Source organism: uncultured Arthrobacter sp., assembly GCF_947495145.1.
Lineage (GTDB): Bacteria > Actinomycetota > Actinomycetes > Actinomycetales > Micrococcaceae > Arthrobacter_D.
The window spans coordinates 1-49,087 of record NZ_CANLXP010000025.1 but is presented as its reverse complement, the minus strand read 5'-3'; the positions used below and the strand labels follow the sequence as shown (position 1 = coordinate 49,087).

Here is a 49,087-nt window from a genome sequence, read left to right as displayed (position 1 = left end):
AGCCAGGAAGGGAAGTCCCTTGGAATCCTTCAGATCTCACCGTTAGGCCCGCCCGAGAAACAGCACGCAAGGGGATCCTGTTGGTCGGCCACTTTTATCAGCAGGCCGTGCACATTTCAGAGGCTGAGAACTGCGGCAATGATCAAGGCTGCACCCAGGACGGGCACGACCATCCAAACTTTTCTCTCCTTGCTTAAGCGCTCGCCCTTTCTACGGGGATGTCGGATCGCCACCAGCGAGCTCCCGATGATTAGCGCGACGCCGCCAAACAGGCAAACGAAGAAAAGAACAGGTTCGAAGGTGTTCATCACCTCGCATCGTACGCGGCCAGAGGCAGGCAGGGAGGCCTGTTTCCCAGAGCGGTGCGGTGAGGAGATCCCGTTTGTTGGAAGAGGTGTCGCTGAACCTTGGCGTATCAGATAAGGAACAATGACGACATGTCTCCTCTTTCACCTCGCCAGTCCGGCTCCCCGTTCCGGATCTGGGCTGGCATTATTCTGGGCGTGGTCGTAGCCACCCCGCCCTTGCTGTTTATAGCGGAGCAGGGTTGGACGGGCTGGAATATCTTCTTGCTGGTCGTGGGGTGTGCTTTCTTCCTATCTACGGTCGCATGGTGGATTTTCCAGAGCCGCCGTAGGAAACAGGCAGCCCAAGCGGAAGTCAGCGATCCGACGGCGGTGCCGATCGAGCGGATGCAAGCGTCTATGGACCCCATGAACCATCCGGATGCCAGACATCAGAGGCTCTGGTTCATCTTTCAAATTGTGGGTGCTTCCATCATGTTAGTCGGGCTACCGATCATCATTTTTGTACTGCAAAAACCACCTCGAGAGCATGAATTGCTCACCATAGTGCTCATCCCTCTTCTAATTGGGTTGATCCTTCTCGGCATCAGGGAGATAAGAAGGTTGCCGCATGTATACCGGTTCGAAGACACTGAAGAAGAAGCCGAATAGAGCTAACTAACTCCGGTTCGTGCCGGTCGGGACCCAGCCTTCTGCACAGCTAAATCAGCTAGAGAAATGTGCGTGCGGTGAAAGGATCCATGGGCCTCAAATGATCCACACGTGCGTCTTGATCGCTGGCAGACTGAAGAGGCACGCAGGGAGGGTGGCCAAATATGCGCAAGCGTCCGCGGAAAAGCCAAGTACTAATCGAGCCCGATAGGCCGAAATTCCTAGTCGACCTTCATGCGGCAATCGACGCCGCAGTGGCTCGAGATAGATCAACTATCGCTGTAGATCATGCCTATGAAGGCTGGGAGGTTAAACACGAGGCCGTCACCGGATGGCACTCCCGCATTGCGATGGTCGAGGAGCCCGAAAGGGCACTGGAGGTCTGGTACGACAACCAGGACCATGATGTGTCCGTATCAGGTGAGGTGGCGTATCAGGTGTGGACTCTCGAGCCGGGCAATGAGACTGTCCAGCTGTTGTGCTTGGATGAGATTAACCGGCTCATTGAAGGCTTCGGTTGTAGTAACGCCGCCCCTCGGACATAGAGCGCGGTGAGGAATCCTATTGTCGGTAGCCTGAGATCAGCCAGCGCTGAACCTCTTCAGTAGAACGGCTCAGGAGTAGCGAGCAGCCCAAAAGGCCACTGCGGTGATGATGAGTGGGATGGCCAATAAAAGGACGGCTCCGCTGGTAATGATTCCCAGCGTGGCAAGTACACCGAGCCAACATAGGGCCGCGAGAAATCGCGTGATAACGACCAGTTGTGCGGCCACGTTCAGTCGGGTCGGCAGCGGAATTGTGAGGTCACCGGTTTCGGCCATGACAGCTCCTTCACCACCCGAGACTTCCCAAATGGGAAACTTCCGTGGACTCATGAGACCACGAATTCCCCGAGCAAACCAGATGCCAGAACGCCTGTGGACGGGAAATATTAACGGCACACCATCGTTGAAGATTCCACTCGGTGCATTGGCGGACGCACGGAGAGGGATCCATTCGAAGGACAAGCGCGGACCGTCTCTGACACGATGTTGACATGCGGATATCAGGAGCCATAACAGCAGCGCTCGTAACGCTTACTGCCGCAAGCGGATGTTCCGCCCCTCCGGCGGTCACGGCATGCCCAGCAATAGCTCACTCAACGGTAGTTCCCGTCGAAATAAGCGGATCCCGCGCTAGCTCAGTGGTCGCAGTGAAGCTCTGCTCAGACGAAGAAGGCTGCTCGAACGGAGTGCCTGTCCAGCCACCACAACAACCAACCGCCACGCTTCCACCTCCACCTCCACCTCCACCAGATACCTTTGCAACGCCTGCACCCCAACAATCGCAACCTACTGAGCTCTTCTCCCAATTCATCACTTCGCGCATCAGCGAGGAGAAATGGGAGGTCCAAACCAGCATGGTTCAACCTGCTGAAGTCACAGCACAAGCCCTCGACGCCAGCGGAACAATCCTGGCCATTACTCAAGCGCCCCTGGAATGGACAAGGATCGGTGGATCTGAAGAGTGCGGAGGACCCTCGCGTTCCACCCCAGTCCGCCTCGATACGAATCAATAAGCGTCAGCGCAAAGAGCGCACCAACAAGCCACCAATGTCCGCTGAGGATTCGAATCGAGTGACGTTTTCCCCGTATTAGGCGGGCGTTACCGTTCCGAATTCCACTTTGACGGGGCATCCGAACGTTTCAGCATAGGTACTTTCCAAGCTGTCGATGTCGCTCTTCGACTTAAGCGATGGATCCAGCAGTAGCTTAACGCTCGACCCATCAGGCGTTAGGGCGAAAGCCTTGATTGCTGGATCGGATGTAAACAACTCCTTACCTTTCGCTCGCACCTCTCCGGGTGAACAGGCGGTGGCTTCAACCGCAATCTCCACATCAGGAAAGCGCCCCAGGAGGCTCTGCAACCGAGAATCGACGGGACCGTCCCAGTGCACGACGATCTTTTTCCCGCCAATGACTTCTACAGAGGCGAGTCGGTCGTCGTCTTGCAGCGCTCCGCTTAACTCGCTCGCCGCATGCGAGACCTGCTCATTCGCTGGGGAACCCTCACCCAGTTGCAGCGAGTGCGGATCCTCAGGGGAAGGACCCTTTTGGACCTCAGATGTTCCTGGAGTCTCCGGGCGCGGGCTGGGCCGTGCTGAACCGGCCGCCGCACACGAGGTCGCACCGAGGACAACACCTGCCAACAGAAAAGGTCCTAGCTTCACACTGCACCCCCGCGTGCTTCCATCATGCCTTTCTTCATACGGTAGCCCAGACCAGTAAGAGGATCACGGGATCGGAAGGCGCGATGAGGGATGGCTTGTTGAGTCTTGCCCTAGAAGGGGTTCGCTTACCTGACGGGCTAGTTGTCGAGAGTCTGACCTTTGCAGATGGGCGCGTCGCTCCAGTGAACCCTCTGCCCAGCTCGTAGCTCAGGGTGAATCGTTGCTATGAAAGCTCACTTCCGCGATTTGTGATTCATGTCGGCTAGCTGAATGACCCTCAGGGATTCTCTGCCCTTCACCTCCGCCAAAGCGTCCCAATGAAGGACCGGCTTGCGGACGGTCGTCGACTCGACCGACTCCTGCATAATGGTGCGGCATGGGGAAGAAATGGCTGATCGCAGTCCTGGTAGGAGTACCACTGGTCTTCGTAGCAGGGATAATCTATTTGTTTCTGCACCCTCAACTCACCCTCACGCTCGAGGACGTGATGGAAGCCGAGTACACAGGGAAAGATGTAACTACCGAGGTCACAGAGATCACTGACTTAGCATGCGGTGCCGAGGTTGGCTGCGTTGAGGCATACAGCACTGCTGAAGCGAACTACTACCGTTTTCGAACGCGTGCCGCGGCCACAGAGTACAACTCGACCCTTACCGACAGCTTTAGTGTGAACTACTTCATCATGGACTTCGCAGGCAAGGACGCTTCTGTGAACGACCAGCTTTTCGCTATGCATCAACTGGCAGGTACATGGAATGACTACGAGGGTGACTTCCCGGTCCGCTAGTCAGCCCGAGTCACATGCTCGGTGGAGGATCCTTGTTCCGTGACTGCCTACAGCAAAGCGCCAGCGGCGAGAGTGATCACGAACGCGAGAAGGGCGACTGACACAACATAAATCCACCACGGTTTCGATCCGACTGGGCGGCGTTGTTGGCTTTGGGCAGACTGAGTAATACCAATGAAATCCGTCACCCGGCGCATTCTTCCTGGCTCTTCGCTCATGTGGACAGGCTACTTCAGACAGTAACTGGCGTTGATTGTCGGCCCCTCAATTCTTGTCAGGCCCTATCGACCCGCCCGAGAAAGAGCGGTGGGGGATCATTTAGGGCGAACCCTATGTAGGGAGCCAAATCTGGTGACAGCCAGAGACGGAACTGTTGAGTTCTGCCCAAAGTTCCTTTTCGCTATGCGAGTCGGAGGGGAGCCGAACCAACCAAACTTCTTTCGTGGTCGCGGAGGTATGCCGGCGTCGGCCAGATAAATTCACGATACTTGAGCCATGAGGGACCACGAACTGAATACAGTATTGAAGGCCTACAGCGAAACCTGGAGGCGGTACATTTCACCCCCAGCAATGCAAGGCCCGGAACCGGTACTCTCCAAGCAGGCGCGAGCAGCGATTAATAGGCTGGAAGCTGAAGCAAGCCGTGTGCCCGATCCAGGTGGGCCGATCAGCAACTACACCAATGCACTCGCGGCATGGGCGGCATCCAGTCACCCCGAGATAGATTGGCCCGAAATGTACCGCCATGTCCTCGACAGATTGATGTTCGAACGCTTCTGGTAGGCGATTCGGTGAACCGGCTCGGCGTGCGGTCCGTATGTGGAATCCGATGGAGGTCTCCGACCCTAGAGCGGCTTACCGGCTTACCGGCATACGGACGCTGAGAAATCGAATACTGGGAAACGAAGTCGCGAACTTTGTGTGGTTGCCTCTCGCTACGCTCGAGATATGGGAACGATTCCGAGGCACCAATTCAACCGTGACACGGTGCTAGCTGAAATCACGCGGGTCATAGATATTCGCCACAAGGACTCCAAACGCGTCATGCTTGGAATCGATGGTGTCGACGGGGCTGGGAAGACGATATTCGCTGACGCCCTGGCAGAGCACATGCGTTCCGTTCGCAAGCCCGTCATACGAATTAGTTTGGACAACTTCCACCAACCACGCGAGATCAGATACCAGCGCGGTCGTTCCTCCCCTGAAGGATTCTGGCTCGACTCCTACGATTACCAGCGTCTACATGCTTTCGTGCTCGGACCGCTGTCCAATCGGGGCTCGGGATGGTTCCGGCCCGCTGGCCATGACCTCGACTCCGACCAGTTGCTGGAACCGCCCCAGCAGCTGGCACCCGTTGGGAGCATCGTCATCGTCGACGGCATGTTCCTAAATCGGGACGAAGTGCGAACCAGCTGGGACTATTCCGTGTTTCTTGATGTCCCTTTCCAGGTCACAGCTGACCGCATGTCCCTGCGAGATGGGTCTCCGGCGGACCCTTCCCATCCAGCGATGCACCGGTATGTCGGCGGTCAGAAGCTTTACATGGCCGAGTGTGACCCGGCTGCGCGGGCGACGCTCGTTGTTGACAACACTGACCCTCAAAAGCCAACGATCATCTCACCGGATCAGGCATGCTACAGGCGGACGAATTAGACCACGCCCGAGCTGCACGGTGAAGGATCCCTTCGGCGTGGGCTTCTCCGGGCGCAAGCGAACCCTGTGCCTTTTATGACCACGCGTTACGTTTGGGTGCGCTCGATGATACGTCCTGTAATCCGGTTGATCTCTGCAGTCACTGTCGGTACAGCAGTGGTTGCGACCTTCCTCGATACCGCGTCGAGGACGACGATCAACCCGTTCAACTTCTTCGGGTTCTTCACGATGCAGAGCAACATCATGACCGCGCTCGTGATCTTTGTCGCCGCGGTCTTTGAGCTTGGTCGACGACGAACACCGGCATGGCTAGTTCCTGTTCGGGCTGCGACAACGACGTACATGGTCGTGGTCGGTGTCGTATACAACTCGCTGCTGGCAGGTCTTGCCGGTGGGGTCGATCTGGCGTGGGCGAACTGGGTCCTGCACGTAGCGTTTCCAATTTACGCACTCCTCGACTGGCTCCTGAGCAGAGATAGGCGCCGCTTGCCGTTCTCAACGATCGGCCTGATTCTCATTTACCCGCTGACATGGTGCGCGGTCGTACTTGTACGTGGTGCAACCGACGGCTGGGTGCCATACCCATTCCTTAGCCCCACCACCGGCTACGGGTCAGTAACTGTGTACGTCGTAGTCATCGCCGTTGCGTTCGCAGCGTTCGGCGCCCTAATCATCTGGGTCAGTAGAGTGAGCCTTCGAGGGGCTCGCCGCTCGGCACGCAACCGGTAAGCAATCCCGTGCTGAGTAACTGCTGCACTGAAGATCGAGAGCCCGCACCGGCCTGCGCACGACGTCGATCGGCGCAATCCCGCTCACGCGCCGGAACTATCCGCCGGTCTGGGCCTCATCAGACCCGCCGGACACCCGACCGCTGGCCTTCTGCAACCGGTCGATGTGCTCCGAAGCTTCCGCCTTGGTGATGTCGGCCGGAATCTCCTCCCCAGCTTCCCGCGCCAGCGTGTCCAGGTAGCTACGCTGGGCATCCGTCATAGGTTCATCACCGGTGACCCACTCCTCAGGGTCACGTGCAAAACCGCCCTGCGGCTCCGGCGTCGGGCTTCCCAAAGTCTCGTCAGACATAATTGCTCCTTCAGTGTCGGTTCTACTGGCTTGCTTCCGGCGGCAGCGCTTCATGGTGCGCGCGGCCGTGGGTTCGGCGGTCTTCCTTCATTTCCGCCTCGAACAGGTGGCGCTTCCCCTCGACGAGTTCATCGCGGGCACGCCTCTCGAATGCTTTGAACTCTGCGTAATAGTGGTCGTCATAGTCCTCGACAATCTGGAACGTCCACCGTCCCTCGATGACATTCCTGCCCACAACATCACGCTCCACCTCGTCGGCGAGAGTCTCATGACCCGCCTCGCGCAACAGGTCTACAGCTTCGCCGAGAGCGAGGTCCGCGGTACCCGTCAACCGGTGGAATCCGTACAACAGCCCACGCGCGTGCTCCACTACTTCGAGTGCCTCTGAGAGTTTTCCGAGCGCCTCTACCGTCTTGTCCGAAGCCGCTGCGGGCCGCTGGTGGTTGCGGTCCGGCCCATCCGATCCTGAGATAGTCATACTGCTTACCATATACAGCAGATGCCGCCGATGGGCAGATCCAGCCTTGGCCCTATGCCGATACGCGGCACCCTAATACCCTGAATTCATGCCCACCTCCAGCAGGACTCCCGCCGGTAACAGTACGACGACGGCGCCCGACCTCCCTGCCATCCAGCGCCACACTGTCCGGGTGCTCATCACGGCCCAGATCCTCGGCGGAATCGGGATGGGATCAGTCCTCTCGATCGGGGCGGTGATGGCCGCAGAGATCTCCGGTTCGGAGGCGCTCTCCGGCACAGCCGCCACTCTGAGTACCCTCGGCGCAGCAGCCAGTGCTATCCCGCTGGCGCGCCTGGCGCAGCGGCTCGGCCGACGGGCAGCCCTCACAACCGGAGCGTTCATTGCTGCCTCCGGATCGCTCACCGTCATCGGGGCGGCCGCCCTCGGATCGTTCCCGTTGCTGCTCCTCGCCTTCGCTCTGCTCGGCGTCGGCACCGCCGTCAACCTGCAGTCCCGGTTCGCTGCCACTGACGTTGCAAGCCCCGAGCACCGCGGACGGGACCTCTCGCTGGTCGTATGGTTCACCACTGTCGGAGCGGTGCTCGGCCCGAACCTGATCGGTCCCGGTGAGGTGGTCGCTGAAACGCTCGGAATGCCGGAGCTAACGGGTCCGTTCCTCATCGCCGTCGGCGCACAGGTCGCAGCAGCGGCCGTCTACCTTGTTGCACTGCGACCGGACCCTTACCTCGTCAGCCGGGCAACGCCGTCGGACGCTGCTGATGACACTCCGGGATTGATCAGAGGCAGGGGAGCGCTCATCTTCGCCATCGGCGCGATTGCCGTGAGCCATGCCGTCATGGTCTCGGTCATGTCCATGACGCCCGTACATCTGGTGAACCACGGCGTGACGCTCACGATTGTGGGGCTTACTATCAGCCTTCACATCGCTGGCATGTACGCGTTATCGCCGGTGTTCGGCTGGCTGAGTGACAGGGTTGGGCGGGTCGGGACCATCCTGATCGGCCAGGCGCTGTTCGTCATAGCGCTGGTGACAGTCGCGCTCGGCGAGGATGACCCTGTCCTGGTCACCATCGGTCTGATTGTCCTTGGTCTGGGCTGGAGTGCGTCCACCGTCTCGGGCTCAGCGCTCGTCACTGACCTCGTGACCGGCGCGGCCCGCGCACGCATTCAGGGCCGCACCGATCTCAGCATGAACCTCGCCGGCGCCGTCGGCGGAGCGGCATCCGGTCTCGTGTTGGCGATGGTGGGCTACTCGGGCCTCGCCTGGGCGGCTGGCGTCCTGGTGCTGCTCATCGTTGCCGGCGCGACGACGATGCGGACCGCCCGGCCGCTCTCCGTTTAACGCACCCGCGTTGGCTCGTGAGCTAACGAGTCTTTTCGGCGCGCATTCCGCTGTTAGCTGCGCACCCAGCGGTTCTACAAGGCGACGGGCTACGTCATCTCGGCGTAGCGCTTCGCCTGGGTCAGCCCTTCCCGCACCTGATCCACGTCATACTCCGGTCCGTAAACCGGCGTATCGCGCTGGAATCTCCATCCCTCAGCGAGGGGCCCGGCGTCGACCACGTCGAACCCGAACTGGTCGATCAGCGACGCAACGGTCCGCTTCGCGCCGTCGTCGTCCCCGGCGATGGGAAGCGCACGGCGACCCGGCGTGCCCGGTTCAGTCGCCTTGCTCGTGAAGTGTGCTGCGTAGATATTGTTGAAGGCCTTCACCACCTGGGCGTCAGGCAGGCGCTGCTGAAGGAGTTCGCTATTGGTAGTTGATTCGTCGTCGAGCTCCGGGATGTTTCCGTCGCGCTCAGGGTAGTAGTTGTTGGTGTCGATCACCGTCTTGCCCTTGAGTGGGGCGGCCGGCACCGCATCAATCGCCTTGAGCGGAACGCTCACGACGACGACGTCACCGGCTTCCGCTGCCTCTTCCGGCGTTGCCGCCCGGGCGCGGTCGCCCAACTCGTCGATGAGGTCGATCAGTGTTTCCGGCCCCCGCGAGTTGCTCATCACGACGCCGTACCCGTTCTGGATGGCCAGCCGTGCAAGCTGCGACCCGATGTTGCCGCTGCCGATGAAACCGATGGTTGTCAGGTTGTTATCCATGGCGGGTACAACCACCCGACCGGGCGGATATTCCTGCATGACAGAAATATCGCGGCCTGTCGGTGCGGGGTGCACGAGTGCTACGGAACGAGTTTTGCGTAGACCACGTAGTTGTCGTTGAAGGTACCGGTGGCCGAGTCGTAGCCATCACACGTGATGAGGCGGAGCTCCGGACCTTCCGTATTGCCGTAGACGGTCTGTGTTGGGAAGGCATGTTTTGAGTACTGTTCGCCGCGCTCGACGGCGAATGTCGCCACGGTGCCGTCCTCACGGGTGATGTCGATGGTGTCACCGGGATTCAACTGCTTGATCCAGGCGAAGACGCCGGGGCCGCCGTCGCTGGCGTTCACGTGCCCGAGGAACACCGAAGGTCCCGGTTCGCCCGGAGTGGGGGAGTTGCGGTACCACGACGCTGGCGCACCAGGATGACCGGGAGGTACCTCGAGCGATCCGTTCGGTTGAAGCCCGAGATAGAGCAAACCCGACCGTACGCCGTGGGTCGGCATCGAAAGGGTTACTGGCAAAGAGCGACCGAATACCTGGGGCGTTACTTCGGCCGGAGACACGGGTTCAGTGGACGCTTCTGGTTGCGCCCCTTCTGGAGCGGCGAAGTCAGCTGCTGCCGACCCGACCGGCGCGGCCGACGTAGTCGGGGGAGTGGTTGGTGCCGTTGTCGGGGCCGCCTCAGCCGGTGAAGCGGGCGCGGCAACAGTGAAAGTGGGTTGGGTTCCTGCGGCATCGGACGGGCTCGGTGCAGCACAACCCGTGAGAAGCAGCAGCGGGACCGTTGCGGCAGCCAGTAGGCTCCCGCAACGGTCCCGGAAACGGCTAGTCATGTGCAGGAAAGTATCCAATCACTTGATGCTTTCGATGACATGACTCCGCTATGCCGCGCGACGACGGACGACGTACGTTCCACCGGCTGCCAGGGCGAGGACAAGTCCACCGCCGAGTGCAACTGGTGCGGTGTTGTCGGTTTGTGTTACTTCGACGCCGGTGGATGCACCGCCGACAGGCATCATCGTGACCTGATCTCCCATCGGGGGCGCAGGGGCGGGTGCGGGCTGCATGTGCTCTCCAATCAAGGCGGGGTTGTATGCAGGAGTTCCTGCTGCATCGCAACCGAAGCCGTCACGGTCGGCATCCAGGTGGAGGGCGTAGCCCGGTGTCCCCGCCGGAATGTTATACACCCCCAATGCCGCCGCAGCGCTGCAGTTTGGGAATGGTAGGTGTGCCGCGGACGCCGGCGTCGCGGACAGGGCTACGAAGCCCGCCGCAGCTGCTACTGCTAGTCCTGCTGTTGTTTTCTTCATGATTTCCCCTCATGTTGATTCCGCGAGTGATGAGACGCGGGTCACACGAGACTAGACAGCCAGCTTATTAGTCGTCAAGGTTATCCACATTTTTATCCAAGGACTGCACTAATCGACTCGGCTGTGCTATCCCACCCCCGATACGATGATTCAACCGTCACTCGTAGCTTCAACCATTACTCGTACTTCTGGGGCACTCTTGAATCTTTCTTCGCTACCTCCCGCTCAAAATCCCGACCCGATGCAGACACAGACTCGGACGAGGAGCAAGGCAAAGGCTTCGACGCTCATTGTTGCGGGGTTTGGTCTGTTTCTTTTGGTTATTGGTCTCATCTCGGGCGGAGTTGGGGGAGCTCTGGTCATGGCGGGTCTCCTCGCACTCCTCACCGGTCTCTACACGGTGCTCACCGGCCGCGGTTCCTGGGCACGGCTCGCTGGTCGCAAGGCAGGATCCATCGTCGCAGCGGCAAGCGTTGTCGCAATCTTGGTCGGCGGTTCCCTTACGCCCTCTGCGGAAGACACCGTTCCCGCGGCCACCGCCGAGCAAACCGAAACCGCCACTGTTGAACCGTCACATAGCCCGACGCCGGAGCCGACCAAATCTCCCTCTCCGAAGCCATCACCTACCCCCAGTCCCGATGTAGCGCCGATAGACGGGGACACCGTTGTCGACGTCGATGGCGATCCCAGCGCACCCAGCAACCAACCCGAATATGGCATCAGAGCACTCGCTCTGCTTGAGACCTTGCCGATCAAGGGCCGCGCACCGAAGACAGGGTATGACCGGGACCAGTTCGGTCAGGCCTGGCTCGACGTCGACCGCAACGGCTGCGACACCCGGAACGACATGCTCAACCGGGATCTTCGTGACATCGTCCACGCCAATTCTGTTCCGTGCAAGGTTCGGTCAGGCACGCTTGACGACCCCTACACGGGAACAACCATCGCCTTCCTCCGCGGGCAGGACACCAGTATTGACGTGCAGATCGACCACATGGTTGCGCTCGCCGACGCCTGGCAGAAGGGTGCCCAGCAACTCACCTACGAACAGCGGGTTGCCTTCGCGAATGACCCGCTGAACCTCCAGTCGACCGACGGACCGACGAACGCGCAAAAAGGCGCGGGCGACGCCGCCACCTGGCTCCCACCGAACCGTGAATACCGCTGCGAATACGTCGCTCGCCAGATCTCGGTGAAGGCAACCTACAACCTTTGGGTGACGCAAGCCGAGCACGACGCCATGGCGCGGGTGCTATCGGACTGCGCTGACACGATGGCTCCGACCAACCAGCCTTCGCCCACACCTAGCCCTGAACCGGAGCCCGTTGTGGAACAGGCAGCGCCAGCGCCAGCGCCTGCTCCCGCCCCAGCGCCTGCTCCCGCACCATCTCCCGCTCCCGCTCCTGCTCCAGCACCGGCACCTGCCCCCGCTCCTGCCCCCGCGTATTACGCCAACTGCACAGCTGCCCGAGCGGCCGGTGCGGCTCCGGTTCGTGCAGGTCAGCCTGGTTATGGAGGGCATCTGGACCGCGACGGTGACGGCGTCGGCTGCGAGTAACGATGCCGTGGCGCACCGCCATTCGCCAGTCATAACCGGACATCGCTTCGTGACGATGACGGCCCGCTCACCGCGCGGGAAGGGCTGCGGCTGGGACAGGAGTTTCTCCTTGAAATTCAGCGGAAGCAACATCGACGCACTTCATGAGCGTGATGCCGGCAGTCGGAGGGAGTAGGTTGAGCTCACCGGTACTGGCAGGAGGCGTATGGACTCGGATTCCGCCCACGATCCACTCATTGATCAGTGGCTCGAGGAATACGCTGCGTCCCAACACCAGAAGCGCGCAGCCGCCAACGCAATCCAGGATGCCATCGCTGCCCGTCTCGACGACGACGGCCTCAACTACCACGCCATCGAATTCCGGGTTAAGGATTACCAGTCGCTGGAGCAAAAACTCCGGCGCCTCAATCCGGACGGCACCCTCAAGTATGCGGATGGACTTGACGGCATCGATGACGTCATCGGCATCCGGGTCATCACGTTCCTTCAACTGGATGTCGAAAGGGCGATTACAGCACTTCGCAACTCGTTCGACGTTCTTGCACACGTCGACAAGACGGCAGAACAACGTGAGAAGGGTGAATTCGGCTATTCAGGCCAGCACCTCGTACTGAAAATCAGCGAGCGGGCGGCCCCGAACGGCTGCCGCAACCACATCGGGGAACGATTCGAAGTGCAGTTCCGGACCATCCTGCAGCACGCGTGGGCGGAATTCGAGCATGACATCCGCTACAAGAGTGCAGGCCCGGTGCCGGCGGAGGTGAACAGAGCGTTCACGCTCGCATCCGGGCTGATCGAGCTCGCCGACAACCAGTTCAGCACCATCAGCAGCGTGGTCGCCGCGGAAAAAGCCAACCCCAAGGACTCCGACGGCCTCCTGCCCGCCGGTCTGACAGGCGAATCGCTCGAGCGCATCCTCGAACAGGCCCTGCCCGACAACCCACGCAGCCGCCTTGAGCAATATGAGTGGTTACGCGAACTGTTGGAAACCCACGGCATCACAACGCTGGCGCAGGCATCGGAGCTCACCGGGTCCGCCGACTGGGACGGAATAGCCCGCAAGATCCAGTACAAGTTTGCGCCAGGCCACGTGCGCGCCGCAGACGATTTGCTCCTTTTCCGCTACGGACAGGACCACATCGACAAGACTCAGGCGCTCGGCCACGACCGCAACAGGCGCGCCAAGCTGACCCACCGGCTGCGACGACTCCGCGACTAAGGTTGGGCGCCGAACAAGCAGGGGCTCCGCTTGCCCGCGGTTCCGAAACGCCGGAATACTTGGAGTAGAAGCAGCGAAAGCGTAGGTACAGATGAACGAGCGAAGCGAGCGCGCCCGGCGCATGCAGCGCGCCTCTGAATACCGTGCCGCCCGGCGTTCAGGGAGCAGTGGTGCGGAGGCTATCGAGCAGGTCGACGACGATGAAGAGCAGGCGCCGATCACCGACTTTGCTGCCAAGGCCGATTTTGAGATCCGCCAGGCAACGGCCCGCGGCGACTTCGACAATTTGAAGTACGCGGGCAAACCAATCCCTGGTCTCGGCACAACGCTTGACCCGGACTGGTGGGTTAAAGGCCTGATCGAACGGGAACAGCTTTCCGGCCTTGCCCCGGCTCCTTTCCGCCTCCGCAAAGAAGACGCGGAACTGGACGACAAGCTGGACCAGCAGTACATGGAGTCCAGGGCACGGGAGCTTCTTGAGGACTTCAACCGGCAGGTTGTCGATGCCCGCAGGCAGCTGCTCGGCGGACCCCCGGTGATCACGAACACCCGCGACATCGAACACGAACTGGAGCGCTGGCGCGAGCGCCGCGCGGCGCGAACGGCCCAGGCTGCAGAGGAATCAGCACAGCAGGAGGAGGCGAAGCGCTCACCGTGGTGGCGCCGTCGTCGTTAGCTTCTCAGCTGACCACCAGATCCTGATACTCCGGGTGCCGCTCGATGTACGCGGCAATGAACGGGCACCGGGGCACTGCATGCAGTCCGCGCTCACGGACGTCATCCAGTGCGTGCCGGGCGAGCGCGCTGCCGACACCGTGCCCCTCGAAAGCGGAGTCAACCTCGGTGTGGGTGAAGACTACCCGGGAGTCCTCGAGGCGGTACGCGGCGAAGCCGGCTGGTTCACCGTCGAGAGTGACCTCGTACTTCCCGGCGTCCGGGTTGTTGACCACCTGCGCTTCAGCCGCCATCAGCTACTCCGCAGCGAACTCGCCGCTGGAGATTGCATCAGCGTACTTGCTCAAGTCGGGGCCCGGCTCGAAGTCGACGAACTGAGGCTGCAGCTTCTCGAACAGGAACTTGTACACCTGATCGCGGTCACCGCCGGATTGGGATGCCGCGGCTTCCTTCACCGCTTCCTGCAGCGCCTTGTCCGCGTCCGAAAGGATCTTTTCGCGGGCCTGGTCGTTCCACTTGACGTCGTCGATGCCCATTCTTCGGCCTCCAATAGTAAGTAGACTGTTGATTATCTTCAGGCTACGGGGATGGACGCTTTGTCACAAGCGATTCATGCCCGACAGGGGCCGATGAGTGTGTTTTCCGCTCTGCTAGTGTGCCTACAGAACAAGTAGGCAGAGGCGGATTGCGGAAATGACGAACGAGATTGACGAAGTGTCGGTCCGGAAGCAACTCCAGGACCTGGTGCTCGACAGCTCTGAGATTGAAGAGTTTCTCAACGGAACGGTGCAGGTGGCGGCACAAAGCCTGTCGAACCTGGCCAACACGGACATCTACTGTGCTATAACCCTCCTCCGCACCAAACGCGCTGCAACTGTGGCGAGCAGCAGCGAAGAAGCGCGAAAATTGGATGAGGTCCAGTATGCGTTCGACGACGGTCCATGCCTTCGCGCCGCACGGCAGTTGGAGACCGTGATCGTGCCTGACTTCCACACCGAGGACAGGTTTCCCGGCTACAGGGAAGCCATTGAACACAGCGGGGTTCGCTCAGCGATTGGCATCCCGATCGTGCTGGATGAGGGTGCAAACGCTGGTCTCGATCTGTATTGCCGCGAACCGGACGCTTTCAACCCCATCGTCCTTGAAGCAGCTGAGCTGTTTGCCAAAGAGGCTTCGAGTTCGCTGCGCCTCGCGGTGAGGATGGCAAGCCTGCTGGAATCTCGGAATAACCTCACGGCTGCCATGGAGAACCGCACCACTATTGATCTTGCCGTGGGCATCATCATGGGCCAAAACCGTTGCACCCAGGAGGAAGCCGTCAACATCCTGAAGGCCGCTTCCAGCGCCCGCAACGTGAAACTTCATGCCGTCGCTGCCGCGATCGTCGAATCCGTCAACCAGTCGGGCGCCACTACGCACTTCGACGCCTAGTACGCCCCCGCCAATTCTTCGCTGCGGGATGCAGCCCGGTCCCGGCGGTACCGCAGGTGTCCAGTCACTGACACTGCTGCCGACAGCACAGCGGAAATGGCCACGCCCACCCACAGGTCGATCAGCAACGCGAACCCGCCGGCTACCGCCCCCAGGCCGATCAGCAAGATGGCCAGCGACCTGCGGCCCCAGAATTTCCCCTTGCCCCCTGCCAGCCGTGAGTCGGACGCCAAGCCCGTAATGGTGGAGGTAACGACGACGGTGGTCACCTCCGCGACCTTCAGCCGCTTGGCCGTAGCCGCCTGAATACCCATCACGATGGCCAGGCCCGACGTAACGACGCTGCCCAGAATCTCATCCGCGGCGACATCGACCAGGCCGACGACGACGGCAATCACCGTGGTGCCAAACGCCACCGCTCCGAAGGCGACAGAAGTCAGGCCGGACCACCCCTCAGGTGCTTTGCGCAGCAGTCGGCCGGCCAGCAGCGCACCCACCATGAAGAAGAGCAGCGCCAGCGCCGGCCGCAGCACGGGCAGATCATCCCCGCCGGCTACGGCCATCCCGAGCAACACCACGTTGCCGGTCATGTTGCCGGTGAAAACCCTGTCGAGACCCAGGTAGCCGACCGCATCAATCACCCCCGTGGAAAACGTGAGGATCAGCATCAGCGTGAGATGCAGGCGGTCAGTCGAAAGCCGGGAGGTTGGCATGCGGATCCCCTTCGCGGACAAGAAATTTTGGAAACAATCTTGTAATGAATGTATACGAAGCTTAGGCTCGTGACGGCAATTGTATTCAATCACCATTCAAAGTGGCAGATCGAAGACAGTAGACCGACGCACAGAGACGTGAATCGACCAGAGGAACTGCATGAAATTCAGCAGCCAAGTGGGCACGAGGTTGCTCCACACAGCAGCGGCGGGAGCCGCCGTCGTTCTTGCTGCCACCGCCTGCCAACCCATCCAGGCGCTCGAACCGGCACCGGAGCGCGAGGACATCACTTCCATCCCCATCGGCGACCGCGAAGTGCGCGAGGGCGGTGACCTGGTGATGGCGCTTTCAGCCGAGCCTGACCGGCTTGATCCCACGACGTCCTCCTCGCTGTACACGCGCTACGTCATGCAGACGATGTGCCAGAAGCTGTACGACATCGATGCCGAGGGTGAGCTTGTGCCGCAGCTTGCCACAGAGCTGCCCGAAGTTTCCGACGACGGACTGACCGTCACCATCCCGCTGCGCGGGGACGCAGTCTTCGCCGACGGTGCCAAGTTCAACGCGGAGGCAGTGCGGACAACCCTTGAACGGCACCTCACGCTCGACGACTCCTCACGCAAGAGCGAGCTCGGCCCGATCAGCAGCATCGAAGCGGTGGACGAGACGCATGTCAGGATCACCTACAAGACGCCCTTCGCGCCGCTGACTGCAGCCCTCGCCGACCGTGCCGGCATGATGCTTTCGCCGAAGGCGCTCGAGGAAACCGGTAAAGACTTCGGTGACCACCCGGTGTGCGTGGGGCCGTTCAAGTTCGTTGAACGGGTGCCGCAGACCTCCATCAAGGTCGAGCGGGATCCGCTTTATTACGACGCCGCCAACGTCCACCTCGACACCATCACCTACCGGATCATCACCGACGCAAACATCCGCGCTGCGAACCTTCGCTCCGGCGACGTTCAGGTGGCCGACACCATCTCACCGCAGGACGTCGACGCCCTGATGCAGGAGGACGGCGTCGGAGTGCTGCAGGTCGGCTCCCTCGGCTATCAGGGCTTGACCATCAATACGGGAAATACGGAGGGCGTGGGGGAGCCCGTCGGAGAGATTGACACGCCGCTCGCCCAGGAAGCCGCGGTACGCATGGCCCTGTCCATGTCGATCGACCGCGAAGCACTCGTGAACACCGTCTTCAACAGCTGGTTCGAGCCGGCCTGCTCGCCGATTTCGCCGGCAAGCCCCTTCAGCTCCGAGCTCAGCGAGGACTGCCCGCCCTATGATCCCGAGGGTGCCAAGGCACTCCTCAAGGAAGCCGGCATCGAAACGCCGTACGCCATCGAGATGCAGGTCAGCAACACGCCCGACACGCTGCGGTTTGCGCAGGCACTGCAGGCAGCCGTGGCAGATGGCGGGTTCAAGCTCACCATCCTGCCGGTCGAGTACTCCACACTCCTTGACGTCCAGTCCCGCGGTGACTTCGAGATGCTGCAGCTGGGCTGGTCCGGGCGCGTCGACCCTCACGGGAACATGTTCAACTTCCTCTCCACAGGCGGAGGCAACAACTACTCGGGCTACAACGATCCCGAGGTCGACCAGCTGCTCAAGAGCGCGGCCCAGGTCAACGACGACGCCGAGCGCGCTGAACTGTACGGCGAGGTGGTGCAGCGGCTACAGGAAGACAACCCGCTGATCTACCTGTACCGGCAGCGCAGCCTCACCGCCTACACCAACAACGTTGCAGGCATCGAGACCTTCGCCGACGGCGTGGTCCACCTGAGCAACGCGGCGTTCCTTGCTGATTCTCAGGAACTCGAAGGAGAGAACTGACCGTGACCCGTTACCTGCTCACACGGCTGTGGCAATCGGCGCTCACCCTGGTGCTCGCCTCCATCGTCGTTTTCATCGGCGTCCGGCAGCTTCCCGGAGATCCCGCTCTCGCCATGGCGGGCGAGGAAGCCACGCCGGAACAGCTTGCCGCCATCCGTGCCGAACTGGGGCTGGACCAGCCGCTGGTTGCGCAGTACTTCACCTTCCTCGGCAATCTCTTCCGCGGCGACCTGGGTGAATCCACCCGCACCGGCACGCCGGTGACCGAACTGATTGCGACTACGCTGCCCGTCACGCTCTGGCTGTCCGCCTATGCGATCGTGGTGGCCGTCGTCGTCGGCATCCTCTTCGGCGTCATCGCCGAACGCTACCGCGGCCGGTGGCCGGAGTGGATGGCCAATGGCTTCGCGCTCATCGGCCTCTCGGTGCCGAACTTCTGGCTCGGCATTCTCGCCATCCTGTACCTTGCTGTGTTCCTCGGCTGGTTCCCAGCCTCGGGCTACGTCGACGTCGTCGCGGAACCACTGCGGGGCATCTACTATCTGACCCTGCCCGCAATCATCCTCGGCACGGGCCTCGCCGCAGTGATCATGCGCCAGACCCGGGCGTCGATGATCGAAACCATGAGCACCGACTATGTCCGCACGGCGCGCGCCAAAGGCCTCAGCCGCGGCCGGGTGCTGATGCGGTACGGGCTGCGGAACTCGTTGATCGTGGTGGTCACCATCGTCGGCCTCCAGCTCGGCGGACTGATTTCGGGAGCGGTAGTCACCGAGCGGATCTTCGCGCTTCCCGGCTTCGGCAAGCTCACCCTCGACGCTGTCTTCACCCGCGACTACCCCGTCATCCAGGCGGTAGTCCTGATCATCACCCTCAGCTACATCGTCATCAACCTGGCCGTAGACATTCTCTACTCCGTGGTCAACCCGAAAATCCGAGTCGGAGGAAGCAACTGATGGCCATGACCGAAACCGTCACGACGACGGCTGATCCCACAGAGCCCACGCTTGGCACCGGCCGCGGCCGGGTCTGGCGGCGGCTTCGCAGCAATCCACTCGGCATGACCGGCGCGGTGCTGCTCGCCGTCGTCGTGCTCGCCGGGATCCTCGCTCCGGTGATCGCACCGTACGATCCTGCGGAAGTACACTTCGACACCCCGTTCCAGCAGCCGCTCACCACCGGTTTCCTACTCGGCACCGATGATCTGGGCCGCGACATCTTCTCCCGGATGCTGTTCGGCATCCAGGCTTCACTGCAGGTCGGTGTGCTCTCGGTTCTCCTCGCGGTGCTGATCGGTACTCCGCTGGGCCTGCTGGCCGGCTACTGGAAAGGGTTCGACGCCGTCATTTCACGGCTCACTGACGTCACCCTCGCGTTCCCCTTCCTGATCATCGCCGTCGGGCTCGCCGCCATCAGCGGACCGAGTCTGTCCAACGCCGCGATCGCTCTGGGTATCGCACAGATCCCCACCATGATCCGTGTGGTCCGCGGCGAGACGCTGCGTATCAAGGAAAGCGACTTTGTGCTCGGCGCCAAGACCATGGACGCGTCAGGACTGCGCATCATGGCCCAGCACGTGCTGCCGAACGCGACGTCGGCGATCATTGTCCAGGCCACGGTCATTATGCCGGTTGCCGTGATCGGTGAAGCGTTGCTGTCCTTCCTCGGCCTCGGCATCCAACCGCCCACGCCAAGCCTCGGCATCATGCTCTCCGACGCACAGCAGTACATTTTCCGCTCGCCGACCGCGGCCATCTTCCCCGGCCTCGGAATCGCCCTGATCTGCCTGGCCTTCAACCTCTTCGGCGATGCGCTGCGCGACGCCCTCGACCCCACGAACACCCGTCGAAAGTAGATTTGGTTCTATGACCTCCTTCACAACACCCGATTCATTCACCACGCGCCCCACCCTGCAGGGTTCCTTCGGCATGACCGCATCCACCCACTGGCTGGCAACGGCGTCAGCCCAGGCGGTGCTGGAGCGCGGCGGCAACGCGTTCGATGCAGCGGTCGCGGGCGCCTTCGTCCTGCACGTCGTCGAGCCCCACCTCAACGGCCCCGGAGGTGACATGACCGGGGTATTCGCCACAGCGGAGAACCCGTCAGAACCCGTGGTCCTGATGGGCCAGGGCCCCGCACCGGCTGCGGCGACCCGCGAACACTATCTCTCCGAAGGTCTTGAGCTGGTACCGGGTGCCGGTGCGCTCGCCGCCGCCGTGCCTGCCGCCGTCGACGCCTGGCTCCTGCTGCTACGCGACCATGGCACCTGGGAACTGGGGGATGTGCTTGCCTTCGCGATCGGTTACGCGCGGGACGGTCACCCCATCGTCGGTCGGGTTGGAGCGACCATCAACGCCGTCAAGGACCTTTTCACAGAGCACTGGCCGACGTCCGCCGCCCTCTGGATGCCGGGCGGCGCAATCCCGGCTGAGGGCGAGATCGTGAGGAACGAGGCGTACGCGTCCGTTCTCGACCGTCTCGTCACTGCAGGATTATCGGCCGATACCCGGGAAGAGCGCATCGACGCGGCCCGGCGCGAGTGGCGCGAAGGCTTCGTTGCCCGGGCCGCAGTCGAATTCATCAAAACTCCGCACCGGCATTCCTCCGGTCAGGATCATGCAGGCGTGATGAGCCTCGAGGACTTCGCGAACTTCCAGGCAGGCTACGAGGAAGCCACCACAATCGATTTCCGCGGCTACACCATCGCCAAGACCGGCCCGTGGGGGCAGGGCCCTGCCCTGCTGCAGACCCTTGCCATCCTGGACGGGTTCGACGACGACCGCCTGGACCCGTCCACGGCTCTCGGAGCGCACACCATCCTGGAAGCACAGAAGCTTGCTGTCGCGGACCGCGAAGCCTATTACGGTGATGCTTCTGTGCCCATGGACCACCTGCTGTCCGAGGAGTACGCGGCCCAGCGTCGGTCGCTGATCACGGATTCCGCTTCCATCGAATTCCGGCCCGGCACCGTCCGCGGACACACCCCGTTCACGCCTCCGCTGCGCACCGAATACACACCCCCGGCGCTCGCGGGAACGGCAGCATTCGCCGGAGTGGGGGAGCCGACCGTGTCCCGCGACGGCGAAACCCGCGGCGATACCTGCCACATCGACGTGGTCGACCAGTGGGGCAACATGGTGTCGGCGACACCCTCGGGCGGCTGGCTGCAGTCGTCCCCGACGATCCCCGAACTGGGGTTCTGCCTCGGCTCCCGCCTGCAGATGACCTGGCTGGAGGAGGGCGCGCCGTCGTCGTTGGAGCCCGGAAAGCGGCCCCGCACCACACTGACACCGACACTGATCCTCAAGGACGGCAAGCCGGTGGTCGCGCTCGGGTCACCCGGCGGTGACCAGCAGGACCAGTGGCAGCTGCTCTACATCCTGCGCACCATCGTCGGCGGCTACACGCCGCAGCAGGCGATCGACGCGCCATCCCTCCACACGACGTCGATCCCGGGCTCCTTCTTCCCGCGCACGTGGGAGCCGGGCGGCGCAGTCGTCGAGGACCGGCTGGGCGAGGACGTCATCGCTGACCTCGAACAGCGTGGACACATCATCACGCGCGCGGGGGACTGGGCACTCGGCCGTCTGTCCTCCGTTGTCAGCGATCCAGAAACCGGCGTCCTGATGGCCGCCGCCAACCCGCGAGGAGCGCAGGGCTATGCAGCAGGACGTTAATGAGAACATCCTGAGCATCCGGGACCTTGAAGTCAGCTTCGGCGGCAACCCGGTCTTGCACAGGGTCAGCTTCGACCTGAAGAAGGGCGAACGCGTGGCGATTGTGGGCCAGTCCGGCTCCGGAAAGTCGACCACCATCGGTGCCGTCCTGCGGTTGCTGCCGGGAGAGGGCAGGATCACCGGCGGCACAATCCGGTTGGGGGACGGACCGGACGCAGTCGAACTTGCCGAGGCTTCGGAGGCGCAGATGCGCTCCATCCGCGGCAAGCGTCTCGGTCTGGTGCCGCAGGACCCGATGTCCAACCTCAACCCGTCCATGAAGGTCGGCGCTCAAATTGCGGACGCCCTTATGAGCAACGGGATGCGGGGGCGAGCCGAGGTGAAGCGCCGGGCAATCGAGCTCATGACGGAGGCCGGCATCCCCGACGCCGAGCGTCGGTACGGCCAGTACCCGCATGAGTTTTCGGGCGGCATGCGCCAACGCGTCCTGATCGCCGTTGCGCTCGCGGGGGAGCCGGACCTGCTGATTGCCGACGAACCGACATCGGCGCTCGACGTGACGGTCCAGCGGCAGATCCTCAACCACCTGCAGGCTCTGGTCGACGCACGCGGAACGTCGCTGCTGTTCGTCACCCACGACCTGGGGCTGGCAGCCGACCGGACCGACCGGATCATCGTCATGGCTGATGGCCGGATCGTTGAGGTCGGAACACCACGGGAGATCCTGCTCAACCCACAGGAGGAGTACACCCGAAAGCTCGTTGCCGCCGCTCCGTCGGTGACGGCTGCCCTGCAGATGGAGGCGCCCGGTGCCACCGCGGCGTCCACCGCAGGTCCGGCGCCCATCCTGGTGGTGCAGGACCTGTGCAAGGAATTCACCCTGCGCGGACAGCGCGGCGGTACCGTGCGGGCAGTGGACAACGTGTCCTTCACGGTGAACCGGGGAACTACCACCGCCGTCGTCGGAGAATCCGGGTCGGGAAAGACCACCGTCGCGCGGATCATCCTCGGCCTCGAAACGGCGACCGCCGGGCAGGCTCTCGTGGACGGCAAGAGCATCACAGCCAGCCGCGGCGCCGAACGGCGCGCGCTTCGGCGGATGGTGCAGCCGGTCTTTCAGGATCCGTACGGCTCGCTTGACCCGACGCACAGTATCGAACGTCTGATCGATGAGCCCCTGCGCATTTTCAATGTCGGGGACAAGGGCAGCCGACGACGGCGGGTGGCTGAGCTGCTGGACCAGGTGGCACTTCCGCACTCCGTTGCCCAGCGGCGGCCGAACGAGCTTTCCGGCGGACAGCGCCAGCGCGTGGCCATCGCGCGCGCCCTTGCGCTGGAGCCGGAGCTCATCATCTGCGACGAGGCGGTCTCCGCCCTGGACGTGCTGGTACAGGACCAGATCCTCAACCTGCTGGCGGACCTGCAGGATAGGCTGGGGCTGACCTACCTGTTCATCACCCACGACCTCGCGGTAGTCCGGCAGATCGCACACAACGTGCTCGTGATGAAGGCCGGTGCCGTGGTCGAGGAAGGCAGCGTGGACAAGGTCTTCCTCCGTCCCGAAGCCCAGTACACCGAGGAGCTACTTGGAGCCATTCCGGGGGCAGCCTTTGCAGCCTGAGAACCACACGAAGCAGCGGAGCGCCGACGAGGACGCCCCGCCGAAGCAGCGCGTCCAGGATGAGATCCGCAGGGACATTATTTTCGGCGCGCTGCCGCCGGGAACTCGCGTCACCGAGACTGCGCTCGCCACCAAGTATGGAATTTCGCGTGTGCCCGTCCGCGAGGCGCTGCGCGCCCTGGAGGCTGAGGGTTTCGTTGAGTCGAAGCCCTACGCCGGATCCACTGTGTCGAAAATCCCTGTGGACGATGCCGAGGACCTGTTCTTTGTCCGCGAAGCCCTGGAATCGGCGACGGCTAGGCGCGCAGCGCACCGGGCTGCTGCGCAGTTCGGTTCAGGAGCGCCCAGCGTCGAGTGGTGGCAGGCCCGGAAAGTTCTGGCGGGAGTGCTGGATGAGGGAGACGCCGCCGTCGCGCAGAACCGGCTCGAGCTCCTGCCCGAACTCAACATCCGATTCCACCTGGGCGTAGCGGAGTTGAGCGGCAGCGCCTCGCTGACGGCGCTGCTGCGCCAGATCGCAGGCAAGATCGAGTGGCTCTACGCGACGGACGTCGATAATCGCGGCAAGGAGTCCTGGAGCGAGCACCGGAGTATCATTGCGGCGATCGACTCGGGCAACTTCGCCGATGCGGAGAAGCTGATGGCCAATCACGTGCATCAGTCCAAGGAAGGGTACCTGGACCGGTTCTCCGCCGAAGAGGCTTAGCCGGCCTTACCGGGCCAGCAACTGGAACCGGGTGCCATCCTGGGTCTTAAGAGCTTCAAGCAGCGGTAGTAGGTACTTCGATATTGTAGTACTTTATCACTCATTTCGTAGTACAGTATAAGAGTGGGGATTCGATGGACTGACAGCGCAGCGAAGCACGGCATCGATCAGGGCGATGCACTGTTCGCTATGCAGAACTTCGGCAATCATCACCCCGCCAGCTGACATTGTGATCTTCCATGTGATGGAAGCCCGGAGAAAAATCATCGACATTGCGGAAGAGAGGCAGTGATGACCAGGAACAACGAACCAGCGCTGACCGGCCAAGATCAGCAGCGCTATAACCAGCTGGCGGAGGCGGCCGAGAACATGGAAACCCTGCCCGAAAGTGCAGTGGTTACCAAGAGCGACGGACCTGGGGCTGGTCAATCGCTGCTGGAAGCCGCCCTGGGTTCTCCGGAATCCGTGCAGCGCTCCGTGGGTCGTCCCTCACTGAGCGGTAAGGCAGCGCCGGCTCCGGTACGCTCCTACCGGCTGACGGAAGAACTGCTGCGCGATCTGGGGGAGCGGGCCGAAGCTGAGCATCGCAAGCCCAGCGAAATCGTGCGCGAAGCACTACATCAATACCTCCACCCGGCATCCTAAAAAATCGTCGGCCTGGAGGTATTCGAGCCGCGCCAGATATGCGGTCGCCGCTTACACGTTACTTTCATGAACAGTCGACGCGACCTTCGCCTCGCCCCGGTGCATCCACGCGGCAACTGCCGCTTCCTCGCCGATCATCTCGGGCTCACTGACTCCGTTCCCGTTTCGAATTAAAGGAACGGACGCAGGGGTGCGAGGATCGCTTCGCTGACCCGGGCCACAATGTGGCGGTCTTCCCATTCTTCCAGCGGCAACTCGCGGCAGTTGCTGCTGTCGATCTCGAAGATGCGCTCCATGGTGGACGCAAGTTTCTCGTCGAACAGCTCAATGTTGATTTCGTAGTTCCCGGTCAGGCTCAGGCGGTCAATGTTCGCCGTGCCGACGGTCGACCATTCACCATCCACCGTCGCGGTCTTCGCGTGGATCATGGCGTTTTGATACAGGAGGATTCGCACGCCTTCGCGCAGCAGCGCCGAGTAAAACCCACGGGACAGCCAGTCGGAGACCACATGGTTGGAATCCTCGGGCAGGATGACCCTTACATCGACGCCGCGTTTGCTGGCCCGCAGCAGCGCCTCGAGGATCTGCTGGTCGGGGATGAAGTAGGCCGTCGTCATGTAGATGTGGCTGTGGGCGCGGTTGATGGCATCGAGGTAGACGCCGCGAATGGGGAAAACCAGGTTCGCCGGGATGTTGTTGACGGCGCGCAGCCGTGGCTCCCAGAACTCGGCGCTGGTCTCCTCAAGCGGCCGGCGGCGCTGAGGAGCCGGTGCCAGGTTCCAGAAGGACACAAACGCCTGGCGCAGCTCCCAGACGGACTTTCCCACAATCTTCAGGTGCGTATCACGCCACTTCGACGCATACAGCGAGCCGATGTTGTAGCCGCCGACGTACCCGATGGAATCATCCACCACCATGATCTTGCGGTGATCGAAGCCCGTGCCGCGGATATTCGTGAACACGATTGACGGGCGCAGCACCGGGAAGCGGAAGACCTGTACATCCGGGTGGAAGCGGTAGAACGTGAACGGAACAACAAGGTTGGCGAAGCCGTCATAAATCACATACACCTTCACCCCACGGGCCGCCGCTTCATTGAGCGCGTCCTTGAACTGACGTCCAATCGCGTCGCCCTTCCAGATGTAGGTCTCCAGCATGATGGTGTGCCGGGCGTTCCGGATGGAAGCCAGCATGTCCTCGTACAGGTCGTGCCCGTAGGTGAAAACGGCGGTGTCTGATCCCGCCACCTCCGATTCGAACGTGCCCGGGTGCGGAAAGCCCGGTCGCTTGCTGCGCAGCTTCTTCTGCACTGCATCAACCAGAACGATGGCGGCAATCACCAGCGCCTGCACAGCAGCGAACGCCATGGCTGCCCGCGCCAGCAGTGAACGGGTCAGGGCAAACAGCTGAAGGCGTCGGAGTGTGCGCATGATTCCAAGCCTAGTGGCCGAATGACCCGCCCCGGGCGAAGCGAAGTGTGGACGCCGGTAGTCGCGGGAGCCCGCGCTGCTAGCGCTTGTTCAGCGCCGCCAGCAGCCGGTGTTCCGCGTCCTCACCTGGTTTGATGCCGCGCGGAATCCGAAGAAGGAAGAACAGGCCGAGCATCCACCAAAGCCCGAACAGGATCCACGGTGGGGGAGTAAGCGCCGCAGGCATTCCCGGCAGGTACAGGCTGAGAAGGGCCAGGCACAGGACTACCGCAGCGATCCCGATGGCTTGGCCACCGTTACCGGCTCCGCCGACCCGAAGCGGCCGTTCCATCGCCGGCTCTTTCCGACGCAGGATCACAAAGACCACCGAGACCAGAATGTAGGCGATGACGATGCTGGGGGCACCTGAGTCGACCAGCCAGACAAGCATCGCCTCGCCGAAGAAGGGGGCCAGGAAGGACAGGGCACCGATGAACATCAGCGCATTTGCCGGAGTGCGGTAGGTCGGGTGCAGCCTGCCGAACCAACCCGGCAGCATTCCCGAGCGCGCCATGGAATACATCAGCCGCGAGGCCCCCAGCAGCAGCGAGTTCCAGGAGGTGAGGATGCCGGCGATTCCACCGGCGATGAGCACCTTGGCCATCAAATCGCTCCCGAAAAGTGCACCCATCGCATCCGCAGTGGCGATGTCTGCCTGCGCGATCTCACCAGCCGGCATGGCTGATGACGTCGTCAGGATGGTCATCACGTACCAGATGGTCGCGAGTATCACGGCGATGACGACCAGCCGGCCGATCTGGCGGGCGGGAATCTTCACTTCCTCTGCCGATTGCGGGATCACGTCAAACCCGACGAAGAGGAACGGGACCACCACGAGGACAGCGAAGAAACCCGCGGATCCGCCGGTGAAGAGTGGCTGCATGTTTCCTGTGGACCCGCCCGTGAAGGACCCGAGCACAAGCACGGCACCGATGATCAGCAGGAAAAGCACCACGAACGTTTGTGCCACGCCGGCAAGCTTTACACCGCGAATATTGATGAAGGTGATGACGACGGCGGCAACCGCGCCCACAAGCGCCCAGGTGAGGTGCACCTGGCTTCCCGCGATCTCCCACAGCGGCACCTGGTTCAGGCCGGGAAAAAGATAGAGGGCCGTGCGGGGAAGCGCTACAGCCTCGAACGCCACAATGGTGACGTACCCGCCGGTGATTGCCCAGGATCCGATGAACGACCATCTGGGACCCATGCCGCGCAGGAGGAAGTTGTGCTCTCCACCCGCTTTGGGCATGGCGGCAGTCAGTTCCGCGTAGGTGAGCCCTACGACGCCCATAATGACGCCACCTGCCACCATGGCCAATACCGCTCCGAGGGTTCCGGCGGAACCGATCCAGCCACCGGTAAGCACCACCCAGCCGAATCCGATCATCGCCCCGAAGCCTAAGGCGAGAGCGTCCCAGTTGCCCAGGACCTTCAGGAGTGAAGCATCCTCTGAACGCTCGGACGTGCTTCGCTCTGCCATGGGTCCTGCCCTTCTCAGCTGACCGGTAACCGGTCCTGCGATTCAGTGTGAGATGAGCTTAGTCCTCCATGTCCCGGACCGATACAGGTCTTGCGTGCGCTAGGAAACGCCCACCCGTGCCGGCGGGTTGTGGCCGGGGCAGATCCAGCTGATCCCTCCGGCATCGATCCGCCGCTGTAGTTCGGCGGTAGTGCGCGCGGCCTGCGGATTGTCGCTGTTAAGTGCGCTGAAGAAGCGCTTGATTCTTCCATTTCTCTCGACCCGGACCGCGTCGCCTGAGAACAGAACGTCGTCGAGCTGGAAGGCCATCTGTCCGGGTGTATGTCCCGGAAGAGGAAAGGCAGTGAGTCCCTCGAAAAGTTCGCGTTCGCCGTCGAGCTCGGTCAGCGGATCGGGCAAATCGACCGGCGCAACGCGTAGAAGCAGCCGGCGCACGCGGGTGGGAGGCGGGACCACCCGCCGCAGAATAGCGGCGTCAGCTGCACCCAGCCACACCCTCGCGCCGAGTTCATGCTGAAGGCGCAGCGCAACCTGGGCGTGGTCGGGATCGTAGTGGGTCAGAAGAATGTCCGTTACCTCCCCAACGATGGGTGCGGCGTCGCGTAGTTCGCCCAGCACGGCGTCGTACCCGTTTGCCATCCCGGGATCGATCACAGCGGTGTGGCTGGGCGTTCGCACCAGGTAGCCGTTGGCTCCTCTGGAACGCTGCAGTTGATAACAGCTACCCGAGATGGTGCGCATGCTAGTCCTCGCGGTCTTCTTCGCGCTTCTGTCGTTCCTTTTCCTGTTTCTCGGCGAATTCCTGGGCTTCCTCGGCGGCTTCTTCCGAAGCCTCCTGCTGGCGCTCCGCAGGTGTTCCGCTGTCCTCAATGTCACGGCGACGATTGGGTGTGGTCGACGGGACAGTATTCGACGGTGTTTGTGTGGAAGGCGCGGGTTCCTTGGAGGACGGGGCGGCGGGCGCTGCCGGTGCGGGCTCCTCGACCGGCTGGACGGATTCGATGAACGCGTCAATGTTTTGCTGGATCCGACCTGCCCGTCCCGGTGTCACGGCGCCGGAAGCCTCCGCTTGCTGAACCTCGTCCTTGAGCGACTCCGCCCGATCCACCGCGAGCTCAAGATTCCCGTCCTGAGTCACAACTGCCAGCTCCCGTACCTGCTGTTGAAGTGACTCGGCGGCGCCCGGGTCCAGCGCTTCCGCCCCGCCGCACGCTCCGAGAGCCGGCAACGCCAGCGCGAACGCAATTATCCATGGCCTGGATTTCATGACTGCACACTTTCATAGAGTTCCGACAGTCTCTCGCCCGGAACACCGGGCACTGAAGGTAATGGCTCCGGGGCTGGCGTTTGAAGGAACAATCCGGACAGGACCACGCCAAGCACCACCAGAACCAGCACGACGACGGCGCCCGCCACCCACCAGCGCCGGTTACGCTCCGCGGGCTTCCCGTCACCGGACGGATCACGGCGCTCCTTGGGCGCCCGGCGCTGAGTGCGCTGGTTGGGCTGAGCTTGCTGCTCGTTCACGCCGAGGACGAAGGCCTTGCGCGTGGATTCCGACTCGCGGGCTGCACCGGGCAGGACCATGGTGGCAGGGTCTGCTTCGACTCCATGGCCGCTGGAAGGGTCCACGGAAGCATGCCCGCTGTCAGCATGCGCGTCGGCGAAGAACGCATTCCGCTGGGCGGCAAGAACACTGGCCACTTCGGCAGCTGTTGGCCGCTCGTTGTGGGCCCCCGCCGTCATGCGCGAGATCAGGTCACGCCACGCAGAGTTTACGAAGGCAGGAATCTCCGGCGCGCGGTGCAGACGCGCGAGCGCGGTCTCGAGCCCACGCCCCTCGAAGGCAGGCTCCCCGGTCAGGCACTCAAGCAGCACCAGCCCGAGGGCGTAAATGTCAGTGGCGGCGTCGACGGCTTCACCGCGGGCCTGCTCGGGGCTGAAATAGGCTGCAGTGCCGATCGTTTCGCCCGTAGCGGTGAGCCGGTCGCTGTCCGCCCGGCGAGCAATACCGAAGTCGGTCAACACGTAGCCGAAACGCCCCGAGGAAGGTTCCGCTTCGCGGGTCAGCACATTGGAAGGTTTGACGTCGCGGTGCGTGATGCCCTTGGCGTGAACGTAGGCAAGGGTCCGTGCGACGTCGTGGGCGATCGCCCACGTCTGCTGCGGTCCGAGGGCTCCGCCGCGCAGTAGCTGATGGAGATCGGGTCCATCGACCAGATCCATGACCACCCAGCCCGCAACCGGCGAGTGGCCGACGTCGTGCACTTTGACCAGGCCGGGATGGTCAAGGCTTGCCAACAGCTGCGCCTCTGCACGCTCGCGCTGGGTGAGCCGTGCTTCCGGTTGGCCGCGGAACAGCTTGATGGCAACGTCCCGGTCCAGCACCTGATCGTGGCCATGGCGGACCTCGGCCATCCCGCCGCTGCCGAGAAGTGCGCCGATCACGTAGCGGCCGTCCAGGATTTCGCCCGCCGGGTCGTCCATTCGCCACCTGGCCAGGGGGCGTTCGAAAGCGGGGGAAGGCATCTTGCCGGGTGGAGGAGGAAGCTGCATGTCAGGCACCTCCTCATTGTCCGCCGTCGTCGTCCTTCCATGAAAGCGCACCGATTGATCAGGCTCAATACAACGGCCCGGATTCTCACGACACTCTCATCTGCGGGGCTTCACCTGCCCGACAGGGGAGCAGGAATGCGGCGGAAAAAACGAGCAAACGAAAATGGAGGGCACGCAGCGCGCACCCTCCATTTCCGGTCCTGGTCCGGCTCAAGCGACGCTTAGCCGAGGAGCCCGCCAATACCTCCGCCGCCGCCGAGCTTGCCAAGGAGATCCTTTGGGTTGATACCGAGTTTCTCCAGCATGCCGGAGTCGCGGTCCGTGTCCACCTGGTCGGGCAGTTCCTGGTCAGCCTGCTGGGCCTTGTCCTGGTCGCCCTGGTTCTTCAGAAGGTCGATGATCTGTTGCTTGTCGATATTCATGAATCTCTTCCTCATCTATGGTGATTTCTTTGGTGGTTCGTGTGGTCGCGGAGCGAGGGCCTAGCGGAAGCGCGGCGCGTTGGGATCTTCCGGCCGGTTCACCTGGTGGCTCCCAGAGCTGTCGGCGGCGTGGGTGCCCGCCTTGGCTTGCTGCGCCTGGCCTTTGAGTTGTTGCGACGCCGACGGCGAGGACTGGGCTTCAGCCTTCACCCGCGGTGCTTCCTCTTCGGCCCGGTTGAGGTAGTGCTCCCAGCGCTGCGACATGGGCTTGATAAGGCCGCCGCCGACACCGACCACAATGACGCCGACGATGGCAGCCAGTACGGCGATGAGGATGGGAGTGGTTACCGTAGTTGCAATTTCAACCTGGTTCAGAGCAGCAATGATGCCGATGCCAAGGATGAAGATGCTCGCAATGTTCGCGAGGATCTTGCCGTAAGACAGGCCGCCAAGAGTGCCCTGGATGAGGTTCTTGACCGCTGCGGCAATCGCGGCCGCGATGATGACGATGATGATCGCAACGATGATCTTCGGCAGGAACGCGATGATTCCCTCGAGCAGGTCGCTTACCGGGTTCGGTCCGAAGACGCCGAAGGCGAACTGAAGGACAAACAGCACCAGCGCGTAGTAGACGATCTTCGCGATGATGTCGCTGGCATCCAGCGAAGACTTGGCAAGCGCCTTCTTGACGCCGCCGCGTTCCACGACCCGGTCAAATCCCACGCGTTCGAGCAGTTTGTCGAGCGCCTTCGAGATCGCCTTGGCTACCAGCAGCCCAATGATCAGGATGACGAGGAACAGCAACAGCTTTGGTACGAACTCGATCACCGATGCGAGGCCGCTTCTCAGTGTTTCTTCCATCGGAACCTCTTCTGTATGGCTTCATGAGCTGCCGGATCGATGGGACGGCTGCCCCACCGGGTTTGCACGTTTCCAACAGTAGGCACACTCGGACCAAATAGAAAGGTTGCTTAGTACCTTTTTCCGCTGCCGATGCCGGAAGGGGACTGCGGCCAGTGCGTTCGGTGGTCAGTGCGTTCGCGGAGTCGCGAAGCAAACGCCCGGCTCAGGGATGCCGGACGCCCTTCCCCTGCAGGACCGCGCGGTATCCCTCGCGATAGGTCGGGTAGGTGAACTCGAAGCCCGTCGCCGTGAGCAGCGCGTTGCTGCAGCGCTTTCCGGTAGCCGGCTCAGCACGGGTGGTAGCACCAGCGCCGTTCGCAGCGCCAGCACCGCTCGCGGCATCTGCGCGGCCCCCTGCGCCGCCGCTCTCAGCGTCAGCCGATTCGAGCGGCACTCCCAACTCTGACGCGATATATTCCTGCACCTCGCCAAGGATCGCCGGCTCAGAGTCTGTGCCGAGATACGCCTCAGCGGGCGATTCGAGCCCTGCGAGATGCACGATGGCGGCAGCGGCATCGTCGCGGTGAATCCGGTTGGTCCAGTGCGGTGCGCCCCCGGCACGTGCCTTTCCATCCCGCACCTGGTCGATCAGCCGTGTGCGCCCCGGACCGTAGATGCCTGAAAGCCGCAACAGCACCGACTGCGGTGCGCGGTCCGCCACCAGTTCCTCGGTCTCGCGCAGTACCGCGCCGGTGGCGGTGGAAGGTGACGGCGGGGTTTCCTCGTCCACCCAGCCGCCGTCGTCGTTCCCGTACACAGCTGTTGAGGAAATGAAGACAATCCGTCGCGGCGCAACACCGTCTCGGGCAAGCGCCGCAAGCAGGTTGGCCGTGCCGTCATAGTAGGTGGCGCGGTAGGCGGCCTCGGTTCGCCCGTCCGCTGTCAGTGCTATCACGACGACGTCGGTGTCCCTGGGGATGGTCGGCAGCTCACCTGACAGGTCAACGGATGCGCCCTCAATCTGCGGTGGCAGCTTTCCGGCGGAACGCCGCCACCCGATAACGCGCTGCCCGGCAGCCGCAAAGTAGAGTCCGGCCTGGGTGCCCAGGTCGCCGCATCCCGCAAGAAGTACAGTCATCCCCTGAGCTTCGCACACGACGCCGGCCGCGGCGCACATGCCAGACTGGGCGCATGCCCACCCGGTTGTTGATTATTGCCGATACCCACGTGCCGAAGCGCGCCCGGCAGCTTCCTCCAAAGGTCTGGGAGGAGGCGGAGGCAGCCGACGTCGTTATTCATGCCGGCGACTGGGTGAATCTGGAACTGCTCGATGAACTTGAACATCGCACGCGCCGGCTCATCGGCGTCTACGGGAACAACGACGGCGCGGATCTCCGGGCACGGCTGCCCGAAATTGCGCGGGCGGACATCGAGGGCATCCGGTTTGCGGTGATCCATGAAACCGGTGCGGCAACCGGCCGGGAAAAACGCATGGATGCCGCGTTTCCGGACGCTGATGTACTGGTCTTCGGGCACAGCCACATCCCGTGGGACACTCTCACGCCGAAAGGCATGCGGCTGCTCAATCCCGGCTCGCCGACGGACCGGCGGAGGCAGCCCACGTGCACCTACCTCACTGCATTGGCCGACGACGGCGCCCTGACCGATGTGCGCCTCTGTCACGTTCCAACCCGGTAACTACCGGAACCCATTCCTTTTGGTCGATTCCCTTAGTTGATAGGAATGGGAGAACAGAATCGTCAATCCGAGGAGTTTGCCGTGATGGATCCTGACAATCAGCCGCCGAGACGGAAGCGCCTGGCCGCCGTCGCCGTCGTTGCTTCGCTTGTGCTGGCAGGCTGCACAGCAACCGATGAGCCGGCGCAAAAATCCGGTACGGCGGACGGGACAGCTGCCGAAACGGCTAATGAGAATAACGAAGCCACGGACTCCCCGGCCGCGTCTGTTGCCGACATCCCGGAGATCATCGACAACGTCCAGCCCTCAGTGGTGACCATCTTTCTCGAGAGCGGGGGACTGGGAAGCGGCGTGATCTATACCGAGGACGGGCTGATCCTCACCAATGAACACGTGGTGCGCGGCGCGGAGGAGATGCAGGTTGCTTTCGCTGACGGCCAGCGGGTAACGGGCACCGTCGTCGCGACGGACGCTGTCACCGACCTCGCGTTGGTGCAGGCGGATCGCACAGGGCTTCCGCCGGCAGAGTTCCAGACCGAACTTCCCGAGGTGGGTGAGCTGGCGATCGTCATCGGCAGTCCGCTGGGCTTCGAGAACACCGCCACCGCCGGGATCATCTCGGGATTGCACCGGGAAATCCCCGGTTCCGCCACCAACAGCCAGTCCCTCGTTGACCTGGTGCAGACCGATGCTGCGATCAGCCCGGGCAACTCCGGCGGAGCACTGGTCAACGGTCAGGGCCAGGTGGTGGGAATCAGCGAGGCCTACATTCCGCCGCAGGCAGGCGCCGTTTCACTCGGTTTCGCGATCCCGGCGGGAACCGCGGTCGAGGTGGCCGAAGAACTGCTCGAGGACGGCTCGGCCGAGCACGCGTTCCTGGGTCTGGCGCCGCGCACCGTCACACCCCAGATAGCCCAGCAGCTCGGCGTCAGCGTGGAACAGGGAGTGGTGGTCCTCGCAGTGGAGGACGGCAGCCCGGCGGATGAAGCAGGAATTCAGGCAGGCGACATCCTCGTGTCTCTGGACGGCGAGCCGCTCGCCAGTTCGGAACAGCTGCTGGCCGCCCTGCGCGCCTTCAATCCCGGTGAGACGGTGACGGCGGAACTGATGCGCGACGCGGAAACCAGCGAGGTGGAAATCACCCTCGGCGAGCGACCGGTTCAGGAAAGCTGAGCCTTCAGCCCTCGCTGTGCTTGCGGCTGGTGGTCCTGGTCAGCATGAAGGACAGCGCGAAAGCCAGGATGGCGGCGGCGAAGAGAACGAACTTCGCCGTCGTCAGAAAGCTGGCGAACGCTACCTCGGAAGCAGTGATCTCGACGGAGGCCAGTGCCGCCTCAATGGCGAAATTCTCGGCAATGTCCGCAGCAGCGTACAGCACCGCCACGGCGTAGAACGGCCAGCGAAGCGGGGTGCGCCGACTGAACCTCCGGACCAGGAGGATGATCAGCGCGGCGAAAGCCACGGGAAACACCAGGTCCCAGAAATAGTGCACGCTCTGGTAGCGCTCAATGACCGCCTCGTCCAGAAGATCGCGGACCGACTCGACGTAGCCGGCGTCGTACCCGCCAACCATCATGTCGGGAAGCGGGATGCCGATGGCACGCTGCACTGACTGCAGCTGAAGCCAGCCTAGAGCCAGCGAGACAACTGAAATCACGGCTGTTGCGATGATCAGCCACGTACTCCGTCGCCGCGACTTGCGGTCCGCGAGGTCTCGCTCTTCGTGGTACCTGCGTTTGTGTGCTCTCATCTCTGTCATATCTTCCATTCTCAACTGGTAAGCATGCTGACTAACCTCACGATCCGGTCACGATGCTGCCGGAGCGGCTGACTTTTCGCGTCCTTCAACGGGTCCACCGCGCTCGCGACGATGTTGTTCTCCGTGAATGTAGTGGCGGCTGCTGGCGACCGTAGCCGCCAGCGCCACCTTCGACGCTAAGCACCCTTGCCATTTCACTCAACCGGCCTTGACCGAACTGTGATCGCTCGATCGGCTGGGTAACCCGATGGTGTTCGGGCGGAAAATCGGCAGACCGGCAGCACGGCAGGGATCATGCACGACGCCGGCTTGCGTGGACGTGTTCGCAATTCCGATTGCGCGGCGCCGATTGTTATTCCGGCGTTACCGGCTTAGCTTGTCCACCGTCTTGCGGGCACGCTCTACCTCGCGGACCGCTTCCTTCGCCGCGCGTTCGGCCTCGGTACGCTCGCGGGCCGCGTCATCGGCTTCGTCATCGATGACGTCGATGTCCTGTTCCAGCGCGCGGATCCGCTTGCGCAGTTCCCGGACCTGGGCAACGAGTGCTTCGCGGTCGCGGTCGAGCTGATCGACGCGCTCCCGTGCGCGCTTGAGCTCAGCATCGGCTTCCTCGGAGCGGTCCTCAGCGTCCTCGAGCTCGACGCGCGCGTCAGCTGCCGGGTCAACCTCGGGCTCTGTTTCTTCGCCACCGTCTACACCGGACGCAACGTCAGCACCGCGGGCGTCGAACGGCCCGCCCACTGCTCCGATGAGATCGACCGCTTCCCAACCGGTCGCTTCCAGGGTTCGGATAAGGCGGCCGGTGGATACGGCGGCGGCAGCACCGGCGTCGGCCATCGCTGCCCGCAGGGTTTGTTCGACTTCCAGCATGGCCGCCGGGCTCGCCGGATGTCCCAGTTCCTCCGAAAGTGCTGCACCGTCCTTGACCAGTGTAGACACGAGCTTCTGGCGTTGAAGGCCAAGCTTTTTCAGCTCGGTCCGGTCGAGATGCTCCTGCGCTTCGCGCATTTCGCCGCCGAGGTTGAGCGCCTCCCGCAGCTGGTCGCCGCGGTGCAGGGTCATCATATTGACCACCCAGGCTGAAGCGGACGGCTTTCGCAGAGCCCGAACCTCTTTGGCCAGAGACTTGTCCTCGAGACCTTTCGCGCGGTCATTCCGGGCGGCAGTGAAATCATCCAGAGACTGCGAATAGAGCTCGGACGCGATGTCGGCGAGGTCAGTCACTGCTGAACGGTCTCCATCTGGCAGGCGGCGTTACGTTGAGCTTGCGCTAAGGCGCTGCCTCAGTTCATCACACGCCGCCTCGTAGTCAGTCAGGAGGCATTCCGGAGGGCTTAACTGGTCGAGCAGCGCAAAGTATTCGTTGCACTTCTGTTTCAGCTTTTTGGTGCTTAGAGCTGCGGCATCGAATCGGACCAGGGGAAGTTCTTCCGCTGGCAGAGCCAGTCCCTGCGCTCTGCGGATACGGCTCATGCGGCAGCCAGCTGCTGCGTGGCAGGGATAGCGCCAAGGACGGCGGAAGCGAGGTTGGTGTCCAGTCGGACCAGGGTGCGAAGCTTGCGTTCCATGGGACCTCCACAGGAGTTGTTACGGGGCCCATTGCTCAAGCTCAAGCGATAGTAGCAACAAGCAGCCGGCTGATCAATCTTCAGAGCAAGGGATCCACGGTGCCCGGTGTCGCCCATATGAAGGCCCTATTCGCCCAAGGGCGGAACGGACGGGCCGGGTTCTGGAATCGGCCGATCCGGTGAAGGGCCCGGACCGGGCTCAGGCGGAACGTTCGGGGTGTCGGGTCCCGGATCGGGGAAGGGGTAAGGCGAAGGGGAGGGCTGCGGCTCGGGAGCCGGCTCACCCGGAGGCCGTGGCTGGGAAGGATCAGGGTGCGGCTCATGGGGTGGCGGGATGGACATTCGAAGCTACCTTCTCTCCATCAGTTGGGGCACTCAGGAGTAACAGTACGCCCGGGAACGGGGAGGGGGAATAAGCAGCACACTCCGGTGCTTGTTACTTCTTGGTTGCGCACACTCCTGCGCGCCGTTCAGTTTCTTCAGGGGGATTTTTCGTGTCGCAATCGACCAACAAACGCACCAGGGCCGGCGACGGCACGAACCAGATCAGCGAGGCCAACGAGATCTCGCCTCGCGACCGGCTGGTGATCTCGCTGCTCCTGGTTTCGGCTTTCGTGGTCATCCTCAATGAAACGATCATGGGCGTCGCGCTGCCGCGCCTCATGGAAGACCTGCAGATCACCGCTTCAGCCGGGCAGTGGCTGACGACGGCCTTCATGCTCACCATGGCGGTTGTCATCCCGATCACCGGCTTCCTCATCCAGAGGTTCAACACCCGGCCTGTCTTTCTCGCGGCGATGACGCTGTTCAGCCTCGGCACCCTGGTGTCCGCAATGGCGCCGGGTTTTGAGATGTTGCTGGTTGGCCGCGTGATCCAGGCCGGCGGTACCGCAATCATGATGCCGCTGCTGATGACGACGGTCATGACCCTGGTGCCGCCGTCGTCACGCGGAAAGACGATGGGCAACATCTCGATCGTCATCTCCGTGGCACCGGCGATCGGTCCCACTATCTCCGGAATCATCCTCAGCGTGCTGGACTGGCGCTGGATGTTCTGGCTGGTGCTACCCATCGCGATCGGCTCACTGGTTCTCGGCGGTATCCGCATCCAGAACGTGACAACCCCCCGGCGTACCCCGATCGACGTGCTTTCCGTCATCCTGTCGGCATTCGCATTCGGCGGCATCGTTTACGGGCTGAGTCATTTCGGTGAGGCTGCCGGCGGTTCAGGAATCCCGGGCTGGGCGCCGCTCGCGGTCGGATTTGTCGGGTTGGCGTGCTTCATCGCGCGGCAGCTGGTGCTGCAGCGTCGCGACCGGGCGCTGCTTGACCTGCGGACTTTCCGTTCGCGTACCTTCACCGTGTCCATCCTCGTGCTCGCCATCAGCATGATGGCGCTGTTCGGAACGATCATCCTTCTCCCCATCTACCTGCAGGACGTGCTCGGCCTTGAACCTGCCGCTGCCGGGCTCATGCTGCTGCCCGGTGGGCTCGCGATGGGTCTGCTCGGCCCGGTGGTCGGTCGCATCTTCGACAAGCACGGGCCTCGGGTCCTGGTGGTTCCCGGTGCACTGCTCGTCGCATCGGCGTTCTGGGCCCTCACCCTTGTGGACGCCTCAACTCCCGTTCCGCTGGTGCTGGCCTGCCACGTCACCCTGAGCATCGGGCTTGCCGGAATGTTCACCCCGCTTTTCACTTCGGCGCTGGGATCGGTTCGTCCGCAGTTGTACTCGCACGCAAGCGCCGTCGTAGGCACCGTCCAGCAGCTGGCCGGCGCCACCGGCATCGCCCTTTTCGTATCCGTCATGACGCTTCAGACCGGGGCTCTGATGGCCGCCGGAACGGCGGAGGTTCCTGCTCTGGCAGGCGGCATCCGAATGGCGTTCCTGTGTGGGGCGGTCATCTTCCTGTTCGCTGTTGTCGCCGCGCTCTTTGTCCGCAAGCCGGAGACCCCGGCCGGCCCGCCGTCGTCGTCCTCGTCGGTGCACGACGACGAGGACGCACCTGCCGCTCCGCTGGCACACTAGGGCGCCTTTATGTCTCACTTCACTCCTCCGCCGGTTCTGACCACAGCCCGGCTAAGGCTCGAACCGTTGGGCCTGGACCACCTCGAGGGATCCTGGGCAGGGCTGCAGAACCCCGAGTCGATGCGCCTCACCGGAACCCACGCGCAGTTCACGCGGCCGCAGATCGCATCCTGGCTTTCAGGGCTTGCTGCGACCGACGGCAGGGCTGACTGGGCCATCATTCTCAGGTCGGATGGAAGTCATATCGGTGAAGTGGTGCTCAACGACTATGACGCGGACAATTCGTCGATCGGGTTCCGGATTGCGCTGAACGCTGATGCCAGGTTCGGGCGAGGTTATGGCACTGAGGCAACCCGCGCCGTCGTCGAGCATGCGTTCGACGTGATCGGTGTGCACCGTGTCGGCCTGGAGGTGTACGCATTCAACCCGCGGGCGCAACGGGTCTACGAGAAGTGCGGATTCACGGTGGAAGGGCGGCTGAGGGACGCGCTGCACTGGAACGGAGAATGGGTCGATGCAGTGGTGATGGGAATGCTCGCGACCGACCCGAAGACCTAAGGAATGAGCGGCCGGCTCCCGAGGGTCGAGACTGTGCAACGGCCACTGGACGGGACGCTGTATTGTTGCGCAGCGGCGCCCGTTGCTCCGGTGGAGGTTCGGGCTGCGAACCACTGACACACGTAAACTGTCCGGATGTCGAGCTGTGCGTTCTTTCTCTATACCCGCAGTAACAACGTCGACGCGTCCCGCCGGTTCTACTCCGAGTTGGTGGGGCTTGACCAAATCTGGGACGAGATGGGTGATATCGCCTTCGTGGTCGGAGACTCCGTCCAGTTCTCCATCGGCCACGACCCCAATGCAACCGTTGACAGCGAGTGGGCTTTCCAGCCCGGATGGGTGTTCGGGTTGGGGATTGAACCAAGCCCGAGTCGTGCTTCCGCGTCGTGGAGTATCCCGCTATCGCCTGAGTCGTTTTCGAAAGCAGTCGCTCGGCTGCAGGAGGCGGACATCGCCGCTCTGCGATCGGAGCCCTTCTGGGTCGGCTATTGGAGTTACGTGGTCAAAGACCCCATGGGCCAAACCGTTGAGCTCACGGACCGAATCAGCGCAGGCCCTTGAATCCTTTCTTTCGCCTTGCCACCGGAGCATTACGACGACGGTTCATCACCAGGTCACGTCGCTGGTGAACCCGCTGCGCACGACATTCTTATGGGTCGCCGACGAGTGATTTATAGGTGGACCAGAATTCGTCCATGGATTTTGGCTGGCCGAGGAGTAGGGCCTCAAGGTATAGAAGGTGCACGTGCCAGCCGTGCAGGTAATTGAGCGCTTCGGGTCCCAGCTCTTCGTGCTCCAGAACCAAGGAAGTCGTCCCGCCGCTTGGCTTGAGCATGATTCGCACGTGCGATCTTGCCTCGTCCGGAAACTGCCATGTCATGCTGAGATACTCGCCCGGTACGCATCCATCAATGTGGCTAGTGCAGGAATAGTCATCGGCGTGCTCGATGGTTACGACACCTCCGGCGACGAAGCCGCCGGAGACTAATCTTCCCAACCAATGGGGAATCGCTTCGGGATTAGTGAGGCCCCACCAAAGTCGTTCTGCGGGCGAGGCTATAGACCAGGTGTGCATCACCCGCCCAGCATCTGCCGCGTCGACAGAGCAATTCACTAGCGGCATAGCGGGAGTCTAGCTGAGTCTAGGGGTTCTGGGCCGTCCCCGAAATGTCCTCGATCCGAAAATGTCAGGCGCGGGTGGTTGAGTGTTTTGTATGGGAATCGGGGCCGCGGAGACTGTGCAGACTGGTGGGGTTGCTGGTGGGTTGAGTGCTGCGGATGAGTATGAGCGGGTCCTTGCTGCCGCTTATGCTGGGGCGGATCTGCCGGTGATGGAGCGGCCGCTGACCGAGCTGTTCTGCCTGGAGTGGGCTGACGAGTTTGATGATCCCGAAGCCGCTGAGCGCGCCCGTGCTGCGTGGGCAGCCGTCACGGCTGCGGACCTTGCGAGGCGTTTGCAGGATGTGCCGTCCACGGAGTCGTATCGGATCCTTCCTGACACCCTCGAGCTACTCCGTACTGCTGACCGTCTGGCGTCCTGGGTTGCCTCCAGGCAGGCCCTGCTGATCGCCGAGGTCTTCCACCGCATCCACAAGTGGAACGGCGACGCCCAAGCCAATCCTGGGCATCGTGGGTCTGACCCGCAGCTGTCCCTCATGTTGGCGGCACAGGAAATCACCCCAGTACTGCGGGTACCCGGACGGACCGCGCAGCGGATGCTCGATGAAGCGCTGCGGCTCACCGGGGAACTACCCGAAACGTGGGAAGCACTCGATGCGGGCAGGATCAGCCCGACCCAGGCCTCAGTGATCGTGGACGAGTCCGGATCCATCCCGGCAGAGGCTGTCGCCGGGTTTGAAGAGACGGTCCTGGAAACCGCCGGTGACCTGACCCGCCCGAAGCTCACCCGCCGCTGCCGCCGGTTGCGGGAGGAACTGCACCCGGAGTCGATCATCGACCGCAAAGCCCGGGCGGTGAAAGACCGCCATGTTGAGGTTCAGCCCGAGCAGGACGGCATGGCCTGGCTCAGCGCGTACCTGCCCGCGGAGCAGGCGCACGGGATCTTCAACCGGGTCGACGCAGCGGCACGTTCGCTTCAGGGCCCGGACGAGGGACGCACCCTGTCCCAACTCCGGGCCGATGTGTTCGCTGATGTCCTCACCCACACCTGCACCGGCGACCCCAAGCGGGGCACCGGGTACCGCGGGGTCGGCGCTTCCGTGTTCGTCACCGTACCCGTCATGACCCTCCTCGGACACCAACGAAAAGACTGGCAGAACCTCCATGGAGGAGCCGCCGGAACTGCCGGAACTGCCGGAGCTGCCGATGCCGCCGGTGCCGCGAGTGTTGCCCGGGCTGCTGGCGCCGAAGCTGCCGGCGCAGGCACACCTGCCGGGGTGTCTGGCGCTGCTGGTACTCGCGGACCTGCCAGGTCTGCGGATGCTGCGAGTGCTCAGGCTGCCGGTACCGGTGCCGACGATAAACCCAGTGAATCCGATACCGTCATCCCGGATTTGGCGGGTTGCGAGAACGGGCTGTTGGAAGGGTACGGTCCGATCGATCCGGAAACCGCCCGGAACCTCGCCGCACACGCCCCGAGTTTCACCCGGATCCTGGTCCACCCCGAAACCGGTGCAGTACTCAGTGTCGGCAGGGACAGATACCGGCCGCCCAAACACCTGCAGGACTGGGTCCGGATCACCAACCCCACCTGCATCCATCCCGGCTGCAACCGGTCCTCATGGTCCTGCGAAATCGACCACGTCACACCCTGGGCACACGGCGGGAAAACCGCACTGGATAACCTCAAACCCAGATGCAAACTCCACCACATGCTCAAGACCGAAGGCATCTGGCCAGTCGGACACGACGACGACGAGGGCACACCCAACGTCACCTCACCCGGCGAGCAAACCTACACAACCCTGCCCGAACCCCCACCACCCTTCTGATAGGAAGGGGTATCCCGCTGGGAATAGGAAAGGCACAAACCACTCGGGGCGTACCAACAGCGCCCAGAGGTTGAGCGGCCCTTCTCCAGGAAGCGCCTTTCCGGGTCAATCCCGGATTCTGACCGCAGTTTCCCTCAGGTACAGGTCAACCCGGGTGTAGGCGTCGCGCGTCAGAGCTTTCCATAGTTCAAGCGCGAGCCGCTGATCTTCCGACTCCAACAGTGAGATGGCATCCGCAGTAAGGAGCTTGACCTTCACGTGTCCACTGGCCTTCACAGTGGTTTCCTGCCGGTCATCGCTACCGAGGGCAAGTTCACCGAAAGTCATGCCGGCGCTCAGAGTTGTCAGTTTCACCCGGTCGCCGGTCGGGCCCACCACAGAGGTGGTGACCCCTCCGGAGAGGATGAAGAACACTCCGCCGAAGGATTGGCCTATCCGGCGGATGACGTCTCCGTCGTCGTAGTTTCGGTCTTCCATGCGGTCGGCGAGCTTCTGAATGTCCTCGCGGCTCAGCGGGCTCAAGGCCGGACACTGGGCAATGTCCACTCGACTCGGGAGATTCAAATCGCTGCCGTACGTTTCGATCAGCCGGTTCTCACACCACTCGACGGCCGCCGTTCGGGTGTCAAAGGTCGGAACCTTCCGGTCCACGTCGCGGAAGGCATCGGCAAGTGTGCCCTCCGCATCGATCAGCACCAATTCCCGGCCCTCGGCGACAAGGTCCTTACGGACCTCGGCAAGCAGCCGCAGCGAGACGTCCGCCACCTCATCAACCCGGCGCAAGTCCAGAATGATGAGCTCCACTTCGTCGGCCAGTGTGCTCAGCTCGCGGACCATCGACTCAGTGCCCGCAAAGAGCAGGTCACCGTTGAGCTCAACCACCCGCGCGCGGTGACCGTGGTCCCGCAACAGATCCATGGCTTCGTCGTCGCGCCGGATACCGGACGGCGCCGCAGTGATGTCATAGGTTGAGCGAATCGCGGACTTGCCCACCCGCGCAGCGCGAACGAAGTGCAGCTCCATGTCCTGCGAGAGCCGCTGGCTGGTGGCCATGCCGCGCACACTGCTGCCGTGCTCGTCCAGCGGCGGAGAGTAGACCGCCAGCCCGACCTGTCCCGGCAGGACAGAGATTGTTCCGCCGCCGACGCCGCTCTTGGCGGGCATTCCAACCGTGCTGATCCAGGAGCCGGCGTCGTCGTACATGCCGCAGGTGGTCATGACCGAAAGCACGCGCTCCACGGGCACGATGTCCATGACCTGATTACCGGTCATGGGATTTCGTCCGCTGTTCGCAAGCGTCGCCGCCATCAGGGACAGATCCAGGCAGTTCACCAGAACAGAACACTGCCGGAAGTAGTCCTCGATCACCGGGGTCGGATCAGCTTCGATGATGTTGAAGGACCGGAGCAGATAGGCCAGGGCACGGTTACGGTGGCCGTGCTCGAGTTCGGAGGCGAAGATCTCCTCGTCTATGGAAAGCTGCCTACCGGCGAAGGCGGAGTAGGTGTTGACGATGCGCTTGATCCGGGTATTGCCGCCCGATCCCTTGACGAGTGAGGTAGCAGTCAGGGCTCCTGCGTTGATCATGGCGTTTGCGGGGCGCCCGGTCCCCTCAGCCAGTGAGATTTCGTTGAACGAATCGCCCGACGGTTCGACGTCGACCTTCTCGTCCACCACATCCAGCCCAAGATCCGCCAGCGCCAAACCGTAGGTGAAAGGCTTTGAAATCGACTGGATGCTGAACTCTTCGCGAGTATCGCCGACCTCGTAGATGTAACCGTCTACCGTGGTGAGACAAATGCCGAAGTTATCCGGATTGACGTTGGCCATTGCAGGAATGGTGCTGTAAGGCTTGCCGTCCTTCAGATCTGAAATTTCCCGATGAATCCGTGCCAGATAGCCTTCAATCGGAGATTCCATACTCCAACACTATTGCCGGGTGCCGAAGGCGCCCAACTACGCGTCCGTCAGCGCTTCTTCCCGCCGTCAATAATGAGGGAGAGCGCAATGCCGAACATCCAGACGTCCTTCGCAACCGGCGTGCCCTCCTGGCTGGGACGAACGGCGTCGTCCTGCGTCATTCCCGGCGTACGAAAATACATTGCGAGCAAGCCGCCGGAAAATGCAGCAAGACCCAAACCGACCAGCCGGCTCGGAATGAACGGAACCAGGAGAGCAGCGCCGAGACCCATTTCGACGGCGGAGATCACCTTGCCGAATTTCTCCGGATCGAGCTGCTTGACCTGCGGAAAAGCATTGGCTGCCATTCCCTGCAGATAGGCCGCCGTGTCCCTGTCCAGCTCCCGCTTGGTGATGCCGGAATTGAGGATGAACGCGCCCGTGCTGAGACGCAGTGGGATGTGGCTGAGATTCATCGGAACTCCTTTGAACGGACTGGTTGAATTGCCTTCGAGCCTACGTCCGCTCCGCTGCCACCGCCAGTGCTTTCACCTTCAATAGTGATTGCACCGTGACCCCAACGTGACGCTATCTTGACCTTCCCATGCTTATGGTGGTCGACGGTCCTGCCGGTATTCCCCTCAGTGGAACATCGGTATCAGCCATTGACGAGTGCTACGTAACCACGGTGAAGAAGGTTTTGATGTGTTGGAGTTTTTAGGAGACAGGTTCAATCAAATCCTGTTCTCGGGATGGCAACACATGAGCCTGGTGGTGCAGTGTCTCATTCTGGCGACCATCCTTTCGGTCGTCATTGCGGCGCTCGTCTACCGGAGCAGCGCGCTCACCTCGCTGGCCAACAGTGTTTCCGCCATCGGTCTGACCATCCCGTCGTTCGCCCTTATCGGCCTGCTGATTGCACCGTTCGGTTTTGGCGTGACTCCCGCCGTCATTGTCGTGACCTTCTTCGCCGCGTTGCCCATCCTGCGCAACGCGGTCGTGGGTCTGACCGGCATCGACAAGGGTGTCATCGAGTCTGCCCGCGGCATTGGCATGAGCCGGTTCCGCACGCTGGTGCAGGTTGAATTGCCCATGGCCTGGCCGGTGATCCTTGCCGGCATCCGCGTCTCCGCCCAGATGGTGATGGGCATCGCCGCGATCACTGCGTACGCGCTCGGCCCCGGCCTCGGCGGCTTCATCTTCTCCGGCCTGTCCCGCCTCGGCGGCGCCAACTCTCTCGAGTCGGTGATCACCGGCGTGGTTGCCGTCATCATCCTTGCCCTCATCCTTGACCTTCTACTCGTCGGCCTCGGCCGCATCACAACTCCGCGAGGTATCCGTGTCTGAGACTGTCCAAAAACCCGAAAATTCAGCCGGCACCGAAAACGCGGTCACCGGTGCAAGCATCCTGCTCGATCAGGTGACCAAGCGTTACCCGGGGCAGGCGAAGCCCGCCGTCGACGGCCTCACCATGGAAATCCCGGCAGGCAAGATAGTGATGCTGGTGGGTCCGTCCGGATGCGGCAAGACCACCACCCTGAAGATGATCAACCGGCTCATTGAACCGACTGAGGGCCGGATCGTCCTGGATGAAGACGACGTCACGGACATCGACGGCGACGCACTCCGGCGGCGCATCGGCTACGTTATCCAGGCCGGCGGACTCTTTCCGCACATGACCGTCGCAACGAACATCGGAATTGTTCCGAAAATGCTCGGCTGGAGCAAGGAAAAGATCGCTGCCCGCGTGGACGAGCTGCTGGAGTTGGTGTCCCTCGATCCGGCAACCTACCGCGACCGGTTCCCCAAAGAGCTGTCCGGGGGCCAGCAGCAGCGCGTGGGCGTTGCCCGCGCCCTGGCCGCGGATCCGCCGGTGCTCCTCATGGACGAGCCCTTCGGCGCAGTGGACCCGATCACCCGCCAGCGGCTCCAGGATGAACTCCTGAATATTCAGGAGGAACTGCAGAAGACGATCGTGTGCGTCACCCACGACTTCGACGAAGCTGTGAAGCTCGGCGACTGGATCGCGATCTTCACCGAGGGTGCACAGCTCGTCCAGTACGACACCCCTGAGCGGATCCTCGCTGACCCGGCCAACGAGTTCGTGGAGAACTTCATCGGGTCCGGTGCCGGGCTGAAGCAGCTCACGCTGACCCGCGTCAGCGAGGTGGATCTGGCCGACGCCGTCGTCGCCGATATCGGTGACCTCGGCAGCGACGTCCTCTCGCGGCTGGATGAAGCCGGCCATAATCACGCCGTCGTAGTTGATGGACGACGCCGGCCCATTCAATGGCTCACGCGTCGCCAACTCTCACGGCTGGAACGCGTAAGCGACGACGTCGATGCCAAGCTTCCGGTAGTCGGTGACCGCGCCACGCTCAATGACGCGCTGGACACCATGCTGGTGTCCAGTGCCGGTGCGGCCCTGGTTACCGGCAGGAGGGATGCGTTCCTCGGCGTTATCGACGTCGAGACGGTGATGGACGCCATCACCCGCGCGCACAAGCATGCGATGACTGCTCACTCAGACGGACGCCCCGTTGGCATCAACACGGGAACCTTGGACACCGTCGATGTTTCGGCGCCGGCCCAACACATCGCCGGCCAACACACCGCCGGCCAACACGTCGCCGGCCAACACCGGGGAGCGTCCCGTTGAGTAATACGACAGCGCAGGCAGAGGCGCCTCAGGAGCCCATTGCGGAGGACGCCCCCAACGTCCATTCGGAGGTGAAGCGTCCCTCCTGGCGTCCATTGATCTATCAGCTGCTCGGAATCGCTGTGGTGTTTGCGGCAGTAGTGGTCTGGCTGCTGACCGCGGACCTTTCGGAAACCGAGCTGATCACCCTCGCGCCGGATGCGCTCTTCGGCTACGCGATCGACCATCTGGCGCTGACCGCCGTGTCTGCGGTAATCACACTCCTGATCGCCATCCCGCTCGGCATCCTGCTCACACGTCCGCCACTGAAAAAGTTCACGGGGCCGGTCCTCGCCGTCGCTAACGTCGGCCAGGCAGCGCCGGCGATCGGCCTCGTTGTGCTGCTGGCAATCGCCGTAGGCTTCGGCTTCACGGCAGCCGTGATCGCGCTGGTGCTTTACGCGATCCTTCCTGTCCTGCGGAACACGATGGTGGGCATCACGCAGGTGGACGCCCGACTGGTGGAAGCGGGCAAGGGGATGGGTATGAGCGCGTTGGCTGTGCTGTTCAAAGTGGAGCTCCCGTTGGCCGTGCCCGTGATGCTCGCGGGGATCCGAACGGCGCTGGTACTGCTGGTCGGTAGCGCAGCGCTGGCCGCCTTCATCAATGGCGGAGGGATGGGCATTCTCATCGTCACCGGCGTGAACCTGAGCCTTACCAATGTGCTGATCGCAGGATCGATCCTGGTGGCGCTGCTTGCACTTCTTGTCGACTGGCTGGGTCGTGTTGTGGAACATGTCGCCCGTCCGAAGGGACTCTAGATGTTGAAATCATTCTCGCTTCCGGCCGCTGCGCGCAGAAGCGCGGCGACCGTCGTCGTACTTTCTGCCGGGCTGCTGGCAACCGGGTGCGGTCTGCAACCGGCCACGTCCTACGTACCCGCGGCCGGGCCGGGCAGCATTGCCGAAGTAGTGGACGGAGTTCCGCTCACCGTCACGTCCAAGAACTTCACCGAGCAGCTTATTCTCGGCAAGATCGGGGTTCTCGCCGCCCAGGCCGCCGGCTTCGACGTCACCGACCTGACCAACGTGCCGGGCAGCCAGCCGGTCCGCGAACTGATGTTGTCCGGTCAGGCGGACGTCACCTGGGAGTACACAGGTACCGCCTGGCTGACTTATCTGGGCAAGGACGAAGGCATTCCCGACCAGCAGGAGCAGTGGCAGGCCGTGTATGAGGCGGATCTGGAGAACGGCCTCACCTGGGGCGAGCCCGCGCCGTTGAACAATACCTACGCCATGGCTATCCGTTCCGAAGCGGTGGAGGAACTTGGCGGAATCAGCACGATCTCGGAGATCGCTGAACTCCCCCCTGAGGAGCGCACCTTCTGTGTAGAGGCGGAGTTCAACTCCCGTCCTGACGGGCTTACGCCGATGTTGGCGCACTACGGGATGGCGCGTGGCACTCCAGACGGTGTGCCGGAGGACAACATTGACATCTACGACACCGGTGCCATCTATTCCGCAACCGATAACGGAGCATGCAACTTCGGCGAGGTGTTCTCGACGGACGGTCGCATCGATGCCCTCGACCTGACCATCCTCGAAGACGACCTCGGCTTTTTCCCGGCCTACAACGCGGCGCCGGTCTACTACACGGAAACGCTTGAAGAGAACCCGGAGCTCGCAGAGGTGTTCGCGCAGGTTGCGCCCACACTTACCGATGAAGCGCTGAGGACGATGAATCTCCGCGTGGACGTCGAGGGCGAGGAGCCAGCTGACGTCGCCTTCGATTTCATGGTGGAGCAGGGCTTCATCACCGAACCGGAGGGGCCGCTGGGGGAGGGCTAGTTTTGCTCGTTAGCGGACGAATAGGCCGATGACAGCAACCACGGCGGGTGCGAGTGCGACGAACCCACGACTGACAGCTCTCCCTTTGATGGCACCAGCAGGCCAGGTCTCCGGCCTTCGGGCCTTCGCGATAACAGCGGCATGTGCTCCCGAGTGAAGTTGCGTCAGCAATTCCTGCACGTGATGTATGGAGGCCTCCGCGACTTTCGGATGACGGAATTCATCATCGACATTGAGCGAGATTCTTCTCAGCGACGAGTTGGACGTATCTAAACCAATCTTCTGAGCCCATGCCAGAAAAATACGTGATGTCGCTGTGAATCGCTGATGGTTCGCCATCGAATCTATTGCTTCGAAGCGCATCGCCGACATGATCAGGCGGCGCCCCATTACGGATACCGTTCCGATAGGCTCTGTCAGCCTGCGTAACTTGGTGAGGAGGACGTACAGGGCTAGGAACATTGCGACGGTTGTGATGGTGCCTGACACCATCCACAACTCGGTCGCCTCCGGTATGAGCATTCCCACTGCAGAAGTAGTCGCTGCTCCGCCTACTACCCCTAAGAAAGCAGCGGCGGTGATAACCCATTTTTCACCTCGGTCGCTGAGTGAATCGAGCATTGTGTGCGCATCTACCCAATGACGCGGAAGTAGTGCCCCTTAGAGTGGTGTAACGCCCGCCGGTGACCCGGCACCGCCCCGCAACGGGGCGCGGTCACCGTGTGC

Annotated in this window: 51 protein-coding genes; 27 read left to right on the top strand and 24 right to left on the bottom strand. The window is 62.5% G+C overall.

Annotation, left to right across the window (positions count from 1 at the left end; all coding sequences use genetic code 11):
• Positions 1-116: 116 nt before the first annotated feature.
• Entirely contained in the window at positions 117-308 is a 192-nt protein-coding gene (locus Q0877_RS15165; RefSeq protein ID WP_299169320.1) for a hypothetical protein, read from the bottom strand.
• Positions 309-437: 129 nt separating this feature from the next.
• On the opposite strand from Q0877_RS15165, the gene Q0877_RS15160 reads away from it, so the two are divergent.
• Positions 438-956, top strand: a complete 519-nt coding sequence (locus Q0877_RS15160; protein WP_299169317.1) for a hypothetical protein — start codon at positions 438-440, stop codon at positions 954-956.
• 254 nt (positions 957-1,210) lie between these two features.
• Complete coding sequence (locus tag Q0877_RS15155) at positions 1,211-1,501, top strand: hypothetical protein (protein ID WP_299169315.1); 291 nt, start codon at positions 1,211-1,213, stop codon at positions 1,499-1,501.
• A 69-nt stretch (positions 1,502-1,570) separates the two neighbouring features.
• On the opposite strand, the gene Q0877_RS15150 is transcribed toward Q0877_RS15155, so the two are convergent.
• Entirely contained in the window at positions 1,571-1,777 is a 207-nt protein-coding gene (locus tag Q0877_RS15150) for a hypothetical protein (RefSeq protein WP_299169313.1), read from the bottom strand.
• A gap of 1,764 nt (positions 1,778-3,541) precedes the next feature.
• Here Q0877_RS15150 and Q0877_RS15145 point away from each other — a divergent pair.
• From Q0877_RS15145 to Q0877_RS15135, 3 genes are all read left to right on the top strand, one after another.
• Complete coding sequence (locus Q0877_RS15145; protein WP_299169311.1) at positions 3,542-3,952, top strand: hypothetical protein; 411 nt, start codon at positions 3,542-3,544, stop codon at positions 3,950-3,952.
• A 948-nt stretch (positions 3,953-4,900) separates the two neighbouring features.
• Positions 4,901-5,605, top strand: a complete 705-nt coding sequence (locus Q0877_RS15140) for a uridine kinase (protein ID WP_299169310.1) — start codon at positions 4,901-4,903, stop codon at positions 5,603-5,605.
• A 105-nt stretch (positions 5,606-5,710) separates the two neighbouring features.
• The gene (locus Q0877_RS15135; protein WP_299169308.1) at positions 5,711-6,334 is read left to right on the top strand and encodes a Pr6Pr family membrane protein; all 624 of its coding nucleotides are present in this window, start codon (positions 5,711-5,713) and stop codon (positions 6,332-6,334) included.
• Between the two features lie 96 nt (positions 6,335-6,430).
• Here the strand turns inward: Q0877_RS15135 and Q0877_RS15130 are convergent, their stop codons facing one another.
• Positions 6,431-6,685 carry a DUF3072 domain-containing protein gene (locus Q0877_RS15130; RefSeq protein WP_299169306.1) on the bottom strand — a complete coding sequence of 85 codons (255 nt, stop codon included), beginning with the start codon at positions 6,683-6,685 and terminating at the stop codon, positions 6,431-6,433.
• 22 nt (positions 6,686-6,707) lie between these two features.
• On the bottom strand, positions 6,708-7,163 hold the full coding sequence (locus tag Q0877_RS15125; RefSeq protein WP_299169303.1) for a hypothetical protein: 456 nt from the start codon (positions 7,161-7,163) through the stop codon (positions 6,708-6,710).
• Positions 7,164-7,251: 88 nt separating this feature from the next.
• Between Q0877_RS15125 and Q0877_RS15120 the strand changes: the two genes are divergently transcribed.
• Positions 7,252-8,508 (top strand): MFS transporter, encoded by a 1,257-nt coding sequence (locus tag Q0877_RS15120; protein ID WP_299169300.1) that lies wholly within the window; start codon positions 7,252-7,254, stop codon positions 8,506-8,508.
• A gap of 89 nt (positions 8,509-8,597) precedes the next feature.
• Here the strand turns inward: Q0877_RS15120 and Q0877_RS15115 are convergent, their stop codons facing one another.
• The 3 genes from Q0877_RS15115 to Q0877_RS15105 form a co-directional block, all read right to left on the bottom strand.
• Complete coding sequence (locus tag Q0877_RS15115; protein ID WP_299169328.1) at positions 8,598-9,248, bottom strand: NADPH-dependent F420 reductase; 651 nt, start codon at positions 9,246-9,248, stop codon at positions 8,598-8,600.
• A gap of 92 nt (positions 9,249-9,340) precedes the next feature.
• A complete protein-coding gene (locus tag Q0877_RS15110; protein ID WP_299169298.1) occupies positions 9,341-10,096 on the bottom strand; it encodes a sortase domain-bontaining protein in 756 nt (251 codons plus the stop codon).
• 48 nt (positions 10,097-10,144) lie between these two features.
• A complete protein-coding gene (locus Q0877_RS15105; RefSeq protein WP_299169296.1) occupies positions 10,145-10,573 on the bottom strand; it encodes an excalibur calcium-binding domain-containing protein in 429 nt (142 codons plus the stop codon).
• Between the two features lie 241 nt (positions 10,574-10,814).
• On the opposite strand from Q0877_RS15105, the gene Q0877_RS15100 reads away from it, so the two are divergent.
• The 3 genes from Q0877_RS15100 (at position 10,815) to Q0877_RS15090 (ending at position 14,026) form a co-directional block, all read left to right on the top strand.
• A complete protein-coding gene (locus Q0877_RS15100) occupies positions 10,815-12,131 on the top strand; it encodes a DUF1524 domain-containing protein (protein ID WP_299169294.1) in 1,317 nt (438 codons plus the stop codon).
• Positions 12,132-12,336: 205 nt separating this feature from the next.
• A complete protein-coding gene (locus Q0877_RS15095; protein ID WP_299169292.1) occupies positions 12,337-13,350 on the top strand; it encodes a GTP pyrophosphokinase family protein in 1,014 nt (337 codons plus the stop codon).
• 91 nt (positions 13,351-13,441) lie between these two features.
• Positions 13,442-14,026 (top strand): DUF1992 domain-containing protein, encoded by a 585-nt coding sequence (locus tag Q0877_RS15090; RefSeq protein WP_299169290.1) that lies wholly within the window; start codon positions 13,442-13,444, stop codon positions 14,024-14,026.
• A 4-nt stretch (positions 14,027-14,030) separates the two neighbouring features.
• On the opposite strand, the gene Q0877_RS15085 is transcribed toward Q0877_RS15090, so the two are convergent.
• Positions 14,031-14,318 (bottom strand): GNAT family N-acetyltransferase, encoded by a 288-nt coding sequence (locus Q0877_RS15085; protein WP_299169287.1) that lies wholly within the window; start codon positions 14,316-14,318, stop codon positions 14,031-14,033.
• A 3-nt stretch (positions 14,319-14,321) separates the two neighbouring features.
• Complete coding sequence (locus Q0877_RS15080) at positions 14,322-14,561, bottom strand: hypothetical protein (protein WP_299169284.1); 240 nt, start codon at positions 14,559-14,561, stop codon at positions 14,322-14,324.
• A gap of 157 nt (positions 14,562-14,718) precedes the next feature.
• Here Q0877_RS15080 and Q0877_RS15075 point away from each other — a divergent pair, with 157 nt between their 5' ends.
• Complete coding sequence (locus Q0877_RS15075; protein WP_299169282.1) at positions 14,719-15,456, top strand: GAF and ANTAR domain-containing protein; 738 nt, start codon at positions 14,719-14,721, stop codon at positions 15,454-15,456.
• On the opposite strand, the gene Q0877_RS15070 is transcribed toward Q0877_RS15075, so the two are convergent.
• Positions 15,453-16,169 (bottom strand): YoaK family protein, encoded by a 717-nt coding sequence (locus tag Q0877_RS15070; RefSeq protein ID WP_299169280.1) that lies wholly within the window; start codon positions 16,167-16,169, stop codon positions 15,453-15,455. The two genes, Q0877_RS15075 and Q0877_RS15070, sit on opposite strands and share 4 nt — an antisense overlap.
• Before the next feature lie 160 nt (positions 16,170-16,329).
• Here Q0877_RS15070 and Q0877_RS15065 point away from each other — a divergent pair, with 160 nt between their 5' ends.
• The 7 genes from Q0877_RS15065 to Q0877_RS15035 all read left to right on the top strand — a co-directional run bounded on the left by Q0877_RS15065 (position 16,330) and on the right by Q0877_RS15035 (position 24,646).
• Entirely contained in the window at positions 16,330-17,997 is a 1,668-nt protein-coding gene (locus tag Q0877_RS15065; RefSeq protein WP_299169278.1) for an ABC transporter substrate-binding protein, read from the top strand.
• Between the two features lie 2 nt (positions 17,998-17,999).
• Complete coding sequence (locus Q0877_RS15060; RefSeq protein ID WP_299169276.1) at positions 18,000-18,953, top strand: ABC transporter permease; 954 nt, start codon at positions 18,000-18,002, stop codon at positions 18,951-18,953.
• A complete protein-coding gene (locus Q0877_RS15055; protein WP_299169274.1) occupies positions 18,953-19,852 on the top strand; it encodes an ABC transporter permease in 900 nt (299 codons plus the stop codon). Before Q0877_RS15060 ends, Q0877_RS15055 begins: the two co-directional genes overlap by 1 nt.
• Positions 19,853-19,862: 10 nt before the next feature.
• Positions 19,863-21,674: a gamma-glutamyltransferase family protein gene (locus Q0877_RS15050; RefSeq protein WP_299169271.1), complete on the top strand. Its 1,812-nt coding sequence runs from the start codon at positions 19,863-19,865 to the stop codon at positions 21,672-21,674.
• Positions 21,658-23,295: an ABC transporter ATP-binding protein gene (locus Q0877_RS15045; RefSeq protein WP_299169269.1), complete on the top strand. Its 1,638-nt coding sequence runs from the start codon at positions 21,658-21,660 to the stop codon at positions 23,293-23,295. The genes Q0877_RS15050 and Q0877_RS15045 overlap by 17 nt, the downstream gene beginning before the upstream one ends.
• Positions 23,261-24,001 carry a GntR family transcriptional regulator gene (locus Q0877_RS15040; protein WP_299169266.1) on the top strand — a complete coding sequence of 247 codons (741 nt, stop codon included), beginning with the start codon at positions 23,261-23,263 and terminating at the stop codon, positions 23,999-24,001. Before Q0877_RS15045 ends, Q0877_RS15040 begins: the two co-directional genes overlap by 35 nt.
• 291 nt (positions 24,002-24,292) lie before the next feature.
• Positions 24,293-24,646, top strand: a complete 354-nt coding sequence (locus tag Q0877_RS15035) for a CopG family transcriptional regulator (RefSeq protein WP_299169265.1) — start codon at positions 24,293-24,295, stop codon at positions 24,644-24,646.
• Between the two features lie 170 nt (positions 24,647-24,816).
• Here the strand turns inward: Q0877_RS15035 and Q0877_RS15030 are convergent, their stop codons facing one another.
• The 8 genes from Q0877_RS15030 to Q0877_RS14995 form a co-directional block, all read right to left on the bottom strand.
• Positions 24,817-26,076 carry a phosphatidylserine/phosphatidylglycerophosphate/cardiolipin synthase family protein gene (locus Q0877_RS15030; protein WP_299169263.1) on the bottom strand — a complete coding sequence of 420 codons (1,260 nt, stop codon included), beginning with the start codon at positions 26,074-26,076 and terminating at the stop codon, positions 24,817-24,819.
• Between the two features lie 79 nt (positions 26,077-26,155).
• Entirely contained in the window at positions 26,156-27,595 is a 1,440-nt protein-coding gene (locus Q0877_RS15025; RefSeq protein WP_299169261.1) for an APC family permease, read from the bottom strand.
• A gap of 99 nt (positions 27,596-27,694) precedes the next feature.
• Positions 27,695-28,336 carry an MBL fold metallo-hydrolase gene (locus Q0877_RS15020; protein WP_299169259.1) on the bottom strand — a complete coding sequence of 214 codons (642 nt, stop codon included), beginning with the start codon at positions 28,334-28,336 and terminating at the stop codon, positions 27,695-27,697.
• Between the two features lies 1 nt (position 28,337).
• The gene (locus Q0877_RS15015; protein WP_299169257.1) at positions 28,338-28,862 is read right to left on the bottom strand and encodes a hypothetical protein; all 525 of its coding nucleotides are present in this window, start codon (positions 28,860-28,862) and stop codon (positions 28,338-28,340) included.
• Entirely contained in the window at positions 28,859-30,082 is a 1,224-nt protein-coding gene (locus tag Q0877_RS15010; protein ID WP_299169256.1) for a serine/threonine-protein kinase, read from the bottom strand. Before Q0877_RS15010 ends, Q0877_RS15015 begins: the two co-directional genes overlap by 4 nt.
• A 290-nt stretch (positions 30,083-30,372) precedes the next feature.
• Positions 30,373-30,573: a hypothetical protein gene (locus Q0877_RS15005; protein ID WP_299169255.1), complete on the bottom strand. Its 201-nt coding sequence runs from the start codon at positions 30,571-30,573 to the stop codon at positions 30,373-30,375.
• 60 nt (positions 30,574-30,633) lie between these two features.
• The gene (locus Q0877_RS15000; RefSeq protein ID WP_299169253.1) at positions 30,634-31,434 is read right to left on the bottom strand and encodes a mechanosensitive ion channel family protein; all 801 of its coding nucleotides are present in this window, start codon (positions 31,432-31,434) and stop codon (positions 30,634-30,636) included.
• Positions 31,435-31,639: 205 nt separating this feature from the next.
• A complete protein-coding gene (locus tag Q0877_RS14995; protein ID WP_299169251.1) occupies positions 31,640-32,554 on the bottom strand; it encodes an NAD-dependent epimerase/dehydratase family protein in 915 nt (304 codons plus the stop codon).
• Positions 32,555-32,607: 53 nt separating this feature from the next.
• Here Q0877_RS14995 and Q0877_RS14990 point away from each other — a divergent pair, with 53 nt between their 5' ends.
• Complete coding sequence (locus Q0877_RS14990; RefSeq protein ID WP_299169249.1) at positions 32,608-33,114, top strand: metallophosphoesterase; 507 nt, start codon at positions 32,608-32,610, stop codon at positions 33,112-33,114.
• 84 nt (positions 33,115-33,198) lie between these two features.
• On the top strand, positions 33,199-34,287 hold the full coding sequence (locus tag Q0877_RS14985) for a S1C family serine protease (RefSeq protein ID WP_299169327.1): 1,089 nt from the start codon (positions 33,199-33,201) through the stop codon (positions 34,285-34,287).
• Positions 34,288-34,291: 4 nt separating this feature from the next.
• Here Q0877_RS14985 and Q0877_RS14980 read toward each other — a convergent pair whose 3' ends face one another.
• Positions 34,292-34,873, bottom strand: coding sequence for a hypothetical protein (locus tag Q0877_RS14980; protein ID WP_299169248.1), 582 nt, complete (start codon positions 34,871-34,873; stop codon positions 34,292-34,294).
• A 363-nt stretch (positions 34,874-35,236) separates the two neighbouring features.
• Positions 35,237-36,097, bottom strand: a complete 861-nt coding sequence (locus Q0877_RS14975) for a hypothetical protein (RefSeq protein ID WP_299169246.1) — start codon at positions 36,095-36,097, stop codon at positions 35,237-35,239.
• An 889-nt stretch (positions 36,098-36,986) separates the two neighbouring features.
• On the opposite strand from Q0877_RS14975, the gene Q0877_RS14970 reads away from it, so the two are divergent.
• From Q0877_RS14970 to Q0877_RS14960, 3 genes are all read left to right on the top strand, one after another.
• Positions 36,987-38,468, top strand: coding sequence for an MDR family MFS transporter (locus Q0877_RS14970; RefSeq protein ID WP_299169326.1), 1,482 nt, complete (start codon positions 36,987-36,989; stop codon positions 38,466-38,468).
• 9 nt (positions 38,469-38,477) lie between these two features.
• Positions 38,478-39,026 (top strand): GNAT family N-acetyltransferase, encoded by a 549-nt coding sequence (locus Q0877_RS14965; RefSeq protein ID WP_299169244.1) that lies wholly within the window; start codon positions 38,478-38,480, stop codon positions 39,024-39,026.
• Positions 39,027-39,161: 135 nt separating this feature from the next.
• The gene (locus tag Q0877_RS14960) at positions 39,162-39,587 is read left to right on the top strand and encodes a VOC family protein (RefSeq protein WP_299169242.1); all 426 of its coding nucleotides are present in this window, start codon (positions 39,162-39,164) and stop codon (positions 39,585-39,587) included.
• A gap of 88 nt (positions 39,588-39,675) precedes the next feature.
• Here Q0877_RS14960 and Q0877_RS14955 read toward each other — a convergent pair whose 3' ends face one another.
• A complete protein-coding gene (locus tag Q0877_RS14955; RefSeq protein WP_299169325.1) occupies positions 39,676-40,101 on the bottom strand; it encodes an SRPBCC domain-containing protein in 426 nt (141 codons plus the stop codon).
• A 139-nt stretch (positions 40,102-40,240) separates the two neighbouring features.
• Here Q0877_RS14955 and Q0877_RS14950 point away from each other — a divergent pair, with 139 nt between their 5' ends.
• Positions 40,241-41,977 (top strand): HNH endonuclease signature motif containing protein, encoded by a 1,737-nt coding sequence (locus Q0877_RS14950; RefSeq protein ID WP_299169241.1) that lies wholly within the window; start codon positions 40,241-40,243, stop codon positions 41,975-41,977.
• A gap of 105 nt (positions 41,978-42,082) precedes the next feature.
• On the opposite strand, the gene glsA is transcribed toward Q0877_RS14950, so the two are convergent.
• Both glsA and Q0877_RS14940 read right to left on the bottom strand, forming a co-directional pair.
• A complete protein-coding gene (gene glsA / locus Q0877_RS14945; RefSeq protein WP_299169240.1) occupies positions 42,083-43,897 on the bottom strand; it encodes a glutaminase A in 1,815 nt (604 codons plus the stop codon).
• Between the two features lie 47 nt (positions 43,898-43,944).
• A complete protein-coding gene (locus Q0877_RS14940) occupies positions 43,945-44,352 on the bottom strand; it encodes a hypothetical protein (RefSeq protein ID WP_299169239.1) in 408 nt (135 codons plus the stop codon).
• A 229-nt stretch (positions 44,353-44,581) separates the two neighbouring features.
• Between Q0877_RS14940 and Q0877_RS14935 the strand changes: the two genes are divergently transcribed.
• The 4 genes from Q0877_RS14935 (at position 44,582) to Q0877_RS14920 (ending at position 48,361) form a co-directional block, all read left to right on the top strand.
• On the top strand, positions 44,582-45,223 hold the full coding sequence (locus Q0877_RS14935; protein ID WP_299169237.1) for an ABC transporter permease: 642 nt from the start codon (positions 44,582-44,584) through the stop codon (positions 45,221-45,223).
• Positions 45,216-46,535 carry an ATP-binding cassette domain-containing protein gene (locus Q0877_RS14930; protein WP_299169234.1) on the top strand — a complete coding sequence of 440 codons (1,320 nt, stop codon included), beginning with the start codon at positions 45,216-45,218 and terminating at the stop codon, positions 46,533-46,535. The genes Q0877_RS14935 and Q0877_RS14930 overlap by 8 nt, the downstream gene beginning before the upstream one ends.
• A 125-nt stretch (positions 46,536-46,660) precedes the next feature.
• Positions 46,661-47,335, top strand: a complete 675-nt coding sequence (locus Q0877_RS14925; RefSeq protein ID WP_299169323.1) for an ABC transporter permease — start codon at positions 46,661-46,663, stop codon at positions 47,333-47,335.
• Positions 47,336-48,361, top strand: coding sequence for a glycine betaine ABC transporter substrate-binding protein (locus Q0877_RS14920; protein WP_299169232.1), 1,026 nt, complete (start codon positions 47,336-47,338; stop codon positions 48,359-48,361).
• A 9-nt stretch (positions 48,362-48,370) separates the two neighbouring features.
• Here the strand turns inward: Q0877_RS14920 and Q0877_RS14915 are convergent, their stop codons facing one another.
• A complete protein-coding gene (locus tag Q0877_RS14915) occupies positions 48,371-48,982 on the bottom strand; it encodes a hypothetical protein (RefSeq protein WP_299169229.1) in 612 nt (203 codons plus the stop codon).
• Positions 48,983-49,087 lie beyond the last annotated feature (105 nt).

Coding starts and splice junctions, on each gene's coding strand:
- Q0877_RS15165 (WP_299169320.1), bottom strand. CDS start 308: ATGAACACCTTCGAACCTGTTCTTTTCTTCGTTTGCCTGTTTGGCGGC.
- Q0877_RS15160 (WP_299169317.1), top strand. CDS start 438: ATGTCTCCTCTTTCACCTCGCCAGTCCGGCTCCCCGTTCCGGATCTGG.
- Q0877_RS15150 (WP_299169313.1), bottom strand. CDS start 1,777: ATGGCCGAAACCGGTGACCTCACAATTCCGCTGCCGACCCGACTGAAC.
- Q0877_RS15145 (WP_299169311.1), top strand. CDS start 3,542: ATGGGGAAGAAATGGCTGATCGCAGTCCTGGTAGGAGTACCACTGGTC.
- Q0877_RS15140 (WP_299169310.1), top strand. CDS start 4,901: ATGGGAACGATTCCGAGGCACCAATTCAACCGTGACACGGTGCTAGCT.
- Q0877_RS15135 (WP_299169308.1), top strand. CDS start 5,711: ATGATACGTCCTGTAATCCGGTTGATCTCTGCAGTCACTGTCGGTACA.
- Q0877_RS15130 (WP_299169306.1), bottom strand. CDS start 6,685: ATGTCTGACGAGACTTTGGGAAGCCCGACGCCGGAGCCGCAGGGCGGT.
- Q0877_RS15125 (WP_299169303.1), bottom strand. CDS start 7,163: ATGACTATCTCAGGATCGGATGGGCCGGACCGCAACCACCAGCGGCCC.
- Q0877_RS15120 (WP_299169300.1), top strand. CDS start 7,252: ATGCCCACCTCCAGCAGGACTCCCGCCGGTAACAGTACGACGACGGCG.
- Q0877_RS15110 (WP_299169298.1), bottom strand. CDS start 10,096: ATGACTAGCCGTTTCCGGGACCGTTGCGGGAGCCTACTGGCTGCCGCA.
- Q0877_RS15105 (WP_299169296.1), bottom strand. CDS start 10,573: ATGAAGAAAACAACAGCAGGACTAGCAGTAGCAGCTGCGGCGGGCTTC.
- Q0877_RS15100 (WP_299169294.1), top strand. CDS start 10,815: ATGCAGACACAGACTCGGACGAGGAGCAAGGCAAAGGCTTCGACGCTC.
- Q0877_RS15095 (WP_299169292.1), top strand. CDS start 12,337: ATGGACTCGGATTCCGCCCACGATCCACTCATTGATCAGTGGCTCGAG.
- Q0877_RS15090 (WP_299169290.1), top strand. CDS start 13,442: ATGAACGAGCGAAGCGAGCGCGCCCGGCGCATGCAGCGCGCCTCTGAA.
- Q0877_RS15085 (WP_299169287.1), bottom strand. CDS start 14,318: ATGGCGGCTGAAGCGCAGGTGGTCAACAACCCGGACGCCGGGAAGTAC.
- Q0877_RS15080 (WP_299169284.1), bottom strand. CDS start 14,561: ATGGGCATCGACGACGTCAAGTGGAACGACCAGGCCCGCGAAAAGATC.
- Q0877_RS15075 (WP_299169282.1), top strand. CDS start 14,719: ATGACGAACGAGATTGACGAAGTGTCGGTCCGGAAGCAACTCCAGGAC.
- Q0877_RS15070 (WP_299169280.1), bottom strand. CDS start 16,169: ATGCCAACCTCCCGGCTTTCGACTGACCGCCTGCATCTCACGCTGATG.
- Q0877_RS15065 (WP_299169278.1), top strand. CDS start 16,330: ATGAAATTCAGCAGCCAAGTGGGCACGAGGTTGCTCCACACAGCAGCG.
- Q0877_RS15055 (WP_299169274.1), top strand. CDS start 18,953: ATGGCCATGACCGAAACCGTCACGACGACGGCTGATCCCACAGAGCCC.
- Q0877_RS15050 (WP_299169271.1), top strand. CDS start 19,863: ATGACCTCCTTCACAACACCCGATTCATTCACCACGCGCCCCACCCTG.
- Q0877_RS15045 (WP_299169269.1), top strand. CDS start 21,658: ATGCAGCAGGACGTTAATGAGAACATCCTGAGCATCCGGGACCTTGAA.
- Q0877_RS15035 (WP_299169265.1), top strand. CDS start 24,293: ATGACCAGGAACAACGAACCAGCGCTGACCGGCCAAGATCAGCAGCGC.
- Q0877_RS15030 (WP_299169263.1), bottom strand. CDS start 26,076: ATGCGCACACTCCGACGCCTTCAGCTGTTTGCCCTGACCCGTTCACTG.
- Q0877_RS15025 (WP_299169261.1), bottom strand. CDS start 27,595: ATGGCAGAGCGAAGCACGTCCGAGCGTTCAGAGGATGCTTCACTCCTG.
- Q0877_RS15020 (WP_299169259.1), bottom strand. CDS start 28,336: ATGCGCACCATCTCGGGTAGCTGTTATCAACTGCAGCGTTCCAGAGGA.
- Q0877_RS15015 (WP_299169257.1), bottom strand. CDS start 28,862: ATGAAATCCAGGCCATGGATAATTGCGTTCGCGCTGGCGTTGCCGGCT.
- Q0877_RS15010 (WP_299169256.1), bottom strand. CDS start 30,082: ATGGACGACCCGGCGGGCGAAATCCTGGACGGCCGCTACGTGATCGGC.
- Q0877_RS15005 (WP_299169255.1), bottom strand. CDS start 30,573: ATGAATATCGACAAGCAACAGATCATCGACCTTCTGAAGAACCAGGGC.
- Q0877_RS15000 (WP_299169253.1), bottom strand. CDS start 31,434: ATGGAAGAAACACTGAGAAGCGGCCTCGCATCGGTGATCGAGTTCGTA.
- Q0877_RS14995 (WP_299169251.1), bottom strand. CDS start 32,554: ATGACTGTACTTCTTGCGGGATGCGGCGACCTGGGCACCCAGGCCGGA.
- Q0877_RS14990 (WP_299169249.1), top strand. CDS start 32,608: ATGCCCACCCGGTTGTTGATTATTGCCGATACCCACGTGCCGAAGCGC.
- Q0877_RS14985 (WP_299169327.1), top strand. CDS start 33,199: ATGGATCCTGACAATCAGCCGCCGAGACGGAAGCGCCTGGCCGCCGTC.
- Q0877_RS14980 (WP_299169248.1), bottom strand. CDS start 34,873: ATGACAGAGATGAGAGCACACAAACGCAGGTACCACGAAGAGCGAGAC.
- Q0877_RS14965 (WP_299169244.1), top strand. CDS start 38,478: ATGTCTCACTTCACTCCTCCGCCGGTTCTGACCACAGCCCGGCTAAGG.
- Q0877_RS14960 (WP_299169242.1), top strand. CDS start 39,162: ATGTCGAGCTGTGCGTTCTTTCTCTATACCCGCAGTAACAACGTCGAC.
- Q0877_RS14955 (WP_299169325.1), bottom strand. CDS start 40,101: ATGCACACCTGGTCTATAGCCTCGCCCGCAGAACGACTTTGGTGGGGC.
- Q0877_RS14950 (WP_299169241.1), top strand. CDS start 40,241: ATGGGAATCGGGGCCGCGGAGACTGTGCAGACTGGTGGGGTTGCTGGT.
- glsA (WP_299169240.1), bottom strand. CDS start 43,897: ATGGAATCTCCGATTGAAGGCTATCTGGCACGGATTCATCGGGAAATT.
- Q0877_RS14940 (WP_299169239.1), bottom strand. CDS start 44,352: ATGAATCTCAGCCACATCCCACTGCGTCTCAGCACGGGCGCGTTCATC.
- Q0877_RS14920 (WP_299169232.1), top strand. CDS start 47,336: ATGTTGAAATCATTCTCGCTTCCGGCCGCTGCGCGCAGAAGCGCGGCG.
- Q0877_RS14915 (WP_299169229.1), bottom strand. CDS start 48,982: ATGCTCGATTCACTCAGCGACCGAGGTGAAAAATGGGTTATCACCGCC.